Origin of the sequence: Flavobacterium tistrianum, assembly GCF_003254545.1 — a bacterium.
Classification (GTDB): Bacteria; Bacteroidota; Bacteroidia; order Flavobacteriales; family Flavobacteriaceae; genus Flavobacterium; species Flavobacterium tistrianum.
On record NZ_QJRH01000073.1, the window covers coordinates 288,358 to 346,028 of the forward strand.

Below are 57,671 nucleotides of genomic sequence, written 5' to 3' on the forward strand. Positions count from 1 at the left end.
ATTCTGAATACAGCTAAAAATCATCTTAAATATCAGCCCTTTGAACTTGTCATAAATAACCAAAGCAATACTGGCCCGTGGGTTCGAAGCTATATGGATGGACACGAAGGAACAGAATGGTTTTGGTGCATGGGATTTGTTCAGTCCATTATAGATCAGGCGGCTTCTATTCAAGGGAAAAACTTTAAGACATTAATGCCACTAACCTATAGCTGTGATACTGTAGGAACAACGGGGCTTCAGAAAAAAATATTAACGCGTTATCAAACTGCCAGAACCAATTCGGCTTTGATAAAACCCGGAGATATATTTCTTCTTCAAAAAACGCCAAACGACTGGATTCATACCGGAATTGTAACTGCTGTTCATGCCGACACCATCGAGACCATTGAAGGCAACACAAATTCTGGCGGTTCTCATAACGGAAACGCTGTGATGGACAAAATCAGAAATTATAAACAATCTAAACTTGATTTCTTCTCAATCGAATCATTAGTATAACAAATGGAAAATGTATTTACCTATATCAAAAACCAATTCGTATTTCAGCTCGACACTCTTTTTCAGGCCGAAAATCCAACGGAAAAACCTGTTTTGAATCAAACTGATGCGAATGGTTTTATTGATGAATTTATCATCGAGAATAGTCTCTCAGAAATTGATATTCTTATCTTAGGATTATCTTTGGTTCCACATTTGAAACCCGATTTTTTGACGTCCATTATAGCAGAATATTTGCCGAATGGCGGTGAACTTCCTGAATTTGGCGGAATCAAGACAAAAAATCATCGTGGCATTCTGCCAACAGGTGAAACGGCTCAGTTTCTTATTGCTGGGGATAATCTTGAGAACCGAATTTCATTCTATAATTACTTACATAATCAATCTTATCTTTATCAAAAAGGCATTGTCAAAATAGAATCTGTTCCGAATGGCGAACCTAAATTGAGTGGTCTGCTAGTTTTAGAAGACGAATACATCGAAAAATTCATAACCGGTAAAATCCTAAAACCACAATTGAGCAGTATTTTCCCTGCACAATTGATAGAAACGCAATTAGATTGGGATGATTTGGTTTTAAATTCCAATACTTTAAATCAGATAAAAGAAATAGAAACTTGGCTTAAATTCAACGATATTCTGCTTCACGAATGGAATATGAAAGCCAAAATAAAACCCGGTTTTAGAGTGATGTTTTACGGCGCGCCCGGAACAGGAAAAACGCTTACGGCTTCACTTTTAGGAAAATACACTCACAGAGATGTTTATAGAATTGATTTATCTATGGTGATTTCCAAATATATTGGCGAAACCGAAAAAAATCTTTCTTCTCTTTTTGACAAAGCAACCGACAAAGATTGGATTCTGTTTTTTGACGAAGCCGATGCCGTTTTCGGAAAAAGAACCAATGTTAGAGACGCACACGATAAATATGCCAATCAGGAAGTTTCGTATCTATTACAGCGAATCGAAAATCATCCGGGATTAGTGATTTTGGCTTCTAATTTTAAAACCAATATTGATAGCGCTTTTACCCGAAGATTTCAATCTATCATTGAGTTTGAAGTGCCTTCTTACAGCGAACGTTTGAAATTGTGGCAAAATAATCTGCCAAAAGGAATTAAAATTGCTGAAGATGTAAATCTTCAAGAACTTTCAAAAAAATACGATATTACGGGCGCTAATATTGTCAATATTATTCAATATGCTTGCTTGAGAACTTTAGAGGATAAAAACAAAAGCATTAACTTAAATCATCTCCTTCAAGGAATTAAAAAAGAATATGCAAAAGAGGGTAAAATGATGTAATTGAATAGGATTTAAAATAGTATAGAAAAACCTTTGGTGTATTTAAGAAACAAATCGACTGCAATCAAAATAATTATAACTAATATAAAAGCTATAAAATAGGCAATTCTTTGCGCTTTTTTGTCAAACTCAAAAGTTTTGGGATTAATAAAATTAGAAGTATAAACTGTTGGAGAAATTTTCAAATGTGGGCAGAATAAAGTAACGCCCTGCAGAAAATGACCAGTTAGCTGATATTTATTTTTCGGTACATAAGACAATCCATTTTCAGCTGTAGAAAAATGAATGGGAACTTTTAAACCGTTTTTAAAACCAAAAATATACCCAGGAGAATATTTTGTTCCGACTTTCCAATCAATATCATTTACATAACTTTCTCCACTCCTCTCCATTTCCTTGTACAAAACACTTTTAACTGTTCCATCAGATTGTTGATGATGCAAACCATTATGATCTACAGAAATCAAAACAACTTTTTTTTCCTTCTGCCGCTGGTAATTTTTGTAAAGAGCCCAAACGCCCCAAAGCAGTAAAGGAAAATATATAAGGTCGAAAATCAATTCTCCGTTAGACAAAGGACTATTATACTCCAACTGGAGGCTCAAAGGAATTCCAACAAATAAAGCAAGCATTGCGATGCATAAAAGTCCAAACAGTATATAAATTGTTACAGTAGCTGCTGTATTGCGTTCAGAAGATATTTTTGGAAAGTTTTCTTTGTTGTAAATCATTAAGCTTTTAATACTAAAAAATAATTATGTAAGATTTTACCTTTTTGTCAAATTAAAACAGAATAAATCAAAAAATAAAATTAAAGTACATTTTTTTAACATTGCAAGAATTTAAAAGGAAAGAAGTATGATTTGTCTTCTATTTGTCATTTTTCCAATTACTTCTATTTATTTTTTATATAGAAAAAATGTTATTTTTATATTAAATCCAAGTAGAAATGCTATGAAAAAAATATTACTATTGCCTTGTATTTACTTGTTTCTATCTGCTGACTCTTATACTTCTTTTTTCAGTGACAAGTCTATCAAAGAATCTAGCGCCTATAAAGTGCAGGAAATCCCAGGAAAAATAGAATGCGAGTTCTATGATCTCGGCGGACAAGGAATAGCTTACTTCGATCAGGACAGCATCAATAACGGAAGCGGAAAACTTAATCCTGTAAATGGAAATCCTCTGAATGAATTCAGAATTAATGAAGGCGTTGATATTTCATATACCAAACCAGATAACATTGATGTTACTCCTTATAGCAAGGTTCCTGTAAAACTAGAACAGCTTTATGTAGGTTGGACGCAGCCTACTGAATGGATCAACTATACTGTCCAAGTAAAAAAGACTGGGAAATATAAAATAGGACTTCTCTACACTGCCAATGGAGATGGTGCAATTTCTTTTGATGTCAATGGGAAAGATGCTACCGGAAAGATGAAAATAAATTCTACGCATGACGATAAAGATCCTGTAGCTTGGAGACAATGGCATCATTGGAACAGTTCTGATAATATTGGAAGCATAACCCTTGAAAAAGGAAAACAGCTTCTCACACTTCATATTGTAGAAAACGGAAACATGAATTTAGATTATATCACTTTTACACCTTATTAATATTTTTTCAGAACCTTTTTTTTTTTTCAAATCAAGTATTTCTACCTAAACCCGATTTGTTCCATCTTCCTATATTAGTTTCATAAAATAATCGTCATTATTAATTCTCTTATAAAACATTATGAGTAACTTCTATCTAACTGCACTATTACCAATACAAAAAGAATATCCTCCGCATGTTTTGCCTAATAGAAATTTTCTTCCATTTAATGGAATACCTATGTACCAATATATGATTGAAAAATTACTGAAATTTACTCAATTTGAAAGTATTGTAATTAACACCGACTCAGATGAAGTTAAAGAGTATTGCAAATGGAATGGCAGATTAAGAATAATTGACAGACCAAAATCATTAATTGGCGAGGACATAAAATCAGATCTGATAACGGCTTATACGCTTGAGAAAATTTCGGGCGAACATTTTATCGAGTTTCAGAGTTTTAATCCTTTAGTAACAAATTATACCTTAGATAGTTTCATCAAACAATATATGGATCAAATCGTGGCTGGAGAATACTTTGATTCAGTTTTTAGTATACAGCGTTACGAATTGAGAAATTATGATCTCGAAAAAAGGGAAATGAATGATGAATTTCAATTTTCAATAATCGAAAATGGAATTCTTCATGGTTTTACCCGTACTTCTTTTCGCAAACAAGGCAAAAAAATTGGAAAAATGGCTTCAGCATTCGAAGTAAAAGAAATAGAAAATACGCTTTTGGACTCAGATGCTAATTATGAATTAGCCAAGCTGGTTTTTGCCAATCAGGATAAATTTCCTGCTGTTTTTCATAGCGGTGTTTAGTGAGAGCACCGCTATGAAACTGCTATCTATCAAAACCAGTCGGTTCTTTTTTTATGCGTGTAATAATTTTAAACTAAATACTATTTTTCCAATTATTTCTTAGATTGCCAAAATCTATCTTTTCCTTCTGCAATCCATTCTAGAGATTGTGTAATTCTTTTATTTCTAGTTTCATCTGTCTTTGCATCTGCAATCCAAATAATATAATTTTTACGGAATGATGGCGATTTACTTTCAAAAATTTCAGTCGCTTTAACATCCTTTTTTAATGCATCTATAAATTCTTTAGGAGCTACAACTTCTGCTGTAGATTTTTCTTTCACTTGTTTTGGTTTAGCCGTGCCATTCTCATTAAAAACCATTGCTTCTTTGATGTATGCAGTTAATTTTTCTTTGCTTGGCAATTCAGATAAATCCTTGATTTTATCCATATAACCAAATTTTTTACCCGCTTTTACACTTGCCTGAATCTCCTCATCTTTCATCAATTCAGCTTTATACAAACTAAAAGAACAATGCTGTTTAAAACCGCCCATCATAACTAAATGATCGCCTTTATAAGAATAATGCGGCGTTCCCCATTTAATATTTTCTTCTGCTTCTGGACAGGCACTAAAAATTACTTCTCGCAAATGGTTTAAAATAGGTTTTGCAAAATCAGCCATTTTTGCAATGTAAGCTGTAACGTCTTTGTTATAATTTTCCATTGATTGAATTATTTAATCTGTTATAAAATTTTCAAACTATCTCAATACTAATACACTTACGCAACTTTTCAGTTAAACACTTCGGATTTAAAAAAATCACTCCCTACTTATAGTCTTTTCTTTTTCTAAGGAATAACTATTTTTCGTTTAATCTTACGTTCAATTTCGGGTAATACTTTATCATTTAAAAGATTATTAATGCTTTCATCAAAATTTGGAAAATTTGGAGGGCTAAGTATATTTTTCTTTTTTACATTGCTAATATTCCCAACATTAAAATCTGAAACTACTTCGTTCGTTTCTAGATTTATTAAATCGTTATTCAAAAATATATTTGTTCTTTTATCTCCATTAAAGACCCCTGCTTTTTCAAATTCTATTCCAAAATACCCATCAACAATAAACAAATAGTCTAAATTGTATTTGACTTTTGTTTTTTTTAAATCATCATTTACGTATTCTCGTTTTGTCCAAACGAAAATTGGATCTTTTGCCTTACTAATTGTATCTTTTATTTGAATAATTTCAACATTTAATAAAGCTAAATTTTTTAAATAAGCATCAATTATTCTTTCAGTCGGGTTTCCTTTTCCTGTTTCTAAAAATTTATAAGCACCAGAAAACATATCCTTTTTTTCTACATTTGAAATTTCAATAGTATTGGACATTACTTGTCTTGTAATTCTGTAAGGTCCATTTATATTAAAAATTACACCCAGTTTTTTCTTTTCAGGATTTTGAGAATAGCTAAAATTAAAAAATAGTGTTATACATAAAATTAGAAATGTTCTTTTTTGTTTCATTTTTTATTCAATTAATGTCGAATCTTTGTTTCTGTGTACAATAGTTTAGGAAAGATCTATTTATTTTTCGTTTTATAAACTTTATAAAATATAAAAAGAATACCTAGCCAGATAGGAATTAATTCCACAGATAACTTCATATCCGTCATCCACATGATGGATAAAATACCCAATAAAAACACAAAACAGATGTAATTGCTTATTGGATAAAATATTGAAGCAAACTTAGTTTTTACATTTTCCCTGTCTTTTGCTCGTCTAAATTGAAGGTGCGTGTACGAAATCATAACCCAGTTGATAACCAAACAAGAAACTACCAAAGACATTAAAATACCAAAAGCCTCTTCTGGCATTACTTTATTTATTAAAATACAAATCGCCGCAAAACATGAAGAAATTAAAATGGCATTAACTGGCACTGAGTGTTTGTTCAGTTTCTTTAAAAACTTAGGAGCACTGCCTTGATCAGCTAGGCCAAATAACATACGTGAGTTACTGTAAACGCTACTATTATACACCGATAAAGCGGCCGTTAATACAATAAGATTAAGCACATTAGCAATAAGGCGTGTAAAGTATATTTTGTTGCCAAACAGTTCAAACTCCATTCCGTTTAGATTCTGAAAAACCATTACAAACGGACTGCTATCTGTAGTAATTTGTCTCCAAGGTGACAAAGCAAATAAAATTACCAATGCACCAACATAAAATATCAAGATTCTATAAATAACCTGATTGGTTGCTTTTGGAATGTTTTTTTCAGGGTTTTCTGCCTCAGCTGCAGTAATTCCGATTAGTTCTAAACCGCCAAAAGAAAACATAATTAAAGCCATTGCAGATAATAAACCTTGAAAACTGCCATTTGAAGTTCTTTCAAAAAAGCCTTTTGGAAAAAAACCTCCATCGTTATATAAATTATGAATCGTAGCGTGCTCTCCTCCTGTTCCACTTACTAGCAAATAAGCACCAAAAAGAATCATAGCAATAATTGCCACAACTTTTATGATAGAAAACCAAAATTCAGTCTCTCCATACACCTTTACAGAAGCAAAATTTAAAGCATTAATAACCAAGAAGAAAAATAAACTGGATGCCCAAAGCGGAATTTCGGGCCACCAAAACTGCACATAAACCCCAATGGCTGTAAGTTCAGCCATGCTAACTAAAATGTATAAAATCCAATAATTCCAACCTGATGCAAAACCTGCAAAAGAACCGCAATATTTATAGGCAAAATAGCTAAAGCTCCCTGAAACAGGCTCTTCGACAACCATTTCACCAAGCTGTCTCATAATAAAAAAGGCGATAATTCCAGCAATAGCATATCCTAAGATAACAGATGGACCTGCTAATACTGCCGCTGGACCAATACCCAAGAAAAGACCCGTTCCTATTGATCCGCCAAGGGCAATTAATTGAATATGGCGGTTAGTTAGTCCGCGTTTAAGCTGATTGTCTCCTGCGGCTTCATGATTTTTTTCCACAAATTCGGTTTTTAAAGGATTTAAATGTTTTTCAGAAATCTATAATCAGCGAAGATAGTTTAAAAAAGGAATCGTACAAAGCCATACTCAAAATTGTATGTATAGTTATCAATTGTCAAGAAACTCCAAAGCTTCAAAATAATAGTAAGAAATATCGGGAGTTTCATTATATTTATAGTATATTTTTTATTCCCATCAAGAATTAAACATCTAAATTTTAATCCCTTAAAAATTCACGTATCCGATTAACCAAAAGTATCTATGGCTTACAATATACCTGAACATCTCAAAGGACTTAACGATAGCGAAGTAACCATTTCAAGAAAAAAATATGGTTATAACCAAATAGACAATGCCGATAAAAATACATGGCTGGAGCTTCTTATAAATATACTCAAAGAGCCAATGCTTGTGCTGCTGTTTGCAATTTCAATTATTTATCTGGTTATAGGAGATTATGGTGAAGCTCTTTTTATGTTTCTTGCTATTGCCGCGGTTGCCGCTATTTCGTTATATCAGGACAATCGGAGCCGAAAAGCTTTGGAAGCATTAGAAAAACTTAATGAACCATTAAGCAAGGTTATCCGCAACGCAAAAATTATTGAGATTCCTACCCACGAAATTACCGTTGGCGATCTTTGTATTGTTGAAGAAGGAAAGATGATTAATGCTGATGGCGAAATTATGCATAGCAATGATTTTTCTGTTAATGAATCCTCTCTTACTGGTGAAAGCCTCTCTGTTTTTAAAAGCAGCGAAAGCGACGACAATAAAGTTTACAGCGGAACTCTAGCCGTTTCAGGACTAGCCGTAATCAAAGTCGAAAAAATCGGAAAAGAAACCCGTCTGGGTAAAATTGGCGTTTCTATTTCAGAAATAAAAGAAGAAACATCGCCTTTACAACTTCAGATAGGACGATTTGTCAAAGGAATGGCTATTGTGGGAATCATTGTCTTTGCAATGGTCTGCATCATTAGCTATTATCATACACGCAGTCTTCTGGACAGTCTGCTTAATGGACTCACGTTGGCAATGTCTGTTCTACCCGAAGAAATTCCCGTTGCATTTTCAACCTTCATGGCACTGGGCGCTTGGAAGCTCATGCGTGAAGGCATTATTGTAAAACGAAGCAGCATAGTCGAAACATTGGGCAGCACAACAGTTATCTGCACCGATAAAACGGGGACCATAACTGAAAACACGATGCAGCTCAAACATATCTACAATTTTGCTTCGGATAAAATTTTCGATGAAAACGATTTTAACAATCCCGATCTCTCGACAATTATTGACTATGCCATGTGGAGCAGCGAACCTGTACCGTTTGATCCTATGGAAAAAACCTTGCACCGTTTGTATGAAAAGTCTAAAAAAGACGACCGTCGCAAAGATTTTCAAATGATACATGAATATCCACTTGAAGGCAAACCCCCAATGATGACGCATCTTTTTGAAAATACAGAAAAAGAACGCATTATAGCTGCAAAAGGTGCACCCGAAGCAATTTTGAATGTTTCGGCACTGAGCGAAAATGAAAAAAATAAAGTACGTGATATCATTAAAAGTCTCGGAAGTCAAGGATTTCGAATTCTAGGCGTGGCCAAGTCAGTTTTTGAAGGCAGTGATTTTCCAGAAAAACAGCAGGATTTCAAGTTTGATTTTCTTGGATTGGTAGTTTTCTATGATCCTCCAAAAAAAGGTATTCAAGAAGTTTTTAACCATATTTATGATGCGGGAATCAAAGTAAAGGTAATTACCGGAGACAATGTCGATACAACCAGAAGCATAGCTTTGCAGGCAGGAATAAAAGAGACTTCTCAAGCGATTGAAGGCAAAGATATTATGGAATTTTCAGAAGAACAGCTTCTACAAGCCGCAGAAGAAAAAGTACTTTTTACAAGAATGTTTCCTGATGCCAAACTCGCTGTCGTAAATGCGCTGAAAAAGCAAGGTGAAGTTGTTGCCATGCTTGGAGATGGCGTAAACGATTCGCCTGCCCTGAAAGCAGCTCATATAGGTGTCGCAATGGGCAGTAAAGGAACTGAAATTGCCAAAGCCGCCGCTGCGTTGGTAATCACCAATGATGATCTGGACAAACTAATTGTGGGAATTGCTTCGGGCAGAAGAATTTATGCCAATATCAAAAAAGCGGTTCAGTATATCATTTCCATTCATATCCCGATTATTCTAACGGTTTCACTTCCGCTGCTTTTAGGATGGGTATTTCCACAGATATTTACTCCTGTGCACGTTATCTTTTTAGAACTGGTCATGGGTCCCACTTGCTCTATTGTATATGAAAATGAGCCTATGGAACGCAATACAATGCAAAATAAACCGAGAAAAATGACCGATACTTTTCTTAATTGGAAAGAACTTTCTATCAGCATTATTCAAGGAGTATTGATAACAGCAGGCGTTCTTTTTATTTATCAGCATACAGTTCAAAATGGCGGCAATGAAGAAAAAACTAGAGCAATGGTTTTTAGTACCTTAATTTTCGCAAATATTTTATTGAGCCTTACAAACCGTTCTTTTCATTATAGCCTTTTTGAAAGCTTTAAAAATAGAAACATTCTTTTTCCTATCGTCAGCTTTTCAACGCTCATCATGTTGTCTGCCATTTTGTATATTAATCCTTTCTCTGATTTTTTCCATCTCACTGGACTTACTATAAAAGAATTAGGTTTAGCTGCTGGTATTGCTTCCATATCTGTATTATGGTTTGAAGGGTATAAACTCGTTAAAAGATTAAAATCTGAAAACACTAAAGTTTAAGAGATTCTCTTAAACTTTAGTGTTTTATTCTGTTACAGGATCAATCAGATTTCTTTTCTTGATTTTCTCGACTCCCCTTTCTCTTATTAATTCTGTTGCATCGAGCATTTTTATTACATGAATATAAGGTGTCGTTAAATCAGGGTCAGAATCTGCGGAATGTGGAGACAATGAAAGCTCTAAGATTTGATATAGAAATGATTCAAATTCTTCTAGTGTTTTTTCTGCGAATGCTTTTTGAAATACTATAAACGGATTCTCGTATTCTTCTTTTGTTAATGAAGAAAGATGAAAAACGGTTTCAGATCGCAAAGATTCTTTTATTATCCATTTTTTGCTTTTCTCTTTCAAGCAGGAACACACTTTTATGTAATACTTGCTCTAAAACATGGTTACGTGAAACAGGTAGTTATGGAGAAGGTTGGATTTAAAACAGAAAAAAAAATTGCGCAAAGTCGGAGACATTTGCGCAGCATTTCAGTTGAACTTTTATGAATTGCGAAAATAATTCTATTCAAAAAAAAAACAGTGAAATCAACTTCACTGGTTTTCTAATCATTTTATATAAATCATCATCTATTTCAAGATGACTTACAGAACTGAATTTATTTTGTAATGCCAAACATCATGACCAATTTATCGTTTAGATAAAAATTAAGCGTTTGGTCTGCTACATCAAAACGCAGGTCTTTATTGCTTAAATAAAATAGCATTTTTTGCTCTGTTTTATTTCCTTCTTCACCAATACATGCCATTAATGTAGCTGCTACTTTATCAAAAGAAATATGATCACCGTTGGTTTCATAAGTTCCTGCGAAGTTGTTGCAACCTGTATTTCCGCTTACTTTCTTTTCTGCTACATTAAATTTGATAGAAGCTTTTCCGTAATCTTGTCCAACATTTTCAAGTGCAATTAGTTTCCAATTGTTTTTACCAATAAAAGCCCACAATTGGTCTTGAGTTGGAATAGAAAATTCCATAACCACTTTGTTCTTAGCATTTTTAAACTGCACTTTATTGTTTTTCTTTACAATTTTGAACTTTTTATTGGTTATTGCAGCGCTAAAATCTTGTTCCAATTTCATACTTTCTTTGTCACAAGCCATCAAAGTTCCCATAGGAGAATTAGTCTTAATTTGATTTTTTGAAGAAAGCTTCGTGTATTTTACGTTGAAATTATTACATCCGTTTTTACCGCTTATTGTACCCGTTTCATCGTTAATTGTGATAAATGCTTTTCCGCTGTTTATCTTTTTTCCGTTTAACTGGGTTAAAATCATTTTGGTATCGTAAATTCCTTTTTCCTTAGTTACAGGAGTTTTAGAAATTATGCTTTTCAGTTTATACAGGTATGCGGAAGCATCAGCCGGAATGGGTTGTGGTCTTTTGGTTCTTGTTACCAATAACTCATATCGGTTTCCTTTTTCAAAATTAAAACCTTCAATATGATCATAAAATAATTGCCATTCTTTGTCATTATCATACTTTACCTGTAGACATTCCATAGGGCCAACACCCGTACAAGGCACTTTACTTTCTTTTACAAACATTTTTAAACTTTCCTGACCATATGTAAATGTTGATAATAACACTACTACAAAAACATACATACATTTAAATCTTTTCATTTATTTTAATTTTTTAGAACACCGATCAAGCGCTCTGATTATTCAATGATTTTTTTGCAGGCAGGAATTGTGCCACTTTAAAATTAATAATGCTTTTAACTTTTTTTTATCAGCGCTGAATTCCGTTTTTTCTTTAACAATTAAACTATTACAAGGCTGGAAACCAGTTTATTTGCATAAATATAACAAAAATAATCCGTTTTGTTATACTTAACATTGTTTTTGTAGTATTTTTAAGCCGTCCAATTAGACTGCCATCTAAATATTTGGCAATGTCATTAAGCTCTTTGATAAGTTTAGAATTAAAATAACCGCTTAAGATGTTAGCGCACTATCACGAGAAGAAAGACTAGAAAGAAATTCTAAAGGTTCTATATAATGCGGGTTTTTGCTAATTTTTCCGTCCTTGATTACATAAGGATGTGTAAGCAAAATATCTGCAAGTGCTTTAGGGCTGAAACTGTTGACATCGTACATACAAATTAGTGAAACTGAATGTTGTGGCGTAAGAAGATTCAATTTAGCTTCATATTCTAAGAGTTCATCAGTTCCTGGCAGGTTCTTGAGAGCCCAAACCATATCTCCGCACGCTCTTACACTATCATAACCTGATCTTGATGCCGACAATAAAGTTTGTTCGAGTGTTGCATACATTTTATCTGCAGCAAATTTACCGCCATTGATATAAGTATTTTCAGAAGCTAGCACTTCTAGTTGACCGCTTGATAGTTTTTCAGCAATAGAGATTCCATTATCTGCCAAACAACGGCAATGTTCGCTATGGCGGTTTCCTTCAAGAATGTTTATGACTTTATCATTGGTTTCTAAACCTTCCAAAATATAAGGAATGATTACTTCATATTGCTGTTCTCTAGAATCGAAAAAACCGCAAATGTGCATTGGAGCCGATAATGTTTCTCCACATACCGAAAAAGATGTCTGTTTGTTCATAGCTCAAATATACGGAAATAGTATTTGGCTACTTCATTATTCCTATAATTAAAAAACTATTTCATCTAAATCATGTTTTTATTTTAAAACTTTGGTGTAAATTCTGCACCAACTTAAAGCATGAGTTATTATGACACAACAAAGTATATCATTAACCGCCACAAATGATGAGTGGTTAAAAAATCAGGTTGACACAGAAGAGTTTAGCAGTAAAAGCGAAGCAATAAACCATTTGATTAATCAAGCTCGTTCGAAAGAAGAATACTATGAATTTGTGACAGCTAAAATAGAAAAGGGAGAAAAAAGCGGTTTTGCAGAAAAACAAACTAGAGAAGAAATGCTAGCCGAATTTAAAAAGGATTTGCCTAATGTACAGTTCTATAGTTGCACAAATCCGGGAGATCACGCCTTCGCCTCATAACAAATCAACAAATCAACAACAATCTATATTCCCCATCATTTTCTACAGGCGCTCTATGAACACAAGGCAAAACTTCTTGTTTTGGATGATCTACCGCCAGACGCCAAAGATGTCCCAATCCTAAATTAATTGGTTCTGCATCTTCACGAAGCTGATAATGCAGATCAAAATAATTTTCTTTTAAAAAGTCTTCAAACTCCTCTTCTGCTCCATCATGAAGTTCTTTTAGCTTTTCTCGAATTTCAGGAATTAAGATTTTTTGTTCTACTTGCGAATTAGCAACAATATCGCTTGATGCTCCATGATAAGTGCATAGAAAAGTGTCGGTTGCAATGGGCGAACGGTCTACGTGAAACGAATACACGTCAGTTGAAATGAAGTCAAACTCATCATCGCGTTCGTAGCATTTCAGTAAATTAAGCGAAGGCGAAGCTCCTAAATCGGCTAATAGTTGTAAATCATTCAAGATTATTTCTCTTGCTATATTTCCTTTTTCTGAAAGTTGAAGCGCAATTAAATCTTCGGGAGTAACTTCTGTGATATTTTCTTTTAAAGACAGCTTGGTAACAATTTCCTTAAAATCGCCATCCAAATTTCTGTGCCAGCATAAAGCATTCATTTCTCCTTTGAAATTGGTATGCACCAGTTCAGAAAAAGTAGACACTACTCCTATTTGGCTATTGTCAGAAAATATATTGCTCATAGTAGAATATAAGAAGCTAATGACTTCGTAGATTACAAAATTATGGAATCGTAACTAAAACAAGCCAGTTTCTTTGAATCATTCACTAAATGATTTCATAAATTACTCAATATAAATCCAAATAAATAAAACATTAATTTGATTTAAGGCCAAGATTGCTGTAATCCCAAGCTCTGTCGCCTGAAATCATCCATTCAGAATTTCCAGCTGAAGTTCCTTTGGTCGTACCCCAGTCTGGACTAGGGTCTTTTACAGTTCCTTTTCTCCAAATAGTTCTATTACGTGTATCTTTGGTTTCTCCAGCAATAGTCCACATAAAATTGTTACGGCTGCTGTTGCTTCCTCCGGAGACTACACGCGCTACATTTGGACTTCCAAAGGCATCAATAATGCTATAAGGTTCTCCGTTTAGCGTATACTTTCCTGCTGCATCTTTTTTCAAAAGCGCAATCCCACTATTACCGCTTAACTGCAAAGGTTTGCTTGCATCTGCATTGGCACTGCTTGTAGTTCCCCAATCTATATCGCGTTTTACAGCAGTTGCATTTGCTTGTGGAGAGGCAATAACGTAACATTTTCCTTTTTCTAATGATCCTGTCAGCAATAAATAATTGGCACTGCTTGTAAAACTCCAGTCTGTAAGTGTATTTTCATCTGATGTGGCTTGATAGCCAATCGCATATTTTGACAAATCTGCTGCGTTTGCAGTACCATTGTACAATTCGACATAATGATTTCTAACTCCGCCCGCAGCTCCATCTGTATTAATGAATGTTGCTATTTCGGATATAAGAAGATCCTTTCCTTCATCTGGTGACGGTGGCTCTGGCGCTGGGCCTGAAAAATCAATATTCGAATCGCATCCTGCCATCAATAAAGCAATCGCTACTATTTTTAGTGCTTTCATAACTCTCTATTTAAAATGAAATTTGTACCGCAAGGTTATTAATCCATGTTGTTTTGTTCTGACCAGCTCCATTCTGATCAATGTAGGTTGCATTAATTCCAAACTTCAAAGCATTATTTATCATATATTTATTAAATCCTACAGTATACCAATGCTGAGTCTGAATTATTGACGTCGCCACATCAAACTCAGGTTTTACATAAGAATAGCGTCCTTCGACTGCCCAGCCATCATGTGTGACATAAGATGACTGAAGGTTAATAGCGCTTCCTAAACTATATTTTGCAGAAGCATTCTCTGGCGTAAGCCTTACTGAAGCTGAAGTATCTGTAAAGAGATCTTTTCCATGAATAGATCCGTCAACGTACTCTCCAACAAAAGCAAAACCGTTATACTTGAATATTAAATCCAAAACGAACTTATTGTAATTTGCAAAAGCGGCTTCACCATTTTCGTCGTAAATACCCGAAACCGTTCCATTGCCAGCACCAATCGAATTGCTTGTTTTGACATTATAACTATCTGCAACTCCTACAGCGAATTTTGGTTTTGGTTCATGATAGATATCTTGAGAAATAAAGGCATTGTTTTTAATAAAATCACCTAAAGGCATAAAATCAATTCTTCCTCCGTATTTAAAACCTGAATTAGCCACAGGATCAAAAAATCCCTGTCCCTCTCCTGTAGTGATCGATACAGATGGATAGAGCCTCATTTTGTTGATACTGAAATTGGTTTCAAAAAACAAACCGCCTTCTCTAGTGGTGCTTACAAAATTTTGCATTAAACCGCCGTATATACTTCCGTCATTCGATTTTCCAGATATTGTTGGCGCCATAATCGAAGCATATCTTTCATCTGCCATTGCGAGCCTATTGTTGGTGTTGGTTTGTCGTTCACCAAATACAAGTCTGTATTTTTTATTCTTGCTGGCTATTCCGATCCAACCTTCTAATATACCGGTTGTTCCAGTGAAATCAGACAAAATAGCCATTGTAAGCCTATTATCATAAGCCGAAAAATTCAATCCGAGACGGACAAGATTAAGAGACAGCTGTTCAGAATTTGTTGTAACATCCTCAACATCTTCACTCTTTAACTGAAAACCGGGCTGCAAAGTGGCATTAATATTAAAAACAAATTTGTCTTTTTTGCTAAGCGTAATATATGTGCCTTCTCCTGCAACATAACGAACGTTTGAGTCAGACTTTCCTACCTCAGACACTTGCGCACGTAACGATTGAAATGCAACTGCTAATGTGCAAAATATAAACAGGGTATATTTTAATTTCATACTGTTATTATTTAGTGGATAATTGAGATAATTGTTCACGAGATATACGATATATCGGAATCATATTTTCTTTATTTTTTTTTCTGATAATGTTGTTTGCATATAAAGAATTTGCTCCTTCAGGCTCCATAAGGTCTGCTATCACATTGCTCATAGGCTGCTGCGAGTCTATAACTAGAGCCTCTTCTGGTATAGAAACTGCTCCTTCTACAATATTGATCTGCCCTTTTTCATTTACAGCGTATTGTTGTATTTTGTTAAACTGAAAAGGCTGTTTTATCACTTTCACCGAAACACCAGATACTTCAAGCACTTTTTTTACTTTCTCCGATGCTGGAAAGATTATAAATGCACCAGGTTTTGGTCGAGTAATAACAGGTGACTGATTTACATTGTAATTAGCATTAAAAACAATGGTTGTATCAGAAACTTTACATTTATCTACAAAGTGATAATTCCTTTTAATTGTTTCGGGTTTTGAAGTACTTACCGAAACTCGTGTTGCTTCTATAGCATTCTTATTAGCGGTTTTAATAGCCTCTTTTATTTCCGATTCATGATCGTGTGCTATTTTTAGGTAAGACAATCCTGTGAGAGCTGCTGTTTCGATTCTTCTTTTTGCCGATTTTTCTTTTTCTGATAATCCTCGAATTTCCATTAACATTGAAATCCTATTTTGTAATGCATAATTTGTTGCACTTGAACGAGAAGCAATACCTCCTATATTTAGCCAGACTTCATTGTCTTTCATAAATGTGGTGCAATAATCAGCTACCCTTCTGCCTTTATCTGTTAAAAAAGATTTTGTAGGCTCTACAAATACAGTTTTTATTACATCACGAATTGCTGGATCTACATTTAGATTTCCTGTATAAAGAAACAGAATGTCGTATGCGGAAGTATAACAGTCATTTAATTCCTTAAAATCTAATCTTGCTGGCGAGAATTCATGAAAATCGACCACGACATGAGGATCAAATTTGTTAATTGCTAGTTTTAGATTTGTACTTTCTTTAGCATTGAGAATAGTAAGATCCCTATTTAAATCGATACTGTTATTGCTTGCTCTCGTCTCTGCAGTTCTCCCGTCTGCATTTACCATTGGCACTACTTGAAGAATCATATTATCCAGCAAAGCCAAATTTGAAGGATCATGCGTTACCAAATACATTAAATACAGCATTCCGTCAGTTGATAAGGGCTCATTTCCATGAATACCTCCGATAAAAGTAACTCTCAATTTATCTTGATCTGCGGTTTTACTTTTACGTGTCAGTAAAATCATGGGCTGATTTTTTCCTTTTTGAGTTGTTCCAATCGAACTAACCGTTATTATATCTGGATATTTGGCTGCTAATTCGTTTATAAAAGAAAGTACATCTTTATATTTCGTAAAATAATTGAATACAGGATTGCCTCTTGTTATTGGCACAGGCATATCAATTGTCGGATCAGGAAAATATTTCTGATAAATATCTTCTGTCTGTCCTTTCATTATTGGAACAAAACAGATTGTAAACATGATAATTAATAGTGACTTTTTCATTTCGCTATAATTGAAGAGTAAACATTATTTGACCATATATATTCCCCTTTACATCAGGTGTTTTTAACATGTCTTTGTATTCCTGATAACCAACTTCTGTCTGCAATTTTAAATTATGTCCGCTAAAATAAAAGGTTCCAACACAACTGTAATAACGATTCATATCTGCAAAATTGGCCGCATTAGGGTCGTTCTCGATATAAGAATACCTGCCAGATAAGGCAAATGAATTAAAACAATATCCTGCCTGCACATTAAAACCGCTTCCTACATTTAATCGACTAAGCACAGTATTTTTTATCTGTTCTGGAGTTTGGCCAGTATAAGGCGTAAATTTTCCGCTTGTATTAAACTCTCCTGCAATACCCGATGGCACTTTAGCATGAGTATAAACATATTCGCCTAGAGAATACCACCCACGATATTTGAACATATAATCTATTCCTGTTTTCAGTAAATCAGGAAGAAGCTCATTTTGCGCAGCATCACCATAAATATATCTTCCTCCATTAGTTCCTTTTGCCGAACTAATACCGTCATTGTAACTAAAGGTTGGACCAATGATTAGTTTCGGAACACGTTCATGCACTAAATCGTCCATAAAATATTCGCCTCCTTTGCTGAAAGTTCCAAAAGGCAGATAATCTAGTCTAATGCCATACTTAAATCCGCCGTAATTCTTTTGTAATGCAGAAGTTCCGTCTCCTGTTGTAATAGAAACATATGGTTTTAGAACATTTCCTCCGAAACGATATATTCCATAATATCGAATTCCATAATCAAATATCGGATCAAAAGCTGTAGATATGGCACTTCTTTCAATAAACCCAAGCGATTCTCCTTCTATCCTAGCTTCACGCGAATCGTCATAATTGGCACGTACTCCAAAATTGATACGATGATTGGGACTGGGTCTGTATTCTACTAGCGCATCCTGCAAAGTATTATTATAAGAACGCGATCCAGTGGTTGTACTTTGATAGTTTCCAACTAGATTTATACGGAGCCTTACATAGACTTTTTCATTAAATAAGGTTCCTCTGAAGTTAAATCTAGCTCTTCGAATATTAAATTCTGAACTGTAAGAATCAAAATTATCAGTAGAACTCACTCCGGCCAATAACTGCAAGCTTTGCGTAAAGTTAAGCCAGGTGCTAGCAGACTCTAGAGTAAGTCCATCACCCAATGCATAACCCTTTTTCAAGCGCATGGCTTCAGACATGTCTCGATTTTGAGATGCCTGTTCAGAGTCCATATCATTTTTAATTTCCAGTTCGTCATCTTCCTGTGCTATTGCAAAGTAGCAGTTTGAGAAGAATAACAGCAATAAGAATAGTTTTATTTTCATATTTATCTAATCTTTCTTTTCAAAACTTCCGCGAACTATAATTTCTCCTTCCTTCATCATCACTCTTCCTCGAGCTATGACGTCGGTCAAATTAAAATTGGAATCAAACAGGCATAAATCGGCGTCGCCTCCTACAAAAACACTTCCCTTATTTTTGAGTGATAGATTGCGAGCTGGCCCCGATGTTACCAATTGAATAGCTTGTCCTATCGGCATATTAGCTTCTTTTACGAGTTTTTGCACCTGTTTTAAATTCAGATCAATCGGTGCTTTTTTGAAGCCAATAAGATTACCGTCTTTGTCATTTACTCCCAGACCAGCATTGCCATCACTGCTGAAAGTCATATTCTCCATCGGAACACCTTTTTTTAGAGCATAAAGAACTTGCTTGTAAGGCTCATCAAATTTGGTTCCGCCTGTAGTTATATCAATCATTCCTCCTAGTTTTGCAAAACGAATAGCTTCTTCAAATAAAGGTGCCGTTCTGCCGACATGAGTTGGAGATATATTTCTAATGGGAAAATCATATTGTTCTACCAAATCAAGCAGTAGCTGCATGTTTGTTTTGAGCGCTCCAAGATGTACATGCATAATTCCCTTTTTACCCGATGTCAAACCGCCAACATGAACATCTTTTAAAATTGCCAGCAGTTCTTTAGCTGTCGGAAAAGACGAACGTTCATCACTGATAGCTACTTTGCATCCTAATACTTTATCTATAAACAGCATATCATCTAAGACTGAACCCATCATCGTAATTGGAGGAAGACCAAAATAACTGGTAAGCATATAAGCCGTAATTCCTTCGTTATCTAGCGCTTTGGTCTTAGCGTAAAGCGCTTTCAAATTTTTTGTAGCTCCATCAGTACCTAGCAACCCAACTACTGTTGTTGTTCCACAGCTAATAAACTCAGATAGGGCAATTTCTGGTGTAAGCGAATGAAAACCATGCTTGCCCCCTGCACCTGTAATATGTACATGCTGGTCTATAAATCCTGGAGTTACCATTTTTCCGTTTGCATCAATAATCTCAAGATCAGGGAGATTCAGGCTTATATTATCGCTAACTAGCGCTATTTTTTCTCCACAGATTAAAATATCTTTCTTTCCTAAGGATTCAGGAGCATATAAGACTGAATTTTTTATTAGTTTAAACATCTTTACTTAATTTTTAAATAAAATAATGAAATACGAGCATAAACAATAAGCCTATTGACATGGGAATTGCATTGCGTTTTGCAAGATCCATTGGCTGAACATCAGCTATTTTGGCAATACCGACTATTACGCCCGCAATAGGCGAAACAGCTCTTCCCATGCTTGAAGAAAGCTGCATAGGCAGAATAATTCCTGCTGCTGAAGTATTAAATTTGGCTGCAATTCCTGGCACTAATGGCGAAAAAGAAAAGAAAGAAGCATTACCGCTCCCCATAAGCACAGAGGCCAAGAAAATTATAATGGTCATTAATATTCCAATACCCACAATTCCAAGCCCTAAACTCATAGAAACATTGGTAAGACTATCAATAAATCCAAGCGAAATTAATCCGTTGGCGAATATTTCTGCACAGACAATCAGCGTAACGACAGATGCAAAGACTTTTCCCATACCTTCCCAAAATATTTTAAGTGATCCAAAAACTTCCTTTACATTTCTAAGCCTCACTATTTCCATTACCATTGTAACTGCCAGAGATATTAGCATTGCCGTTGTGGTATCGAGATGAACAGGTTTAGTGAAAATATTTATAATTGGAGAAAATAGAATTAAAAGCAATAAGGGAAAAATGGGCAATACTGCATAAATCAAAGGCGTTTTCAAAACAATTTCATCAGGATTATAATCTGCATACTGTTCTTTTGGTAATTTTTGATCATAATGTTTATTTACAAAAAAATAGATAATCATCAAGAGTGTAGTCATCGGAATTACCAATGGCAGCTGATACTTAATAAAGTACTCTACATTATGCATATCCAGTAGCTGCGAAGCTCGAGCAGTATTAGCAGATGCCGGTCCCATATCAAATACGGTACAGGCAGAAATTACTGCTACGGCAGAAACCCTGCTTACGCCTAACGAAACTAGTATTGGAAAAAATGATGCAACCAATAATAAACCTAGCCCTGTTGCTGATGGCGTACAGATGAAAAGAACCTGACCGATAGGTATAACTATAGAAGCTGCGAGATAAGGATATTTTTTAAAAATGCCAAGTGGCTTTACAGCTACATGAACCAATGCATTGCTAGCGCCAATTGCTTTCATATAAGCAACAAATCCGCCAATTGTCATAATCATGAGTCCAACATTAGCTGTTTTGTCGGATAATGATTCCTGCAAACGCTTAAATAAATCAAATGCGAAAATTCCTGTTGGCTGCGCTACAGGATTAACTTTATAATTTAATAGAGATGCAAAGACAATCATTAAGATGCCAGCAAAAAGAAGAACTGCCTGCGGGTTGAATTTTTTCACAAGCAGATAAGCTGTTATAGCTATAAATAAGATACTAATCACCAAACCTAATCCATTCATAAACAACTAGATAAGTTAGACAATAAAAATATTCGATTAAATTTAGCTCTTTTTTTGTTTTATTTTAACAACCTAGTTAGAATTAGCAATTAAACAAATATGACCGACTATAAGCAGATTATATTTGATAAAATTCAAAACAAAGCCATTTTTTACAAGAACAAATTAAATAACGAAGTTTTTTCTTATAATGCCACATTAAAAGAAAACATACAATCTTGTCTATAAAACACTTAACAAAAGCTAAATAAGATTTGTTTTACAATATTTTTTAGACCATTTTTTTAAATTTAAATCTATTATCAGCTTTGTAATCGAATTTGAATGACATTTTGAACAAAGTAAATTGACTTTTTAAACAAAATCAAGGCTTCAAAGTGTGCCTTACTTTGCATCATAACTTTTAATAATTAAAAATGATACTAAACAATTATCAAGGAGCGTTACAACAACCGCTTAATTCAGGGTTTAATGCATTGTCAACAACAAATGATGTAATCAAAGGAATTAGTCTTGAGGGAAAAAATGTAATTGTAACGGGCGGAAATGCAGGCATAGGTCTAGAAACCACTAAAACACTTGCAAATGCTGGTGCGACAGTAATCGTAGCGGCAAGAGACATTGAAAAAGCTAAAAACAACTTGAAGGGCATTAAAAATGTAGAAATAGAAGCAATGGATATTATTGATCCTGAATCTATTACTGCTTTTGCAGATAAATTTATCTCATCAGGCAGAGCTTTGCATTTACTTATAAATAATGCTGGAATTATGTGGGTTCCTTTACGGAGAGACGGCCGTGGAATCGAATCTCAACTGGCTACAAATTACTTAGGGCAATTTCATCTAACATTAAAGCTGTTTCCTGCACTTAAAAAGGCAAATGGTGCAAGAGTTATTAATGTCTCTTCACTTGGACACCATATGTCACCCTTCAACTTTGAAGATCCTAATTTTCTTCATCGCGAATATGAAACTTTACAAGCTTACGGACAGTCAAAAACAGCTTGCAATTTATTTTCTCTTGAACTTGATAATCGTATAAAAGCATACAATATAAGGGCTTACTCGCTTCATCCCGGTTCAATTGGAGGAACAGAATTAGCAAGAGAAGCATCATTGGAATTATTTCAAAAAATGGGTTTCTTAGATGCAGACGGCAATATGGTTCCTGAAGTTGCTGCAAGATTAAAATCGATACCGCAGGGCGCGACAACAACTGTATGGTGCGCCACAAGTTCTTTACTTGACAATATTGGAGGAGTTTATTGCGAAGATGGAGATATTGCGTCATTAGCATCTGAAGAAAGTATCGGAATATATGGTGTTCACCCCTATTCTCTCGACAAAAGCAATGCTAAAAAATTATGGAATTTAAGTGAGCAAATGACAGGTGTGTCTTTAAAATCAGTAAACTAATATGGGTTTTAAAGAAAAAGAAATGATACTTTCTATCTTTGTAATCATAAATCCTGGCATGACAGACATGAAAGATAAATTAATCAATTAGTTATGGATCACGTATCAAGATATTTAACTCCAGAAATTAAACTTTCCTGCTATGAGGACAAATTCTTCAAATCAGATATCATGTTTGATGATCATATGTTAATCTGGTTTATTTCTGGAGAAACAAAAATTATACAGTATGATGTCTCCTTTCTTTTTAAGAAAGGAGATATCTTCTTAATACCAAGAAACCAACTTGCAACGATAATTAATTATCCTTCAAACGGAGAACCACACAAAACGGTTGTGATGCATCTTTCTGTTGAACGGCTAAAAAACTTTTATCAGAATATCGAGCTTATAAAAAGCCTGATACCTGAAAACAAAATTTATAGTTTTAATAATCACCCTTTATTAGAAAGCTGTCTAGCTTCACTTGTGCCTTATTTTGATTTAAAAAGCAATTTCTCAGAAGATTTGGCTTCTTTAAAAATAACTGAAGCTTTGAGCATTTTGAGAGAAATTGACAAAACGGTTGACAATGTACTCGCTAATTTTGATCAACCCGGTAAAATCGATCTAATTGGTTTTATGGAACGGAATTTTATGTTTAACATGCCTTTAGAAAAACTGGGCTATCTTACCGGACGCAGTTTATCAACATTCAATAGGGATTTCAAGAAGCATTTTAATACCACTCCTCAAAAATGGCTTACTCATAAAAGACTTGAATTGGCTTATTATCAATTGGCAGAAAAAAAGAAAAAACCAATCGATGTATATCTCGAAGTAGGTTTCGAAAACTTATCTCATTTCTCCTATGCGTTTAAAAAACTATATGGCATTTCTCCTAAGCAGATAATTTAAAAACAAGCGTTTTAAACCGACTTTAACTCCATTCTGGAAACTGAGTTCTATTTAAATCTAATTTTTCAATCGCTTTCATATCAGCATCATCAAGCTTGAAATCAAATATATTGAGGTTTTCTACAATATGTGCTTTTTGAGAAGATCTCGGAATAGCTACAATACCACGCTGTAAATGCCATCTTAGACTTACTTGTGCAGTAGTCTTACTATGCTTTTTGGCTATTTGAGTTAATGCTTCGTTTGTAAAAAGAGCATTACGCCCTTCTGCAAAAGGCGCCCAAGCCTGCATCTGTACATTATGCTGTTTTAGTACTTTATAATCATTTGCCTGTTGAAAATAAGCATGAGTTTCGATCTGATTTATAACAGGTTTTACCTCAGCATAAGACAAAAGATCTTCCAACTGCGCAGGATCGAAGTTACTTATACCGATGGCTTTGATTTTTCCTGCTTTGTAAAGTTCTTCCATTGCTTTCCAAGATCCTTTTACATCGCCTCTCGGACGGTGTATAAGATACAGATCCAGATAGTCCAATTGCAATTTTCTTAGTGTTTCTTCAAAACCTTTTTTTGCATTTTCATAACCCGCATCATCAACCCATAATTTTGAGGTAACAAAAAGCTGCTTTCTGTCAATTTCGCTTTGTTTTATCGCTTTTCCTACCTCAACTTCATTTCCGTACACTTTTGCGGTATCAATAAGGCGGTAACCTGCAGATATGGCTTCAACTACAGATTTCTGGCAAACCTCGCTGCTGAGTCCATAAGTTCCGAATCCGAGCATAGGCATTTTTAAACCATTATTCAGTTTAATATCTGGAATGCCTTTAGCATCTTTAGCATCTTTAGCATCTTTATCAATCAAGACATTTCCGAATACTTTAGGCATACCTAAAATACCTAAGTAAATTCCAGCTGTCGCTAATGTACTATTTTGTAAAAACTTGCGTCGGCTTATTTCGTTTTTTGGGTTTTGAGAATTCATGTTTTTTGGTCTATTAGTCAGTTAGTAATCAGCTAATAAAAATATGTATTATATTGTAAAAACTCCAAATGTAAAGTTCTGAATTGTCTCAAAAGGAGTTTTATGATCAATTAAAAACGAATTTATCAATTGAAAGCTCGGTTTAAATCGTTCTTCTAAAGATTTTTCAGAATATTGTTTGATTTCTATTCCGCTGCATTTTGTTGGTCCTGTCTCAGAAAAAGTACCAATTGCCAAAATTCCGTTTTTGACTATTGCTTCACTGGCAATTTGCAAATACTTCTGAATGTCTTTTTCTTCCGTCAAAAAGTGAAAAGCAGCTCGATCATGCCAAAAATCGTATTGAAAGACTGGCTTAAAATCTGTTACATCAGATACGATCCAATTTACTTTTTCAGCATCTTTCCCTAAACGCTTTTGAGCTTTTGAGATTGCCTCTTTTGATATATCTAAAACCGAAATATTAGAATATCCTAGTTTCAAAAGTTCATCTACAAAAAAACTATCACCACCGCCAACGTCAATAATTTTAGCTTCGAGAGGAATTTTATATTGTTTCATTAAATCTAATGAAGTTTGAGGAACTGGCTGATACCAGCTAACTTCTGTCAGATTTTTTGTTTGATATATGTTTTCCCAATGCTTCCTTTTATCCATTTCTATATTTTTTAACCATTCTTGTTTTCTTAAATCTAAAAACTGATTCAACAATTAGAAGAATCAATCTAAAAATAAAGATATTCAAAAAAACAAAAAAGCCATATTAATAAATACAGCTTTCTCATTTTTAATTATATTTCTTTTAAATTCACTCCTTTCTTTTCGCCATCCTTATCAATGGTCACACGCTTCTCGATATTGGCTCTATCACTAAATCTTTACTACTCCAGGCGGTGTCCATTCATCTTTTAAAGTAACTTCATCTGGCCAGTAACATCTAATGTACAAAGAGAATGCTCCTTTGGGTGCAGGTAGCCAGTTTACAGCTTTATCCCCTTCTGGTTTAGTATTTTGAACATATAATGTCAAGGAACCATCCGTATTATACTTTAAATCTTTATTTTTTGTCCCTATAGAAAAGCGCTTAAGTTCGTTTGGCACAAAAAAATGATACTCATCATAAAGAGTTAGTGACCAAAAACCTTTTACAGGAGGTGTCTTTCCTTTTGGAAACGTAATGGTGTATTTATTACTTCCAGAAAGTCTGTTTCTAGAAGCATCATAATCCTGATAGAAATATTTAGATTCGTTTGGCTTATTTACAAAAATATTAGATTTTGCACAAGCTGCTCTTGTCAAGTAATCTGTCCCAAACTGTGCTCCATTTTTCTGCGTTGTCCAATTGTCTTTAACTGGATATCCAACATTCTCAAACTGGAATAATGGTTTTATTAAATTTTTCTCTGCCTCAATTGCTGTCTGCACTACAATTGCTTTTAGTTTAGGATTTTTATTTACCTCTGTTACAAAAGCTTGCACTTGAGCGTACCATGTTTCTTCTCCTTTAAGCGGCGGCACTTCTTTTAAAACTTCTGGCACTTCATCAAAGAACGTTTCTGGTTTAACCCACTGCGTTTCTTCTTTTGATGCTTCCTTATCAGCGGGAGTTTTTGGAAGTTTAGCATAATCTACCGTTTTCATTTTTCCATCAAACTCTGCAAGAGGATACAAAACAACCTGACTAATCAGAGGCTGAACTGCTTTTTTATCAGTAGGGTTATCCTCTTGAAAAATTCTTGGTATAACCATTCCAAATGCTGTGGCAGACTTAAATACACCACTGATTCCATCTGGAACTTTCCCGTTCCATTCTTTGGTCGTCAACAAATAAAAACCAGGTTTTGTACCGTACATTTTTCCAAGCTGCGCAAAACCATCTGTACGCTGATCGCATACTTGGTATACCCAAAAACGATCGCCAAAATCGGGTACCTGTACAACAACAGCATCTTTGCTCAAATCTAAAGGTGCTCCACCATACACCACATCCTGATTCGGACATGCAACATCTCTTTCTGCCGCCTCTACATAATCCGTCAACATAGCAGAATGATTAATTGACCCTAAAGGAAGAATCCCTTTATTAAGTATAGGATGCGGAATTTTTTCAAACATTAGCTTTCTATTGTGCATATTGACCATAGGCCACGCCCACAAATAAATATTTCCTGCCATTGTTTTCACGTATTCAGGCGTCATAATTGTATTGGGAACTGGTCCCGATATCGCGGCTACATTAACCGAATCATTTTGTGTTGCTACGGCTGTTTCGCTTTTCTGAGTCTCTTTTTTGCATGACACCAATGCAATAAAAGTCAAAGCTGTAATGGTCATCAATGGAAATATTTTTTTTTTCATTTTTTTTTCGTTTTAATGGTTCAAAAAATAAAATTTATTGAAAAAGTATTTTTTATTTATCTCGAAATGACACTGTTCAACATAAATATTACTCCGAAACAAAAACTTTTCGATTCTTATAAAAAGGAATTTGAAAAATGAGAGTTAGTAAAACCCTCTGAATTAAGTATAACCTCAGAAATTTATTTTACTAAAATACAATGAAGAGCTCGAAAAAAGCGTAAAAAGACATTTAAAACAGGTTGCAAATTATAATTTGCAACCTCTTTTAAGCAAAAAAAAAAAAATGAATGTTTTGATGGCAAAAGCAGAAAAATATAGCGCTACATCATTATTTAAAAATATTTCGAATCGCTTTTCCTATTTCTGCAAAATCATCATGACTGCTCACAGATCTTTTTTCTGTATTATTTGTAGTGGTTTTAGAAAAAGGATAAATAAGCATATAGTTGTTGTTATTAAATTTATGGTTCAAAAGATCTGGAATATCTCTCATTTTAGGAAAATACGAATGCATTCCCCGATCTCCCATCATAATAATCAGACCTTCATTTTCTTCGATAGAAAGTGCGGTTTGCTGAGCATCTCCCCAATTTGAAAAAATATCAAATGTGGCTTCTATAGAGGCTTTTTTTGCAATTCTATTTAAAATATTTAGTGTTTTATCTTTTCCGTAGAAACTCATTTTGGCTCCAGAATTACGGCCTATATTCCAGATTCGTAACATCGAATGAAAAAATCCTGCATCTAGTTCGGCATCTGCTGGTATAAAAACCAAATATCTTTTAATCGTAGCTGCAGGCTGTACAGCATGATATACCATAAGATTAATGTTTTTATTTCGAAGGTAACCGTTATACAAATTATATACGAACGAAGACGAAAAACCTTTTTCTCCTTCAAGTCCTACAATAAGATCTGTAATCTCTTTTTCTTTTATCACATTACTTATTCCGCTTGCTATATCATTATCATGACGCGTAATCGGATGCAACTCTACATCGGCTGCAGAAGCAGCTTTAACGGCATTTTCTAATATTCGTTCGGCATTTTTTTCAGAAGATTCATTTACATCTTCATTAATTACATTTACGGCATAAAGCTGTTTATTGGACGCAGATTTTACCATTAAACCTAGATTTACCATTTTTTCTACAGTAGCTTCATGGTTAACTGCCAAAAGTATATTTTCTTTTTCCTCACTTTTACCCGATACGGTATTATCTTTATCTGCCTGCGCTATACGCTGTGCACTTGCCATAGATACAAAAGACGATACGGTACAAGAAATAAGAATCAGAAGAATACTTCCATTAAGTACATGTTCATTTAAAAGTCTTATGGGTTCGCCAGCATCATTTTCTCCAATAATTATATTATAACCCACCATTACAGAAGCCAAAGTAGCTGCCGCAGATGCCGAACTCAGCCCAAAAATCAGTTGTCCTTCATCATTAGTCAGTTTAAATGTCTTTTTCGTTAGCATCGCGGCAACGTATTTTCCTCCAATAGAAGCAATAAGCATAATTGATGCTACCCACAATGTTTCCCAACTTTGTATAAAAGCATTAAAATCGATCAGCATTCCGACGCTTATTAAAAAGAAAGGAATAAAAATGGCATTTCCGACAAACTCCACTCTATTCATCAATGATGACGTATGCGGAATCAATTTGTTTAAAGCTAATCCAGCAAAAAAAGCTCCGATAATAGATTCGATACCTGCCAACTCGGCCAAAAGTGCTGCCAGATAAATCATGACAAGTACAAAAAGGTATTGAGAGATTTTATCTTCTACGTTTTTAAAAAACCAGCGGGCAATTATTGGAAAAACGAGCAATACAATTAATGTAAAAACAACCATTGAAATTGATAGCTTCACCCAAAAAGCTGTTCCTACTTCTCCTTGCGACATTCCAACAACAGCTGCTAAAACAAGAAGCGAAAGCACATCGGTAATCATCGTTCCTCCTACTGTTATGTTTACCGAGAGATTTTTGGCAATTCCTAAACCGCTTACCATTGGATACACAATTAAAGTATGCGAAGAAAATAGACTGGCAAAAAGAATTGAAGTAAGCAATGAAAAGCCCAGTATATAATAACCGCCGACAAGTCCTAAAATAAACGGAACGGCAAAAGTGAAAATAGAAAAAATAATACTCTTCCATTTGTTCTTTTTAAAATCGGCCATATCGATTTCCAGACCTGCCAAAAACATAATATATAAAAGACCTGTAGTTCCCGTAACTACTACACTGCTGTCTCTAGAAAGCACGCCAAAACCATTAGGTCCTATAAGCGCACCGGCAATAATAAGACCCAACAAATGTGGCACTTTAATTTTATTCAATAAAAGCGGAATGCATAAAATGATGATAATCTCAATAAGATACTTTAATAGTGGATCTTCTATAGGAAAGGTTATATGATGTATACTCAGTAGCATAAATTACTTTTTATTGGATGGAGTAAGTTCAACTGAGAATTTTGCTATGCAATTATCCTGACCAGTAATAGTCTGCGTGCCTTTAATGATATTTTTTTTAATATCATCGAGCACGACACTCACTTTTATTTTGTTTTTAGAAGAAGTTTCTTTTGCAGAATCAAGCACTATTCTACTTTCTAGGTATTGTCCCGTGAAAACACGTTTAATTTCATTATTGCTGACAACGTTTGTGTACATTCCAGTAGAATCTGATATAAATTCCCAAACTTCGTTTCGCTGATCTCCAATAACATAATTACTGCAGTTCGATTCTCTGCAGATCATTTTACTGTTCCATGCAATTTTAAGGTTTTCTGGCCATTCTTGTATTTTAGGAAGTGTATCTTTTACTTTAGAAAGGGACAATAAACTGTCTTTCATTTTTAACAACTTTTCGTATTCTGCTTCTTTATCCTGAAATTGTTTTTCTCTTTCTAAAAGCGATTTTTCGCGCACAATAAGTTCCTGCTCTTTTTTATTGCTGCAAGAATATAAAACAAGAATAAAACTGATAAGAAAAAACCTCTTTATAGTCATAAGAATTGATTTTGGATTTTACAAGTTAAGTAGAAAAATCCTTTTTATTGTCATAAAAAATGAGAAAAAAGAGTTTTTTTCTGACTTCAATTATTAATTTAAAAAAAGTCCAAATGCTTTTCATACCAATAGAAAAAACATTTGGACTTATATATTGTCATTATCTTGTTATGAATCAAGACTTCAAATTCACTGTAACTTTTTTAATTTCTCCTTGAAATTTAAATGGCACTTCATAGTCTCTTGTTACAGGCGTTCCAAAATCTTCTCCAACATCCAAGGTTTCGTCTGATGAAAATCTTTTCGGAACAGTTCTAGGAATATCTCCTTTTGCAGCTTCTTTTCCATCAACCAAGATTGTAACTTTTGCTGCCTTACCTGCTCCACCGCCAGCATAATCAAAATTCAAAACAACAGTATGTTTTCCAGCAGTTAAAGGTGTTGGCGACTGTATTGTCCATTTATGATCTGGATAATGTGAAAAAGCATAGGAAAAAGTTGGTTTTCCTTTTAAAAGCATAAGAGCTGTTCCTCCAAAATATCCTCCTTGAGTTATAATCATTCCTTCATCACCACTTTTAACTTCAATATCTGCTTTGATGCTGTAGGATGTATTTTTCATATTTGGAGCCATTCCTTCCGTTATGCGCGAAGTTCCTTCATAAAAAACAAATTCACTTCTTCCTTTATTAAAATTAGGTCTGTTTTCAGGATTTAGCCTTTCTATATATCTATCATCTAACGGATAAACTTCATATTTGGATGCTTCTTTATTGAATGCATCCTGCAATTCTTTTAATTTCTGCGGATTTTTAGAAGCAATATTGTCTGTTTGAGAGAAATCTGTATTTAAATTATAAAGTTCCCATTTATAATCGTTTACAGGATCTTTTGAAGCTGGATGATTTCCTTCCCACGGTAATATCTTTGGTGTAGTGCTTGCAATCCATCCGTCTTTGTAAATAGCTCTATTTCCAATAATTTCAAAATACTGTGTGGTATGTTTTTCAGGAGCTTTAGCATTATCAAAAGTATATTCTAAGCTTGTTCCCGCCATAGGCTCTTGAACAAAGCCATCTACGCTTTTCGGAACAGGAAGATTTGCTGCTTCCAAAATCGTAGGCACAATATCTGTAATATGTGTAAACTGGCTTCGAATTTGTCCAGTCTGCTTAATTTTTGCAGGCCATGAAATTACCATTCCTGTTCTGCTTCCTCCTAAATGAGATGCTATTTTTTTATCCCATTGATATGGTGTATTCATTGCATGCGCCCAACTTTGAGAATAGTGTTCTGCCATCCAAGGACCTCCAAAATTATCAAGATTTTTTAGCATAAATTCTTCGGTATCCACTTCACCATTTACCATAATTCCAATTTCACTTGTCAATCCATGACCTGTCGGATCCTCTGCACTTGCGCCATTATCTCCCATGATATAAATAATCAAAGTATTGTCAAGCTCTCCCATATCTTTAATAGACTGAATTACCCTTCCAATCTGATAATCACTATGAGCTAATTGTGCTGCATAAACTTCCATTTCTCGCGCGACAATTTTTTTCATATTTGGACTCAGCGCATCCCACTTCTGATATTCGCTTGGTGTTGGTGCCAATTTTGCATCTTTAGGAATTATGCCCATTGCTTTTTGTTTTTCAAAAGTCATTTGGCGCTGTTTCTCGAATCCGTAATCAAATTTACCTTTAAATTTTTCAATCCATTCTTTAGGAGCCTGATGCGGGGCGTGAGCTGTTCCAGGTGTATAATAAACAAAAAATGGCTTGTTTGGCGATACCGATTTTTGGGTTTCTATCCATTTTATAGTTCTATTTGCTAAGTCTTTATCTAAAATGTAATTTTCATCCACTTTTCCATCTACAATATACGGATCTACAGGTTTTGTATTCTCCATCATTGCAGGTCTGAACTGGTGGGCATCTGCTCCCAGAAAGCCGTAAAAGTATTCAAATCCTAAACCAGTAGGCCATAAATTAAAAGGTCCTGCAGGGCTAGTCATCCAATCTGGAACATTATGGTTTTTTCCAAACCATGAAGTACCATAACCATTGTCTGTTAAGATTTTTCCTATCGAGGCTACACTTCTCGGAACTAGACTGTTATAGCCAGGATATGGCGTAGAAAACTCCATAATAATTCCTGTCGCTGCAGTATGGTGATTTCTTCCTGTTATTAACGCTGCTCTTGAAGAAGAACAAACTGCTGTTGTATGAAAACGGTTGTAGATTAACCCATTTTGAGCAAGCTGGTCAAAAACTGGAGTCGGTACAGGCCCTCCAAATGTCGAACTTGCTCCATATCCTACGTCATCAATCATAATAAGCAAAACATTTGGAGCCCCTTGCGGAGCACTAATTTCTTTCGGCCATTCAATGGGATCAGAATCTTTAATTGTTGGTGCAATTTTACCAACTTTCTGATAAGGTTCAATAGGCAGGACTGTTCGGTCTGGCCAGGCGTTAGATTGTTGTGCATTTGCTAGACTTATAGAAATAACAAAAATTGACACGGCTAATAAGTTCTTAATATGTAACATATGGCAATGGATTAAAGTGAACTATAAAATTAGACTCAAAAGCAAAAACTAATGCAAATCAAACAGCTTAAACATGTTGCAAGTTATAATTTGCAACAAAGTTCTTGTATTAAGTCTTCCGCTTTTTTGCCTTTGAAAAACACTCTTTCAATCATGACATTTCTCGTGATAAAAAAACAATTTAAATACGGAGAGTTTATTGCAAAAAAAAGACGCCAATTATGGCGTCTTTTAAATTTACTGCTTTTGGCAAATATTATTTTTTTAAGTCAAATCTATCCAGATTCATCACTTTAGTCCAAACGGCAACAAAATCATGCACAAATTTTTCATGCGCATCAGAAGCGGCATAAACTTCTGCAATTGCTCTCAATTCTGAATTTGAACCAAAAACAAGATCGGCACGTGTTCCTATCCATTTAGGCTGTCCTGTGCTTCGGTCGTTTCCTGTATAAAGTTCTTTATCATTAGAAACTGATTGCCATTGCGTGTTCATATCCAAAAGATTTACAAAGAAATCATTTGTCAAGCGACCTGGTCTAGTGGTAAAAACACCATTTTTACTTCCGTCAGCATTAATGTCCAAAACGCGAAGCCCTCCTAAAAGCACAGTCAATTCTGGTGCTGTTAGCGTCAATAAATTTGCTTTATCTATAAGAAGTTCTTCTGTTAAAACTGATGATTTTGTTTTTCTATAATTTCTAAAACCGTCTGCTTTAGGTTCAAGATATCCAAAAGATTCAACGTCTGTCTGCTCAGCTGACGCATCCATACGCCCAGGAGAGAAAGGCACAGAAACTGAAGCTCCAGCATCTTTAGCCGCTTTTTCAACTGCTGCAGAACCTCCCAAAACAATTAAATCTGCCAATGAAACTTTTTTTCCATTCTGTGCGTCATTAAACTCTTTTTGAATGGCTTCTAATTTATCTAAAACTACTTTTAATGCAGCTGGATTGTTTACTTCCCAGTCTTTTTGCGGCGCAAGTCTAATTCGTCCACCGTTTGCTCCGCCTCGTTTATCTGACCCTCTAAACGTAGAAGCAGAAGCCCATGCTGTTGAAACTAATTGAGAAATGCTTAAACCCGAGTTTAATATTTTCTCTTTCAGTTGAGCTGTATCCTGATCATTAATTAGTGCGTGATTTACTGCTGGAATAGGATCTTGCCATAGTAATTCTTCGGCAGGAACTTCAGATCCAAGATAAAGAGCACGTGGCCCCATATCACGATGTGTTAGTTTAAACCAAGCGCGAGCGAAAGCATCTGCAAATTCATCAGGGTTTTCAAAAAAGCGACGTGATATTTTCTCATAAACTGGATCCAGTCTTAATGATAAATCGGTTGTAAGCATTGTTGGCAAATGCTTTTTATTTGGGTCAAAAGCATCAGGAATAATGGCCTCTGCATTTTTTGCTACCCATTGATGTGCCCCAGCAGGACTTTTAGAAAGTTCCCATTCAAAACCAAATAAGTTCTCAAAAAAGTTATTACTCCATTGCGTAGGTGTTTTTGTCCAAGTTACTTCAAGTCCACTTGTGATGGCATCTGGACCTTTTCCAGAACCATAACTATTTTGCCATCCTAAACCTTGCAATTCTAAACCGGCAGCTTCAGGCTCTTTACCCACATGGTCTGAAGAAGCGGCTCCATGGGTTTTACCAAATGTGTGTCCGCCGGCAATTAATGCTACCGTTTCTTCATCATCCATTGCCATACGACCAAAAGTATCTCTAATATCTTTGGCTGCCGCAATCGGATCAGGATTTCCATCTGGTCCTTCAGGGTTTACATATATAAGTCCCATTTGCACTGCTGCGAGTGGTTTTTCTAGATTTCTACTATGAATATTTCCATCTGCATCATCATCGGATGAAACAACACCATGATCTTTCGGAACGCCTTCAGAACCATTTTTATAACGTTCGTCACCTCCAAGCCAAGTAGTTTCAGATCCCCAATATACAGATTCGTCTGCTTCCCATACATCGGCACGTCCTCCTGCGAAACCAAATGTTTTAAAACCCATTGATTCTAAAGCAACATTCCCCGTTAAGATTAGCAAATCGGCCCATGAAATCTTCTGTCCATACTTTTGTTTTATTGGCCAAAGCAATCTTCGCGCTTTGTCAAGACTCACATTATCTGGCCAGCTGTTAAGAGGTGCGAAACGTTGCTGCCCTGCTCCTGCTCCTCCGCGTCCGTCATGCACTCTGTAAGTACCGGCACTGTGCCAAGCCATACGTATGAAAAGTCCGCCATAGTGACCAAAATCAGCAGGCCACCAATCTTGTGAATCAGTCATAAGAGCATGTAAATCTTTTTTTACTGCTTCAAGATCCAGACTTTTAAACGCTTCTGCGTAATTAAAATCCTTATCCAGCGGGTTTGATAATGCTGAATTTTGTCTCAAGATATTTACCTTTAACTGTTTAGGCCACCAGTCACGATTTTTCGTTCCCGAAGCTGCTTGCTTGTCCATGCTCCCATTATGAAAAGGGCATTTGCTGATGTCATTTGATTGATTATCCATAGTTGAAAAATTTTTATTTTTGACTAAATTACAAACTAATGAAAGAGAAAATTAAGGCTGTAGATCGTAAATACTTCTTCCGAAATAGACAAAATCTATTCATAAACATTTCTCGCATTTAAAATCCTTATGACTCAGATAGTTTTACAAAAAATGTTTTTTATTTGATAAAATAACATTTTTCTCATGAGGTTTTAACTACAATAAATTTAGTAAAAAGAATCTTTTTATTTATATAAAATTTTACAGTACAGCCATTTGCAGCAAATATTTGATCCGCAACAGTATTTTAGATATTAAATAATGTTCAGAATTCTCCTAAAAACATGCAAAAAATATCGTCTGTATTTTTGTGTACGTAAAAACGTACTTAATTACTCCTCCCTAAAACTATTATTATCCAACTTTACACTTTCGGTTCCAAATACCGTAATCTACTATCTATTTACTAACTATTAATTGTTTACTAACCTTAAAATTTAAAAAATGAAGAAATTCTTAAAATTAACCAGTATGCTATTTACCATGGCATTAGTATTTATTTGTTGCGAAAAGGAACAAGAAGATATAAATGCTCCTCAAACCGCTAAAAAAGAAGCACAACAAATTGCAAGTAAAGATACTCTCGGATCTAATTCGGCACTTGAGGGCAATACAACTGCAAAAGGTACAGCTGGAGCAAGAACAATCACATTGCAAACTAATACGTTATCTTGTCCTGGCGGATTATGCACATCGTATGGTGTTTGGTCAACTGGCGTTTACACCGTTTGGTTCCAAATGAAATTTAATAACGGGTTTTACTGGAGCCGTGGTGGAAAATGTGGATATGGAATCTTAATTGGTGACCAAAATACAGGTGGCGATGCAGCATGGGATGGAAATGGCGGAAGTGCGAGATTCATGTGGTACTGCCCTAATGGATCAAACACAGCTAAAGGAAGCGGCGCCTATCTACAGCCGTATGTGTATTATAGAGATCAGCCTGGACAATATGGAAATGATTTTGGAAAAAAATATTACATCCAAGAAGGTGTTACATATAACTGTCAGATATCTGTTAAGTTAAATACTGGATCAAATACAGATGGATATGTAAAATACTATGTAAATGGTACTGAGATATTGAATGAAAAAATTCGCTGGGTAACTAACGATGCTAAGCGAAATGTAAATGCTGTAAGTCTTCATACTTTCCGTGGCGGAAGCCAAGATTACTGGACAGCTCCTGTAACAAGTTCTATCTATTATCCGAGCGCTTCTTGGGATGCTCTATAATATATAAGCTTTAAAACGATTTGGATCCGAAAAAATAAATACACAACTTCGATGCTTTTATCATTACCAATAAAAACATCGGAGTTGTTATATTCTAACTTCAAAGTGAGCTTTCAAGTTGCTTTTTAAAACAAATATTGGTTTCGATACCAATTGTAAAACGCATTTTGCCGCTTGTATCGACATTAGATCAATTTGTGCTTAATTTCTTTGTACTTAGAACGGCCAATTGGCAAAGCATCACCGTTTTTTAACTGCATGCTGTACTTTCCTCCTGCTTCTACAACAATTTTATGTGCTTGTTCCCAGCATAGAATATACGATTTGTGTATTCTTTCAAATGACTCAGGAAGCAGTTTTTCTAAGGCTTCGAGTGATTTATCGTGGAGTTCCATTTTATTGTTTGATAAATGAAGTTCTGTATAAATACCAGCTCCTTTTATGTATAAGATTTCATTAATTGGCACAAGCCTGAATGTTTTTCCTTTTCTAACTGCCAAAAATCGTGCATCACCACCTGATTGCTTTCCTTGAGTAGTGAAACGTGTAAAAGCTTGCTCCAGCCTATTTTGGTCAAAAGGCTTAGGCACAAAATCTAGAACTCCATAATTGAATGCAGTTATGGCTTTGTCTGTGTAAGCTGAAATAATAATAGTTTGAAATGGTCCCGCAATAAAAGTCTGCAGAATTTCAAAACCATCTTCACCGTTTAGATTTAAGTCTAACAAAAGTAAATCAATTGAGTGTTGTTCAACAGCTATCAATCCATTTTCGAGAGAATCAGAAAGCAGAATCTGCACCTCTTTATCAAAGAAATCACGTGTCATTCTTTCGATTCTTTTCGCAATACGGGCTTCGTCTTCAATTATTAGAATCTTCATTATTTCTCAAAAATTTTAATGGTTGTTTCCCAGCCTTTTTCTACAGCATGAGAATCGAAAGACCAATTGGTGCCGTAACTCTCCGTTAATCTTGCTTCGATATATTTAAATCCTGTTCCTATTCGTCGTTCTTTTTTAGTTTGTCTATTTTGAGCAAGAGTCAGTAAAGTATATTGTTTGAATTGTTTTTCTTTGGTAAAACTCAGAGAAAAAACAATACAACCTTGTTTTGGAGGAAGACTGTGCGTGATTCCGTTTTCTATAATGGTATGAAAAATTGCGGGCGGAATGGTTTCATTTTCTTCAATTCCTTCTTCTTGCCATTCATAACAGATTTCTTTTCTAAAAGACATTACTTCCAAATGTCTTTGGCATAAATCAATTTCTTGCCTGATTGGAATAAGTGTATCTTCGGAAATGTCATTCATGATATCAAATTCTTCGGCAAGAGCACGGATAAAAACAACGCCTTCTTTTGGCGATTCTTCAATCCAGTCAATTAACGAAGTCAAAGTGTTGCGAAGAAAATGAGGCTGAATATTTTTCTTAATCAATTCTAACTGCAATCTTGACGAAAGCAGCAAAGATGCATTATGAGCTTCTTCCATAGCTTTAGCACGAATCGTATGCAGATAAAGCATACAGAGCACTAAAATCGTAAAAGCAATAAATAATCCGAAATCGTAAAACATAAAATAATTGACTACAACGCCTGCTAATAAACCTGCAACAACAATAAGTCCGCCTTTTATTTTTCTGATTGCGGCATTGATCGCAATCAGTAATGAGAAAAAACGAGCTGTGATAGTAAAATAGGCAGCTGAAATATCAAAGTGTCCGTAATAGCCGATATAGATTCCCAAAAGTATTATTAGTAAGAGAATTAAAAACAATTTCTTTCTTTTAAATTCAAACTGAAGCATGAAATACCAAGGTATGAGCAGTGAAATTGAAAAAGTCAGCCAGCCAATAATTTTTAAACGGGTATAATAATGATCATACGGAATGTCGACATAAAACTTTACGTATTCCATAATTAGCAAAAAGAAGAAAAGCAAACAAATTATTCCGAAAAGTAAAACCGTTAATTCTTTTTTGGCACTGTTGATATAAAGAAAAAAATAGTAAATCGAAGCAATCAAGAAAGCGCCCGCCATAATATTCATAAATGATAATACCACAAGCGGTGCCCTATGAAGCTGCAAATAGCTTTCGAGTTTTATATGAATTTCACGTTCTGCCTCACGAAAGTACGATTGCGAGCCGATTAAGGTAACAACATGTTTCTTTCCATTAGACAGTTTTTTCGGAATTTGATAATAAGTCGTTTCTGTCCCTGGCACCTCAGCACGACCCTCTTTTGCCATCTGTCCATTTCTTCCCACGAAGACTCCGTCCCAATACACATCAAAAGCACCAAAAGCATTAACCTGAAGTCCTAAAGGTTCGTTTTTATCTTGACGTTTTTCAATCTCAACGTCTACTTGAAATTTAAAGTTGGAATTATCCCAATCATGCTGTTTATGATCGTAATCAACCTTGTAAGTTACGTCAGATGTAATATACTCCTTGTAATGCTTACATGAGGTAAACAACAGAAGATATAAAATGGTAAATAAGACAGATTTAAACATAATATAAAGGTAAAATAAATATCGAATTGCCAAATGCATTTGAGAAGTCCGTGGAGCCATTTGCATGTTTTAAAGAACCGTGCTTTATTTTATGAGGTAATCTTGTACCCACAAAATCAATCAAAAATCAATCAAGATGAAAAGGCTAACAATCGGTATTTTATTTTTATTTATTCCTTTTTGGGGAATAGGACAGCAAACTGTTGTTTCTGGTAAAGTTCAAGACAGTTCGACAAAAGAGGCATTGCCTTATGTAACGGTAACCATACAAGATAATCATTCGAAAACAATTATAGCTGGGGTTACCGATGATCACGGTTTTTTTAGTTTGGAAGGAATACTAAAAAACATTTCAACAATTTCTTTTAGCTTTACAGGTTATCAAATTCATAATCAACCATTAAACAACATTTCCGAAAAATCAAAAATTGAATTAGGAACGATTAATTTAATTCCCGATGCTGTGCAATTAAAAGCGGTAGAAGTTAGTGGCCAGAAATCGAATATTAGCTTAAAACTAGACAAAAAAGTATTTGAAGTTGGTAAAGATGTGCTTTCGCAAAATGGCTCCGCTCATGATGTCTTAAATGGCGTTCCGTCAATTGCAGTAAGTCCTTCTGGAGCAATAAGTCTTCGAGGTAACAGCAATGTTTTGGTATTAATTAATGGAAGACAATCTGGACTTACCCAAAATAATGCACTTGACCAGATTGCAGCCGATCAGATTGAGAAAATTGAGGTTATTACTAATCCGTCTTCGAGATACGATGCTGCTGGTTCTGCGGGCATTATTAATATTATATTGAAAAAAAACAAAAAAAGCGGTTTTAGCGGTCAGGTTCGTTTAGTTGCGGGTTCGCCAAATGACAGCCGACTTAATCCAAGCCTAAACTATAAATCAAATAAAATCAATATTTTTTCTAATTTCAGCATTCGTTCGAGCGATTATGAAGGTTTGTATACTACCGATCAGGTTACAAATAGTACAACCACGCCAAATTATATGAAACGTGTACAAAATGAAGATCGACATGATGATGGCAAATTGCTTTATCTAGGCGCTGATTATTATATCAATGAACATCAAACTATTACTGCCGCATTTTTAAAGAATGCAACGCACGATAATGACAAAACCAATTTACAGTATAATTATGACAGTGATTTCGGAAATACGGAACCAGATAGTCTTTTGGTGAGAAACGGAAAATCGTTGGAAAAACGTGCTTACAATCAGTTTGAGTTTAATTATACCCGCATTTTCAAACAAAAAGAAAAAAAATTGACTGTAGATGTTCAATACGATTGGTGGGATAGCAATAAAAAATGGGATCTTTCGACACAGCGTTTGCTTCCTGATACTTCTATTTATCCTGGCATCAGAACAAGTTCGGTAGGAAACAGCAAAGATTTTCTTGCTAAGACTGATTTTGTGCAGCCTATTGATAGTGTTTCAGTTTTAGAATTTGGAATAAAAACTGAAATTCGAACGGTTACCAGCGATTATTTAGCAGAAGAACAAAAAGACAACAATTGGGTAATTTATCAGAATATTGATAATAATTTAAATTATGATGAATCTATAACGGGTGCCTACGCACAATTTAGCGACAAAATCAAAAAGTTCAGTTATATGCTTGGTTTGAGAACCGAGTTTACCAATATATCTATTAAAGATGCAGAAAACGCTTATAGCGACAAAAAGAAATACAATAAGCTTTTCCCGACTGTTAATCTAAGCTATAAGTTTGATGCTTCGACTTTACAATTAAATTACAGCAAACGCATTAGACGTCCATATTTGCATGACTTATATCCTTTTAATGAAGTCACAGATTTGAATGCGCAATACATCGGAAATCCCGATTTGAATCCTTCTTATACCGATGCTTTTGAAATGGCATTTCTTAAAACGTGGAAAACATTTACTTTTAACCCTTCGGTTTATTACCAATATGAAAAAGGTTATATTCAGGATTTTACCTATCGTCAGGATGATATTTTCTTGACGACTCCCATAAATATTGATTACGAAATACGAAGCGGGATTGAATTATCTACTTTATACAATCCGTTGAAATGGCTTCAGATCAATGCTGAAATGAATTTTTATAGCTTTAAACAAAAAGGAAATTATATGGGAGAAAATCTGGATTATAATAGCAATAACTTTACTGGACGTTTAAGCACACAGATAAAACTTCCAGCTAAGTTTAGTTTTCAAGGGAGATATAATTTTCGTGGAGAAAAACGTAATGCCCAAACGACTACCGAAGCCTTGCAATCGCTTGATTTTGGTTTTAGCAAACTATTGCTTAAAGACAAAGCTACTATTGTTTTTGATGTTACCAATGCTTTTAATCTCCGCCAGAATAAAAGCGTCACAACTGGAACTGATTATGTAGTTAGAGACAATAGCATTCCTAATGCGACAAGATATCGCTTGAGTTTTGTGTATCGATTTAATCTAACCGACCCAAAAGCAATCAGACAGGCGAATGATGCCAATAGAAATTGATACAAGATTTTTAATTTTTACTAAAAAAGTAAACTGCATACAAAAGGTAAATAAGATTCTATTTAAAGCGTCACTTTCGTTCTAATTTTGTTTTATAATTAAATAAAGAGCTGTTTTAAAAGAATTTCAATATGACTGAAAAACCGAAATATACGTTAAGAGAATTAATATTATATTTTTTAAAACTTGGCACAATTGGTTTTGGAGGACCAGTTGCATTAGTCGGTTATATGTACAAAGATTTAGTAGAAAACAAAAAATGGATTTCTGATGAAGAATATAAAGAAGGTTTAGCATTGGCTCAATTGGCTCCAGGACCTTTGGCGGCTCAGCTTGGTATATATGTCGGTTATGTTCATTATAATATTCTTGGAGCTACTTTAGCAGGTTTTGCCTTTGTCACTCCATCATTTCTTATGGTTTTACTCCTCGGAGTAATCTACCAAGCTTATGGCGGATTGGTATGGATTCAATCTATTTTTTATGGTGTAAGTGCTGCCGTTATCGGAATCATTACTCTAAGTTCTTATAAACTCACCATAAAATCCATTGGAAAATTGAATTTAAACTCTTTTAAAGAAAAATGGGTTTTATGGCTTTTCTTTATCTCAGCTATCATAATAACTTACATCACAGAAAAAGAACATATTTTATTATTTGTAGCCGCAGGACTTATTTATATGCTAATAAAGGCTCGTCCGTATTTTAAAATTGCTAAAACCACAAATGTCATAATTCTTATTTCGTCTGGCTTTTGGAATTATGAAAGCTCGACCTTAACGAAAATTGCCGTTTTCTTTACTAAAGCTGGTGCATTTGTATTTGGAAGTGGTCTTGCAATCGTACCTTTTTTACATTCGGGGGTAGTAGTTGAAAACAAATGGCTGACAGAGCAACAATTTCTAGATTCGGTAGCTATAGCCATGATAACGCCTGGACCAGTTGTCATAACTGTTGGCTTTATAGGGTATTTGGTAAATGGCTTTTTAGGTGCGATAACTGCCGCTTTAGCCACATTTTTGCCTTGCTATCTTTTTACCGTTGCTTTGGCACCTTTCTTTAAGAAAATTGTAAACAATAAACCTGTCAAAGCCTTTGTCGAAGGAATAACGGCTGCTGTGGTTGGAGCTTTAGTTGGTTCTGTCATTATTATTGCGAAAAGAAGCATTGTAGATGTTTCAACAATATTAATAGCTCTTGCCAGCATTCTTTCTTTAATTTATATCAGGAAAATTCAAGAACCGTATATTATTTTAATCGCTGCTGTCTTGGGTGTATTAATTAAATTATCTTTCTAATAACATAAAAAAAGCCCTTGTTTCATCAACAAAGGGCTTTTTACTTCTTAAAAAAACTCATCGCCAACCTAATGCAGGTGCAACATGTTCTAGTATAGACGACAGAATATGAACATTGTAATCTACACCAATTGTATTTGGGATTGTCAGCAGCAATGTATCTGCTTCTTGAATCGCTTCGTCTTGAGCTAGTTCTTCAATCAATTTATCGGGTTCTGCGGTGTAGCTTTTGCCAAAGATTGCTCTTTTGTCTTGCTCAATATAACCAAAACTATCATTGCCTTTCGCTTGTCCGCCAAAATAATATCTATCTTGATCGTTCACAATCGCAAAAATCGAACGGCTAACTGAAACTCTTGCTTCACGCTGATGCCCGGCTTTTTTCCAAGCTTCTTTGTATAATCTTATCTGCTCAGCTTGCTGAATATGAAATGGTTTTCCATTTTCATCATATTTAAGCGTAGAACTCTGAAGATGCATTCCGTTTTCTGCTGCCCAAATAGCAGTTGCGTTGGAGGCTGCTCCCCACCAGATTCGTTCTCTCAACCCTTCAGAATGTGGTTCAATTCGCAATAATCCAGGCGGATTTGGAAACATCGGGTACGGATTTGGTTCTGCAAATCCTTCTCCGCTGAGTTTATCCAAAAATTCTAAAGCTTTTTTGCGTCCCATATCGGCATCGGTTTCACCTTCATCTGGTTCGTAGCCAAAATAACGCCAACCATCAATAACTTGTTCTGGTGATCCTCTGCTTATTCCGAGTTGTAAACGTCCTTCTGATATCAAATCGGCAGCTCCAGCATCTTCAACCATATACATCGGGTTTTCGTACCGCATATCGATTACACCAGTTCCGATTTCTATTTTACTTGTCTTAGCGCCTACAGCCGAAAGCAAAGGAAAAGGAGATGCTAACTGTTGTGCAAAATGATGTACTCGAAAATAAGCGCCATCTATGCCTATTTCCTCAGCAGCTACAGCTAAATCAATAGATTGCAACAAGGTATCTGCTGCTGTACGAGTTTTGTATGAGGGATGATTTGCCCAATGCCCAAATGATAAAAATCCTATTTTCTTCATAATGGCTTTTATTTTTTATTCTCTCAAATATACGCAACACTTGCGAGTAATGCTATATTTTCAGAATATTTAGTATTTAAAAATAATTTCAGAATAAAAAAAAACAATTAAAGCTTTTTAATTTAAAACACTCAGTATCAAATCAAAAATTGCAACGTTAAGTTGCAAGTTTTCTTGTTGCAAATTATAATTTGGAACATCAACACCTGCCATTTTATGCAATTATTCTGACTTTATGATATATTTTTGAAAGACCTAAAAAATCTGTTCTTAAAAAGCCTCCCCAATCTTTGTCCTACTTCTGCGATTCACATAATCAATTATTAATAAATCTATACTAAAACAAATACTTATGGATTGGATTATTACTACATTAAAAGATTATCCCGAACTGTCCATTTTTCTAACCTTATCTTTAGGCTACTTTATCGGAAAATTTAAAATAGGAAGCTTTTCTCTAGGAACTGTGACCAGCGTTTTACTTGTCGGAGTGTTGGTAGGACAATTGGATATTGTAATTTCTCCCAACGTTAAATCTGTATTTTTTCTAATGTTTCTTTTCGCTGTCGGATATAGTGTTGGCCCTCAATTTTTTGGAGGTTTAAAAAAAGACGGATTGCCTCAAATGCTTTATGCTGCAATTGTTTGTGTTTTATGTCTAATATGTCCTTATGTTATCGGTAAAATTATGGGATACGATATGGGTTTAACTGCAGGAATGCTTGCAGGTTCTCAAACCATATCTGCTGTAATTGGTGTAGCATCAGACACGATCAATCAGCTCGGGATTCCTGCCGACCAAAAAGCCGCATTAATAAACAAAATCCCTGTTGCATACGCTGTTACTTATATTTTCGGAACAGCTGGATCTGCTTGGCTACTGGCTTCTATCGGACCAAAATTATTGGGAGGCAATTTAGTAGAAAAAGCAAAAGAACTTGAAATTCAGCTTGGAGGAGATGCCATCGGCGATGATCCAAGTATTGCCTCTGCTTATGATCGTGTTATTTATAATGCATATCAAATTGCCGCGCATTCCTATGCCAACAACAAAACCGTTGCTGAGGTAGAAAATGAGTTAGAAAGTAAAGGAAGACGATTGTTTATACAACGAATTCGAAGAGGAAAGGAAATTATAGAGGCTACTCCAGAATTTGTAATTCAAGAAAATGATGTCGTTGCTCTTGGCGGAAGAAGAGAATACATGATGAACTATGTTGCGGTAAATGAAAAAGAAGTTTTGGATATCGAACTTCTTAATTTTCCTGTAGAAGTTTTAAGCGTATTAATTGTAAAAAAAGAAGTGATAGACAAAACTCTTGCAGATTTGCGTCATCTCAAATACATGCATGGAGTTGTAATCAGATCATTAAAACGTTCTGGAATCCAGATGCCTATATTGCCCAATACAGTTATGCAGAAAGGAGATATGATCGAATTAGTAGGCATCAAACGAGATGTCGATCAAGTTGCAGCTCATATTGGTTATCCTGACCGTCCTACAAATTCTACAGATATGGCGTTTGTTGGTTTAGGAATAGTTCTTGGCGGATTACTAGGCGCTTTAACCATTAAAGTTGGCGGAGTGCCAATAAGTCTTAGTACCAGCGGTGGTGCATTAATTTCTGGACTTTTCTTTGGATGGTTAAGAGGCCAGCACCCCACTTTTGGACGAATTCCAGAACCTGCATTGTGGATTATGAATAATGTTGGATTAAACATTTTTATAGCCGTTGTGGGTATTACAGCAGGACCAAGTTTTATTGTTGGGTTTCAAGAAGCAGGTTGGGGGCTTTTCATTGCAGGAGCTGCCGCAACAGCGATTCCGCTACTACTTGGACTTCTTATCGGTAGGTATATTTTCAAATTCCATCCTATCATCAACTTAGGATGTGCTGCTGGGGCAAGAACTACTACTGCCGCCTTGGGAGCTTTACAAGACGCCGTAAAGAGCAAAACCCCTGCATTGGGTTACACCGTGACCTATGCCGTTGGGAATACGCTACTTATTATATGGGGCGTCGTCATTATTTTAATTATGAGTTAGTCGAATTTTTTATAATAATCTCTAAACATTTTAGTTATGGCAATTGATATTTCAAAAATAAAAACATCAAGAGAGGTAGAAAAAACACTTCAGACTCTCAGCCCATTTGAAATTAAAAATGAATTAATTCATCTGGCAGAAGAAAGCGCGCTTAAATCGACCGCGATAACGCTTAATGCAGGAAGAGGAAACCCGAACTGGATTGCTACAGTTCCTAGAGAGGCTTTTTTCCTTTTCGGACAATTTGCATTAGAAGAATGTCGCAATGTTATGGAAGAACAAGGCATTCTAGCTGGAATTGTACAAAACAAAAGCGGAGTGGCTTCGCGTTTCGAAGCTTTTTTAGCAAAACACAAAGATACTCCTGCTGCATCGCTTTTAGAAAAAACATATCATTATGGTGTCGACAAACATGATTTTGATGGCGATGCATGGATTCGTGAATGGATAGAAGCCGTAATCGGGTTTAACTATCCTGTTCCAGATCGTATGTTAAGTCAGATAGAAATTATTGTTCATGACTATTTGGTGCAGGAAATGTGCGGCGTAGGAAATGACAAAGGCAAGTTTGATATTTTTGCTGTTGAAGGTGGAACTGCTGCGATGTGCTATATTTTTGATTCGCTAATGCAAAACCATCTGACCGAAAGAGGTGATAAAATAGCACTCCTTACTCCTACTTTTACACCTTATATTGAAATTCCAGAATTAGATCGATACAAATTTGATGTTGTTTACGTAGAAGCAAGCGGAGTTGGCGAAAACGGATTCCATACTTGGCAATATCCAAATTCTGAATTGGACAAACTGAAAGATCCAGCGGTAAAAGTTGCTTTTGTGGTAAATCCGAGCAATCCGCCGTCTTCTGCAATGAGTGCCGATACATTAAATTATATTGCTGATATCGTAAAAAATCATAATCCTGAATTGATGGTTATTACAGATGATGTCTATGGAACATTCGTTAATAATTTCAGGTCTCTAATGGCTATTATTCCTCAGAATACGATTACCGTTTATTCCTATTCAAAATATTTCGGATGTACAGGCTGGAGACTTGGAACAATTGCGGTTCATCAGGACAATATTTTCGATAAGAAAATTGCCAATTTAAGTCCAGCTCTTAAAAAAGAACTGCACGATCGTTATTCTTCTCTGACACTAGAGCCAGAAAAAATCAAGTTTATTGACAGATTGGTTGCCGATAGCCGACAAGTAGCTTTAAACCACACAGCAGGTTTATCATTGCCTCAGCAATTTCAGATGATGCTTTTCTCTTCATTTTGTTTATTAGATACTCAAGATGTTTATAAAACGCTTACGCAATCGATCATTCACAAACGTCTTAATCTACTATGGGAAGGATTAGAAGTTCCAATTCTTGAAGATCCGATGCGTGCAGGATATTATTCTGAAATTGATGTTATGGTGGCCGCAAAACACTTTTATGGAGACGATTTTGCCAATTGGCTGAAAACGAATTTTGAACCTGTTGATGTTTTATTCCGTCTAGCAGAAAAAACAGCCATTGTACTTCTAAATGGAGGTGGTTTTGCGGGACCAGAATGGAGTATCAGAGTTTCTCTTGCCAATCTTCCAACTGATAGTTATCTGATTCTTGGAAAAAATATCCGCAAAATTTTATTGGAATATGTAACCAGCTGGGAAAACTCAAAAAAATAGTAATAACCTGAATTAAACACATTTGATCTATGAAAAATTTATTTACATTATTATTATCGGTTTTATTAGTAACAGGTATTTATGCTCAAAAATTACCTAGAATCAAAATATTGGCGACTGGAGGAACAATTGCAGGACAAGGTGCATCGGCAGATCGTTCTGCTTATACCGCGGGACAATTGCCAATTAAAGATTTAATTGCTGCCGTTCCAGGAATTGATAAAGTTGCAGAAATTTCAGGAGAACAGATTTCAAATGTAGGAAGTCAGGATATGACTGTAGACATTTGGATCAAGCTGAATAAACGAATCAACGAGATTTATAAAAATAACGAAGCTGACGGTATTGTAATCACACACGGAACCGATACGCAAGAAGAAACGGCTTATTTTTTATCTCTGACCGTAAGATCTGATAAACCTGTAATCATTACGGGTTCTATGCGTCCAGCAACAGCCATTAGCGCAGACGGCCCAAAGAATTTATATGATGCAGTAACTCTAGCAGCTTCTAAACAAGCTGCACATAGCGGTGTTTTATTGGTATTTAATGAATACATTTTTACAGGAAGAAGTGCTGTAAAAACTAGTACAACACATTTAAATGCATTTACAGCGCCTAATAATGGTCCAATCGGACAGGTTTATGACGGAAAAGTTTCTCTTTATGAAACTCCGGTAAGAAAAGCCAATAAAAGCACTCCGTTTGATATTACTGGTTTAACAACTTTACCAGAAGTGGCGGTTGTCGAATTATATGCCGACGCGCCTGCAACTGCAATAAATGCATATGTAGCTTCTGGAGTAAAAGGAATTGTTACTGGCGGTTTAGGTAACGGAAATCTAAATAAAGTAAACTCAGATGCTGCAGCAAGCGCTGTTAAAAAAGGAATTGCTGTTGCAAGAGCTTCTAGAGTACCGTCTGGAAGAGTTACTTTATTTGATGAAACCGATGATCAAAAGCTTGGCACTATAGTCGCAGATGATTTAATTCCGCAAAAAGCGAGAATTCTATTAATGCTTGGACTTACACAAACCACCGACAGTAAAAAACTACAGGAATATTTCTTTGAGTATTAATCAATTGAAATTGTAAATTATGCGTGTCTTAACTTTTATAATTTTGAGCGTTTTTCTGTCGGCAGGAGTATATGCACAGCAGGAAAAACAGACCGATACTGTCCTAAATCACAAAACACCATTAATAAAAGCAAGCAAAGTTGATTTGCTTAATAATGTTGACTTGATTTTCAATACGCAATTAGGTTTTAACACCTATCTTGAAGATGGAAAATATACTGGAAGTAAATTTGAAGTAAATCAGTTTCGATTGGAGGTAAAAGGTAGAGTATATAAGGATAAAGTCTTTTTTAGATTTAGAGACCGATATACCAAAGAAACTGAACCACAATCTACAGATAACATCAGCAGTTCTACAGACTTGGCTTTTATCGGATATAAAATATCTGAAAGAACGAGCATTGCAATTGGAAAAATGACAGCAAACTGGGGTGGTTATGAGTTTGATATGAATCCGATTGATATCTATCAATACAATGATATTGTCGATAATTCGGATAACTTTTTAACGGGAGTTCAGGTAAACTGGAAGCTAAATGCCGATCATGTTTTTTCTGCGCAGGTTTTAAACTCCAGAACCAAAACTTTTTCTGAACTATATCAAAATGTGCCAGATGTCGAAGAAGCAAAATTTCCTGCCGCCTATGTTGGAAACTGGAATGGAAGTTTTCTAGACGGAAAATTTAAAACCATTTATAGTTTCAGTATTTTTCAGGAAGCCACAAAAAATGGAAAAGCTGTCAATATGTATTATACAGCATTAGGAAATCAGTTTCGTACTAAAAAATGGCTTTTCCAATATGATTTTAAATGGAGCAGCGAAGATTTGGACCGTACAGGAGTTGTAAGTTCTCTAATTCCTGAAACCGTTCTTGATCATGCGGCAGAAAATGTCTACTATATAGAGCATTGGCTTAGAGCTGTATATTCTTTAAATGAACAATGGAAACTTACCGTTATCGGAATGACAAGTAAAGCTTCTTGGAAAGATATACCGGATCCAAATATTAGTTCAAACCGAATTCGCATGGCATATGGTATAATTCCAACTGTAGAGTTTTATCCAATTAAAAACTATAATCTTAAGTTTTTTGCTACTTATGTAGCACGATGGTACAATTACAGCGATTATGCTAAAGCAGATCTAGGACAATCAAATAACAATACTGGAAGAATTATGCTTGGTGTAATTTCTCCTTTGGTTGTATTATAATAATTTAAGTAACTAACTCGATTGGAAATGCTGGAACAAATTGCAATACGCGATTTATTCCAGCATTTTTTTATTCTCCCGCAGATTTGGCAGATTGAGCAGATTTAAGAATTATTAATAATTCAAAACTATCTAAGTTGAGCTTTTTTTATTAATAGCCTCCAGCTTCAGCTGGAGGTATTAAATAATCGTAAAGATAAGGCTTTAGCCGAATCGCATTTTTTTGGCTAGAGCCTTTTTGATTTGCTTTATGTAAACTCCAGCTAAAGCTAGAGGCAATTCAATTAGAACTGATTTATATGCATATCGCCCGTGTCCCCGTGGTTGAAACCACGGGCTATGTTTGAATATGTGCCAAATAATTAAACAGCACGCACAACTCACAACTCATAACTCATAACTCATAACTCTTTCCCTGCCAAATATCGTAAGCGAATAAAACAGATTACACTATAAAAAGCAAAAAGCAGTATAAGGTGCAATAAAACAGACGGATTGTCCCATAAACTAGCACCCGATTGTACGATAGCGGTATACAAAACAATAAATGGTGTTGTAGGCAAAAGATTCGACAGCCACTGCAATACAAGCGGAAGCGATTCAAAAGGCCAACTGTATCCTGTAATCAAGAAAATTGGATAAGTCGAGAAAGCCATCATCTGCAAACAAAGCAATTGCGATTTAAACAAAGAACCAATAAACTGAGCCATCGGAATTAAAGTAACAATGAATAAAAGCAATAATAGACTCAATTCAAATCCGCTTCCTCTCATGGGCAAATTAAGCAACTTGTAATTTACATTTAAGAAGAAAAAGCCATACGAAGAAAAAAGAATCAGATAGAATAATCCTTTACCCCAAATTCCATTAGAAATACCCGAACCGAGCCATTCCCTTAATCGAGAACGCTGACGCTCGCCTGCAACGCTTTCGCATAAGCCAATCAATAAGGTCTGCTGCAAAATAAGAGCTAACAATCCTGGCAATAAAAATGCGCCATAACTCGATCTTTCATTAAACAACGGGCGATAATCTAAATTTACTGGCATTACATTTTCCATAGCAATGGTAGTGCTCATTCCTTCTTTTTTCTGATAATATTGAAGCCTCACTCCTGCTCCAACTGTCAGACATATCTGCTGTACATTTAATAACAAATCACTCGAAGGCAGAAATCTTGCAGCATTAATTGCCAACACTACATTGCTTTGTTTTAAACTCAGCAAATTGGCTTCTGTTCCTTCTGGAATATAAAAATAACCTTGGCAACTGCCCTGATACATCTGCTCTTTTGCCTGTTCTAAATTCGAAAAATGAATCAATTCAACTATCGGAGAATCGTCAATATTTTGCTGTAGCAAACGCGACAATCTCGAGCCATCATCATCAACAACAGCCAATTTTACATCAAATTCTTCTTTATTGATATAAATGCTTCCGTAAAAAAAAGCATAAAGCAAAGGAGCAATAAGAAGTGTAAGCAGCAAACTATGGTCTTTTACTACTTGCGAAGCTTCCCTCAAAAAGAGATTAATCAACGATTGTTGCGGTTTCTTTTTCATCTTTAATCGAATTAAATTGACGTTTAAACAACAACATCGCTGTCGGATACATTACGACACAAAACAATAAGAGTTTGGTGAATTCGCTTTGAGCATATTTCAAAGGCAAATTCATATAATACACCTTAAAGAATCCGTCTAAAAAAGCGGTATAAGGCATAATAAGCGCATAATACTGATCGTACCAAGGCATTGCCCATCTCGGAAAAGTAAATCCGCTAAAAACAAAAGCGGGTGAAGTATAGAAAAGAGCCACATCTCCAGAAAGCATCACATCTTTGAACAAAGCCGATATAAACATACCAATGCCAATACAGGCCAAAGAAAGCATAGTGTATAGTACAAAAAACTTTCCAGTGGCCGCAGAAACACCAATATCAAAAAAAGGAAAGATAATCGCTGTAATAATAATAAAATTAATCCAGCTGATGGCGAGATGCGCTATTGTTTTGCCAATAATTGCAATAACAACAGAGCCTTTTGATGAATCGTACAATTCATGCATCGTTCCGGTAATCCATTCATAATTTAGAGCCAGCATAGAACTGATAATCAAAATCATCTGCATTCCGACCGTTATTAAACCTGGAACCAAATATTCCTGATAATTGTAAGTAGGATTATAAAGCTGATAGGTTCTCAAACTAATCGGATTTGCAATCGCCATGGCCTGATCGGATTTCATTCCGGTTTTTACCAATTTCTGTAAAATTACGCCTGTGCTTCCCGTAATTACAACTTCGGCGACAGCCTTATAAACTAACTTCGCAGGAACAAGCGCGGCCGCATTCGTATACAAAGTCACATTGCTCGGATGACGGCTGTAGATATTCTTCTGCAGATTGGCAGGAAAATGTATGGCGCCCAGTATTTTTCCTTCTTGAATCAGTTTTTTGACTTCGGCTTCGCTGCTTACTCTTCTTGTAATCTGTAAGGTTTCTTTTTGTTCTAATAAAAAAATCAATTCTCGGCTTATCGCACTTTGATCTTCATCCCAAATCGCAAACGCTAAATTTTTGGCATCTTGCTTCTGGTAAATAAAAGCGTAAAAGAAAAACAAAACGATAGGAACAACAAGCATTACCAAGTAAAAAACCTTTAAACTCAGAATGCGTTTCCATTCCCTAATAATTATGTTTAGCATCAAAATCATTGAGGAAGAATTAAAGAAGCAGTCATACCAGAACGAAGTCCTTTAATCTGTGAAAGGTTTTCTGGTTTTACTTCTATTGTAAAAGTTCTCAATTCAAATTCTCCTTTATCTTTTGACGGAACCCAATTGGCAAATTCTAGCGTAGGCGCAATAGAATGCACAACGACATCAAACGTTTCAGGTTCACAACCCGGAACTTTGACTGCTGTCTTGCTCCCTACTTTTAGCAAATTCGATTTATCTTGTCTGATATTAAACTTAATTATAGTGGAGTTTTTCTTCTCAATGGTCATAATCGGATATCCGATAGAAATAATTTCGCCCTGATGTGTAACCAAATTAGAAATTACGCCATCTGCTGGAGCATAAACTCTAGTATTATCTCCAAGCGCTTTTGTCAGTTCATAGGCTTGTTCAGCTTGCTTTACGATGGCATTTGCAGTTTTTAGTAATTCGGGTCTTGTGCCATTTTTGAGCATTTGAAGATTTAACTGAGCAGTTTCCATTTCCTTTTTCGCCGCTTGAAATTTAAAATAGAAAACATCTTTTTCCTGTCCCGATATCACATCTTCATTATACAATCGCTCCATACGGTCATAAGTAGTGCTAAACAATTTATATTGTTCCTGACTTATTTGATACAATTTAGAAGTCGCTTCTATCAACTCTGGTCTTGCTCCTTGTGTAAGCAATTCTTGCTGTCCTTTTGCTGCATCAATTGCCGATAATGCCTGTGCTTTTATGGCGTTTATTTCGTTAGATCGAAGTACAGCCAGCAATTGTCCTGTTTTTACAGTATCGCCCTGTTTTACAAGGAGCGAATCTAATCTGCCTGGGAATTCAGCCGCAACATCTACACTTGTGGCGTCAACCATTCCTATAAAATTGCCATCTTCTTTGTTATTGTCTTTTAAGAAAAAAATCAGTCCTGCTATTACTACAAAGATCGGAATGATCAGCGCCCAGTAGTTTTTAAATATATCTTTCATCTATTTAATAAATTGCGTTATTTGACTTGGATTTCCTAAACTATTAAAATATTCAGCTAAAGCTAAATAGTATCCTAAAACAGCGGTATAATATCCTTTTTCTATTTCAGTTTCTACCAATAGCGCATCATTAACGTCTTTTGGCGATGATAGCTGATTGTTCATTCTTTTGGTAATTAAACTGCTTGTTGTATTGGCTTCTTTTCTCGCCGCATCCATAGCCATAACATCGTTTTGTAGCGAATTCATTTTATTTTTTGCCACTCTTGACTGTACTTGGAGCATTAAACTGGAATTCTCTTCTCCTAATTTCGCTTCTTCTATTAATTGTTTAGCGGCCAAAGTCTTTTTGCTTGTCTGTCCGTTATACAAAGTCCATTGCAATTCCAGTCCTACAAACCAATCTGGAATAGAAACCGGCAAATCTTTCTGATACAAATTGTAATTTCCAATGGCAAAAATGTTAGGCAAAGCCAGTGATTTGCTGATTTTTTCAGCAGTTTCTGCGTAAGAGATTTTATTGCTAGCAATTCTATAAACTGGATTTGTAAGCCAATAATCCTTCATAGGTTTCTCTAGATTGATTTCGGCATATCGCAAAGTATCTGAAATCACTATTGTAGTGTCAAGGTCAACACCCATCAGTTTATTCAGTTCAAGATGGGCATTTTGTTTATCCATCTTAATATTATTGTATTGGCTCTGCGCTTGAATTAAAACCACATTCGTCCAGTTTTTTTGGTACGGAGGCAGAATTTTGTTTTTGACTAATTCTTCAGCGTAGTTTCGGTTTTTATCTAAAGCATTTACAATTTGTTCCTGCTTTTTAATTAATGAATTGAGGTACAATATTCTGAGGTATTGCACTGCAATTAAAAAATCTACTTCTTTGCCTGCAAGCTCAACGCCAATTCCTGCTGAATTAGCAACCGATTGAGCCAAATCTATACTTGAATTTATTTTGTTTCCAAGAAAAATTGGCTGGCGAACTCCTACTCCAGCAATAAAATAAGACTGCTTGCTTAAACTAGGATTGTAATCTGGATAAATACCGCCAATAACCGTTTTCGAAGCATTATAAATACGATCCTGAGCTGCTTGAGATAAGTTATTTCCTGTAATTTCGTGATAAATTTCGTTTGCCGTATTCACACTTTGCTGTGAAGAACCTTCCACAACTCCGTCTTTAACAGTCTGCAGATTTATTGTGAGCGGATTGCTCAAATAAGAATAACTCGATAAAAGATCTACCTTAGGCAAATAGCCCTTCTTTTCGGCCTGAAGATTATATTCGCCTGTTTTTAATGCAGATTGAGCCTGTTTTATGGTAATATTGTTCTGCTTAGCTATAGAAAAACATTCTTGTAGAGAAGTCGTCTGCGCTTTTGTTTCTATGCAAGACAAAAAGCAAAACAAGATAAAAAGCTTTAGAGATTGTAGTTTTATGTGCATCTATATAATATTCTTATAAATTGAAATTACTTTAACTAGCGACTTCTTTGCTGTTTAATTAAAAACTGCAGGATAAAATAGAAATGAGATAAAAACTTATTGTTCGGAATTATCCGAATAATCGAATTTGATTTAAAAATTACTGTTTATGAAAATGGGGCTTAATCTAAACAACAACGAGAAAAGTATAGCGTCTAAAACGACATACCAACTAGTTAAAGATAAGATTTTATTTAATAACTGACTGTTAATTTTTGTAAAATCATATCCTTTTTGCTGTAAAAGGATACAGAATAAGAAAAAAATATTTAAATATTTGCATGTCGCTCCTCTGAAGCTTTTTTGTTGGTTGTAAAATTGAATTTCTATAGATATTTTGCTCCGCTGGAGTATCTTATCAATTGCCTCCAGCTTTAGCTAGACGCATTTTATTTATAGCAATATAGGCTTTAGCTAAAATTAAATTTTGCCTAAAGCCTATACAAAAACTTTCATTCAAAACTTCATCTAAAGATATCGTTATTGTTATCGTTATTGCTATTGTTATTGCTATTGTTATTAAATTATTATATGTATTCTACAAAATTAATGATATACTGCGCTGTAAGTTCTGGGTATTGATGCTGAGGTCCGTGTCCTGTTGCCGCATATACGATCATTTGAGCATTTGTCATCTGATTGATGTACGGATACCAATTCTCAACCGCAAAACTGATGTCGTGATCTCCAGAAATAATCAAAATTGGTGTTTTTATCTTTTTAAGCTGTTCTCTGAAATTAAGTTTATCTTCTCTAAAAGTATCTCCTCCGCCAAAATACAATTGAAAAACATCCATGGTAGAAGGAATTTTATCTACCTCTATCTTTTTATGAATTCTATCATGTGAAGCTTTTGCAGCCAATCGGCTAGATTCTGATTTTGGTTCAAAAAATAAAACAATTTCATCTTCAAAATCATTTACTGGTTTTAGCGCAGCATCAAAAAATACCTGTTCGATCGGAATCTCATTTTTCCCTGGCGGATTTGTTCCTACTAAAACCGCATGCGTCACCAAATTCGGATACAATAAAGTTGCTGTTTGAGCTACTAATCCGCCATAAGACCATCCTAAAACAATAACTGAATCTAGCTTTAAGAAATCAGCAAGATCTTTGACATCTTTGGCCACGACAGTTATATCTGGAGCCAGACTTCCTGTAGAAGAACCAATTCCGGAATAATCAAATACGATAACGTTGAATTTTTCTGCCATTTTTGCCACAAACAGCGGATCCCAAGTATCGAGTATTCCTCTAAAACGGTTCACAAAAATTATTGCTTTTCCTTTCCCATACGAACGATAAGCAATGGTACGATCGCCTAATTCGGCGAAACTTGTTTCTGTGTCATAAATTTTTTCCATAATTATAATTTAAAGATTGAAACCCATATTGTTTTTTTTGAGGGAGACAAAGATTAAACCAAAACGCAGAACCTTTAAAACAAAGGATTTACAAACTATTTTTTTTGCTTGAACTTATGATATTTCAAGAATCAAAACTTGTTTTTAACGATATATAATGATTCTGTCACTAGTGGTTCTAATAATGCTTTTATAATCAATAGTTTACAAAAAAGGCATTCCTTTTGTTTTTCAAACTATACGCCTTTTCTGAAATTAATCTAATAGCTTCTATATGATGTATTTGTCTAATAAAAAAACCATTATGTTTATTACTGGAGCATTTATAAGCCATACTTGCTGGAAAGAATGGATCGTTTTTTTTGAAAGTAAAGGGTATAAAACTGTAGCACCGCCTTGGCCACACAAAAATGAACTGCCTGAAGATTTGAGACAAACACATCCTGATTCAAAAATTGCCTCAAACCGTTTGAATACTGTATTGGATTATTATATGGAAATTATGGATAAACTTCCTGAAAGGCCTATTTTAATAGGCCATTCTTACGGAGGTCTTTTAATTCAATTACTGATTCAGAAAGAATTGGGTTCTGCTGGAATCTGCATTAATTCAATTCCGCCAAGCAACATGATTCTTTTTAATTTTTCTTTTAATAAAGCTGTTTTAGATACCTCAGACATTTTCAGTTCAACTGCCAAAACTTACTTAATGCCTTTTAAAAAATGGCAACACTATTTTAGCAATCAAATGACTTTTGAAGCACAAAAAGAAACGTACGAAACGTTATTAATTCCGGAATCAAAATTAATAATGCGTGATATTTTTAAGAAAACAGGAAAAATCGATTTTCAAAAGAAGCACGAGCCGCTTTTATTTATATCGGGTTCAAAAGATATTTTTACGTCCGCTTCTCTAAATTATTCAAACTTTGCAAAATATAAAAACCTGCACTCTATAACTTGTTATAAAGAATTTCAAGATTCAAATCATCTAAGCATAAATCAGGAAAACTGGGAAACTATTGCTGAATTTATAGCAAATTGGCTAACGAAAATTATTTAAGTGATTGCGGATTTTTTGTATTCCCGTAGTTAAAACTACGGGCTATATTTGTAAATGTGATTAAAAAACAGAATCTATATTTCTACTAAATAATCCCTTTTTTTATTTCCAGCTTTTTAATTTTAGAATTCAATGTAGACGGATGAATATCCAGAATTTCAGCCGCACCGCCAGATCCAGAAATTTTTCCGTTGCATTTTTTAAGAATGTAAAGAATAT

General features: G+C 35.0%; 46 protein-coding genes (2 of these 46 only partly in view). 16 read left to right on the forward strand and 30 right to left on the reverse strand.

What is annotated here, in order from left to right; all coding sequences use genetic code 11:
• Window positions 1-501, forward strand: partial view of a peptidoglycan-binding protein gene (locus DMB71_RS20310; protein ID WP_111369359.1) — the 3' portion only. 318 nt of this gene lie to the left of the window's left edge; only the last 501 of its 819 coding nucleotides appear in the window; its start codon lies off the left edge, out of view; it ends in the stop codon at window positions 499-501.
• Between the two features lie 3 nt (window positions 502-504).
• A complete protein-coding gene (locus tag DMB71_RS20315; protein ID WP_111369361.1) occupies window positions 505-1,809 on the forward strand; it encodes an ATP-binding protein in 1,305 nt (434 codons plus the stop codon).
• Between the two features lie 11 nt (window positions 1,810-1,820).
• Here DMB71_RS20315 and DMB71_RS20320 read toward each other — a convergent pair whose 3' ends face one another.
• Entirely contained in the window at window positions 1,821-2,540 is a 720-nt protein-coding gene (locus DMB71_RS20320) for a hypothetical protein (protein WP_111369363.1), read from the reverse strand.
• A gap of 223 nt (window positions 2,541-2,763) precedes the next feature.
• Here DMB71_RS20320 and DMB71_RS20325 point away from each other — a divergent pair, with 223 nt between their 5' ends.
• The gene (locus DMB71_RS20325) at window positions 2,764-3,426 is read left to right on the forward strand and encodes a delta endotoxin C-terminal domain-containing protein (protein WP_111369747.1); all 663 of its coding nucleotides are present in this window, start codon (window positions 2,764-2,766) and stop codon (window positions 3,424-3,426) included.
• 121 nt (window positions 3,427-3,547) lie between these two features.
• Entirely contained in the window at window positions 3,548-4,234 is a 687-nt protein-coding gene (locus DMB71_RS20330) for a cytidylyltransferase domain-containing protein (RefSeq protein WP_111369365.1), read from the forward strand.
• A 92-nt stretch (window positions 4,235-4,326) separates the two neighbouring features.
• Here DMB71_RS20330 and DMB71_RS20335 read toward each other — a convergent pair whose 3' ends face one another.
• The 3 genes from DMB71_RS20335 to DMB71_RS20345 all read right to left on the reverse strand — a co-directional run bounded on the left by DMB71_RS20335 (window position 4,327) and on the right by DMB71_RS20345 (window position 7,228).
• Window positions 4,327-4,941, reverse strand: a complete 615-nt coding sequence (locus tag DMB71_RS20335) for a YdeI/OmpD-associated family protein (RefSeq protein WP_111369367.1) — start codon at window positions 4,939-4,941, stop codon at window positions 4,327-4,329.
• Between the two features lie 125 nt (window positions 4,942-5,066).
• Window positions 5,067-5,744 carry a hypothetical protein gene (locus DMB71_RS20340; protein WP_111369369.1) on the reverse strand — a complete coding sequence of 226 codons (678 nt, stop codon included), beginning with the start codon at window positions 5,742-5,744 and terminating at the stop codon, window positions 5,067-5,069.
• 56 nt (window positions 5,745-5,800) lie between these two features.
• Window positions 5,801-7,228 carry an amino acid permease gene (locus DMB71_RS20345; protein WP_111369371.1) on the reverse strand — a complete coding sequence of 476 codons (1,428 nt, stop codon included), beginning with the start codon at window positions 7,226-7,228 and terminating at the stop codon, window positions 5,801-5,803.
• A 261-nt stretch (window positions 7,229-7,489) separates the two neighbouring features.
• On the opposite strand from DMB71_RS20345, the gene DMB71_RS20350 reads away from it, so the two are divergent.
• Window positions 7,490-10,006, forward strand: a complete 2,517-nt coding sequence (locus DMB71_RS20350; RefSeq protein WP_111369373.1) for a cation-translocating P-type ATPase — start codon at window positions 7,490-7,492, stop codon at window positions 10,004-10,006.
• Window positions 10,007-10,030: 24 nt separating this feature from the next.
• Here the strand turns inward: DMB71_RS20350 and DMB71_RS20355 are convergent, their stop codons facing one another.
• From DMB71_RS20355 to DMB71_RS20365, 3 genes are all read right to left on the reverse strand, one after another.
• Window positions 10,031-10,357 carry a hypothetical protein gene (locus tag DMB71_RS20355; RefSeq protein ID WP_239453007.1) on the reverse strand — a complete coding sequence of 109 codons (327 nt, stop codon included), beginning with the start codon at window positions 10,355-10,357 and terminating at the stop codon, window positions 10,031-10,033.
• Between the two features lie 254 nt (window positions 10,358-10,611).
• Window positions 10,612-11,634, reverse strand: coding sequence for an META domain-containing protein (locus tag DMB71_RS20360; protein ID WP_111369375.1), 1,023 nt, complete (start codon window positions 11,632-11,634; stop codon window positions 10,612-10,614).
• Window positions 11,635-11,949: 315 nt separating this feature from the next.
• Complete coding sequence (locus DMB71_RS20365) at window positions 11,950-12,585, reverse strand: MEDS domain-containing protein (RefSeq protein ID WP_111369377.1); 636 nt, start codon at window positions 12,583-12,585, stop codon at window positions 11,950-11,952.
• A gap of 130 nt (window positions 12,586-12,715) precedes the next feature.
• Here DMB71_RS20365 and DMB71_RS20370 point away from each other — a divergent pair, with 130 nt between their 5' ends.
• Window positions 12,716-13,006, forward strand: a complete 291-nt coding sequence (locus DMB71_RS20370; RefSeq protein WP_111369379.1) for a ribbon-helix-helix domain-containing protein — start codon at window positions 12,716-12,718, stop codon at window positions 13,004-13,006.
• Window positions 13,007-13,010: 4 nt separating this feature from the next.
• On the opposite strand, the gene DMB71_RS20375 is transcribed toward DMB71_RS20370, so the two are convergent.
• From DMB71_RS20375 to dcuC, 7 genes are all read right to left on the reverse strand, one after another.
• Window positions 13,011-13,709, reverse strand: a complete 699-nt coding sequence (locus tag DMB71_RS20375; RefSeq protein WP_111369381.1) for a DUF1826 domain-containing protein — start codon at window positions 13,707-13,709, stop codon at window positions 13,011-13,013.
• Between the two features lie 133 nt (window positions 13,710-13,842).
• Complete coding sequence (locus DMB71_RS20380) at window positions 13,843-14,616, reverse strand: lamin tail domain-containing protein (protein ID WP_111369383.1); 774 nt, start codon at window positions 14,614-14,616, stop codon at window positions 13,843-13,845.
• A gap of 10 nt (window positions 14,617-14,626) precedes the next feature.
• Window positions 14,627-15,910 carry a hypothetical protein gene (locus DMB71_RS20385; RefSeq protein ID WP_162614856.1) on the reverse strand — a complete coding sequence of 428 codons (1,284 nt, stop codon included), beginning with the start codon at window positions 15,908-15,910 and terminating at the stop codon, window positions 14,627-14,629.
• A gap of 7 nt (window positions 15,911-15,917) precedes the next feature.
• On the reverse strand, window positions 15,918-17,456 hold the full coding sequence (locus tag DMB71_RS20390) for a M14 family zinc carboxypeptidase (RefSeq protein WP_111369387.1): 1,539 nt from the start codon (window positions 17,454-17,456) through the stop codon (window positions 15,918-15,920).
• A gap of 4 nt (window positions 17,457-17,460) precedes the next feature.
• Window positions 17,461-18,804: a porin gene (locus DMB71_RS20395; RefSeq protein WP_111369389.1), complete on the reverse strand. Its 1,344-nt coding sequence runs from the start codon at window positions 18,802-18,804 to the stop codon at window positions 17,461-17,463.
• 6 nt (window positions 18,805-18,810) lie between these two features.
• Entirely contained in the window at window positions 18,811-19,962 is a 1,152-nt protein-coding gene (iadA, locus tag DMB71_RS20400) for a beta-aspartyl-peptidase (RefSeq protein WP_111369391.1), read from the reverse strand.
• Window positions 19,963-19,975: 13 nt separating this feature from the next.
• On the reverse strand, window positions 19,976-21,343 hold the full coding sequence (gene dcuC, locus DMB71_RS20405; RefSeq protein WP_111369393.1) for a C4-dicarboxylate transporter DcuC: 1,368 nt from the start codon (window positions 21,341-21,343) through the stop codon (window positions 19,976-19,978).
• Between the two features lie 416 nt (window positions 21,344-21,759).
• On the opposite strand from dcuC, the gene DMB71_RS20410 reads away from it, so the two are divergent.
• Together DMB71_RS20410 and DMB71_RS20415 are read left to right on the forward strand one after the other, a co-directional pair.
• Entirely contained in the window at window positions 21,760-22,761 is a 1,002-nt protein-coding gene (locus DMB71_RS20410; RefSeq protein WP_111369395.1) for an SDR family NAD(P)-dependent oxidoreductase, read from the forward strand.
• Between the two features lie 93 nt (window positions 22,762-22,854).
• The gene (locus DMB71_RS20415; RefSeq protein WP_111369397.1) at window positions 22,855-23,658 is read left to right on the forward strand and encodes a helix-turn-helix domain-containing protein; all 804 of its coding nucleotides are present in this window, start codon (window positions 22,855-22,857) and stop codon (window positions 23,656-23,658) included.
• A 22-nt stretch (window positions 23,659-23,680) separates the two neighbouring features.
• On the opposite strand, the gene DMB71_RS20420 is transcribed toward DMB71_RS20415, so the two are convergent.
• The 7 genes from DMB71_RS20420 to katG form a co-directional block, all read right to left on the reverse strand.
• Window positions 23,681-24,646 (reverse strand): aldo/keto reductase, encoded by a 966-nt coding sequence (locus DMB71_RS20420; protein ID WP_204251811.1) that lies wholly within the window; start codon window positions 24,644-24,646, stop codon window positions 23,681-23,683.
• A 48-nt stretch (window positions 24,647-24,694) separates the two neighbouring features.
• The gene (locus DMB71_RS20425; RefSeq protein ID WP_111369749.1) at window positions 24,695-25,303 is read right to left on the reverse strand and encodes a class I SAM-dependent methyltransferase; all 609 of its coding nucleotides are present in this window, start codon (window positions 25,301-25,303) and stop codon (window positions 24,695-24,697) included.
• A gap of 213 nt (window positions 25,304-25,516) precedes the next feature.
• A complete protein-coding gene (locus DMB71_RS20430; RefSeq protein WP_111369399.1) occupies window positions 25,517-27,004 on the reverse strand; it encodes a DUF1254 domain-containing protein in 1,488 nt (495 codons plus the stop codon).
• Window positions 27,005-27,335: 331 nt separating this feature from the next.
• The gene (locus tag DMB71_RS20435; RefSeq protein ID WP_111369401.1) at window positions 27,336-29,453 is read right to left on the reverse strand and encodes a cation:proton antiporter; all 2,118 of its coding nucleotides are present in this window, start codon (window positions 29,451-29,453) and stop codon (window positions 27,336-27,338) included.
• A 3-nt stretch (window positions 29,454-29,456) separates the two neighbouring features.
• Entirely contained in the window at window positions 29,457-30,032 is a 576-nt protein-coding gene (locus tag DMB71_RS20440; RefSeq protein ID WP_111369403.1) for a hypothetical protein, read from the reverse strand.
• A 175-nt stretch (window positions 30,033-30,207) separates the two neighbouring features.
• Window positions 30,208-32,589, reverse strand: coding sequence for an arylsulfatase (locus DMB71_RS20445; protein ID WP_111369405.1), 2,382 nt, complete (start codon window positions 32,587-32,589; stop codon window positions 30,208-30,210).
• Between the two features lie 256 nt (window positions 32,590-32,845).
• A complete protein-coding gene (katG, locus tag DMB71_RS20455) occupies window positions 32,846-35,119 on the reverse strand; it encodes a catalase/peroxidase HPI (RefSeq protein WP_111369409.1) in 2,274 nt (757 codons plus the stop codon).
• 486 nt (window positions 35,120-35,605) lie between these two features.
• Here katG and DMB71_RS20460 point away from each other — a divergent pair, with 486 nt between their 5' ends.
• Window positions 35,606-36,397: a polysaccharide lyase gene (locus tag DMB71_RS20460; RefSeq protein WP_111369410.1), complete on the forward strand. Its 792-nt coding sequence runs from the start codon at window positions 35,606-35,608 to the stop codon at window positions 36,395-36,397.
• Between the two features lie 185 nt (window positions 36,398-36,582).
• On the opposite strand, the gene DMB71_RS20465 is transcribed toward DMB71_RS20460, so the two are convergent.
• Window positions 36,583-37,278, reverse strand: coding sequence for a LytR/AlgR family response regulator transcription factor (locus DMB71_RS20465; protein WP_111369412.1), 696 nt, complete (start codon window positions 37,276-37,278; stop codon window positions 36,583-36,585).
• Entirely contained in the window at window positions 37,278-38,972 is a 1,695-nt protein-coding gene (locus tag DMB71_RS20470; protein ID WP_239453008.1) for a histidine kinase, read from the reverse strand. Before DMB71_RS20470 ends, DMB71_RS20465 begins: the two co-directional genes overlap by 1 nt.
• Before the next feature lie 76 nt (window positions 38,973-39,048).
• On the opposite strand from DMB71_RS20470, the gene DMB71_RS20475 reads away from it, so the two are divergent.
• Complete coding sequence (locus DMB71_RS20475) at window positions 39,049-41,430, forward strand: outer membrane beta-barrel protein (protein ID WP_111369416.1); 2,382 nt, start codon at window positions 39,049-39,051, stop codon at window positions 41,428-41,430.
• 131 nt (window positions 41,431-41,561) lie between these two features.
• Window positions 41,562-42,728 (forward strand): chromate transporter, encoded by a 1,167-nt coding sequence (locus DMB71_RS20480; RefSeq protein ID WP_111369418.1) that lies wholly within the window; start codon window positions 41,562-41,564, stop codon window positions 42,726-42,728.
• Between the two features lie 57 nt (window positions 42,729-42,785).
• Here DMB71_RS20480 and DMB71_RS20485 read toward each other — a convergent pair whose 3' ends face one another.
• A complete protein-coding gene (locus tag DMB71_RS20485) occupies window positions 42,786-43,808 on the reverse strand; it encodes an LLM class flavin-dependent oxidoreductase (RefSeq protein ID WP_111369420.1) in 1,023 nt (340 codons plus the stop codon).
• Window positions 43,809-44,160: 352 nt separating this feature from the next.
• Here DMB71_RS20485 and aspT point away from each other — a divergent pair, with 352 nt between their 5' ends.
• Genes aspT through DMB71_RS20505 form a run of 4 tightly spaced genes read left to right on the forward strand, consistent with a single transcriptional unit; the run spans window position 44,161 to window position 49,830 of the window.
• The gene (aspT, locus tag DMB71_RS20490; protein ID WP_111369422.1) at window positions 44,161-45,855 is read left to right on the forward strand and encodes an aspartate-alanine antiporter; all 1,695 of its coding nucleotides are present in this window, start codon (window positions 44,161-44,163) and stop codon (window positions 45,853-45,855) included.
• A gap of 36 nt (window positions 45,856-45,891) precedes the next feature.
• Window positions 45,892-47,538 (forward strand): aspartate 4-decarboxylase, encoded by a 1,647-nt coding sequence (aspD, locus tag DMB71_RS20495; protein WP_111369424.1) that lies wholly within the window; start codon window positions 45,892-45,894, stop codon window positions 47,536-47,538.
• 29 nt (window positions 47,539-47,567) lie between these two features.
• Complete coding sequence (locus DMB71_RS20500; RefSeq protein WP_111369426.1) at window positions 47,568-48,617, forward strand: type II asparaginase; 1,050 nt, start codon at window positions 47,568-47,570, stop codon at window positions 48,615-48,617.
• 43 nt (window positions 48,618-48,660) lie between these two features.
• On the forward strand, window positions 48,661-49,830 hold the full coding sequence (locus tag DMB71_RS20505; protein WP_239453009.1) for a porin: 1,170 nt from the start codon (window positions 48,661-48,663) through the stop codon (window positions 49,828-49,830).
• A 401-nt stretch (window positions 49,831-50,231) separates the two neighbouring features.
• Here the strand turns inward: DMB71_RS20505 and DMB71_RS20510 are convergent, their stop codons facing one another.
• The 5 genes from DMB71_RS20510 to DMB71_RS20530 form a co-directional block, all read right to left on the reverse strand.
• On the reverse strand, window positions 50,232-51,392 hold the full coding sequence (locus DMB71_RS20510) for an ABC transporter permease (RefSeq protein ID WP_111369430.1): 1,161 nt from the start codon (window positions 51,390-51,392) through the stop codon (window positions 50,232-50,234).
• Window positions 51,361-52,536: an ABC transporter permease gene (locus DMB71_RS20515; protein WP_239453010.1), complete on the reverse strand. Its 1,176-nt coding sequence runs from the start codon at window positions 52,534-52,536 to the stop codon at window positions 51,361-51,363. The genes DMB71_RS20510 and DMB71_RS20515 overlap by 32 nt, the downstream gene beginning before the upstream one ends.
• 5 nt (window positions 52,537-52,541) lie before the next feature.
• Window positions 52,542-53,534, reverse strand: a complete 993-nt coding sequence (locus DMB71_RS20520; protein WP_111369434.1) for an HlyD family secretion protein — start codon at window positions 53,532-53,534, stop codon at window positions 52,542-52,544.
• Window positions 53,535-54,986 (reverse strand): TolC family protein, encoded by a 1,452-nt coding sequence (locus DMB71_RS20525; RefSeq protein ID WP_111369436.1) that lies wholly within the window; start codon window positions 54,984-54,986, stop codon window positions 53,535-53,537.
• A 566-nt stretch (window positions 54,987-55,552) separates the two neighbouring features.
• A complete protein-coding gene (locus tag DMB71_RS20530) occupies window positions 55,553-56,389 on the reverse strand; it encodes an alpha/beta fold hydrolase (protein ID WP_111369438.1) in 837 nt (278 codons plus the stop codon).
• A 304-nt stretch (window positions 56,390-56,693) separates the two neighbouring features.
• On the opposite strand from DMB71_RS20530, the gene DMB71_RS20535 reads away from it, so the two are divergent.
• The gene (locus DMB71_RS20535) at window positions 56,694-57,452 is read left to right on the forward strand and encodes an alpha/beta fold hydrolase (protein WP_111369750.1); all 759 of its coding nucleotides are present in this window, start codon (window positions 56,694-56,696) and stop codon (window positions 57,450-57,452) included.
• 85 nt (window positions 57,453-57,537) lie between these two features.
• Here DMB71_RS20535 and DMB71_RS20540 read toward each other — a convergent pair whose 3' ends face one another.
• Window positions 57,538-57,671 carry the 3' end of a sigma 54-interacting response regulator gene (locus DMB71_RS20540; RefSeq protein ID WP_111369440.1) on the reverse strand. The gene runs 1,840 nt beyond the window's last position, so the window shows 134 of its 1,974 coding nt (coding positions 1,841-1,974); the start codon falls outside the window, past its right edge; its stop codon occupies window positions 57,538-57,540.

Excerpts from the sequence above, each read along its gene's own strand:
- DMB71_RS20315 (WP_111369361.1), top strand. The coding sequence starts at position 505 with ATGGAAAATGTATTTACCTATATCAAAAACCAATTCGTATTTCAGCTC.
- DMB71_RS20320 (WP_111369363.1), bottom strand. The coding sequence starts at position 2,540 with ATGATTTACAACAAAGAAAACTTTCCAAAAATATCTTCTGAACGCAAT.
- DMB71_RS20325 (WP_111369747.1), top strand. The coding sequence starts at position 2,764 with ATGAAAAAAATATTACTATTGCCTTGTATTTACTTGTTTCTATCTGCT.
- DMB71_RS20330 (WP_111369365.1), top strand. The coding sequence starts at position 3,548 with ATGAGTAACTTCTATCTAACTGCACTATTACCAATACAAAAAGAATAT.
- DMB71_RS20335 (WP_111369367.1), bottom strand. The coding sequence starts at position 4,941 with ATGGAAAATTATAACAAAGACGTTACAGCTTACATTGCAAAAATGGCT.
- DMB71_RS20340 (WP_111369369.1), bottom strand. The coding sequence starts at position 5,744 with ATGAAACAAAAAAGAACATTTCTAATTTTATGTATAACACTATTTTTT.
- DMB71_RS20350 (WP_111369373.1), top strand. The coding sequence starts at position 7,490 with ATGGCTTACAATATACCTGAACATCTCAAAGGACTTAACGATAGCGAA.
- DMB71_RS20360 (WP_111369375.1), bottom strand. The coding sequence starts at position 11,634 with ATGAAAAGATTTAAATGTATGTATGTTTTTGTAGTAGTGTTATTATCA.
- DMB71_RS20365 (WP_111369377.1), bottom strand. The coding sequence starts at position 12,585 with ATGAACAAACAGACATCTTTTTCGGTATGTGGAGAAACATTATCGGCT.
- DMB71_RS20370 (WP_111369379.1), top strand. The coding sequence starts at position 12,716 with ATGACACAACAAAGTATATCATTAACCGCCACAAATGATGAGTGGTTA.
- DMB71_RS20375 (WP_111369381.1), bottom strand. The coding sequence starts at position 13,709 with ATGAGCAATATATTTTCTGACAATAGCCAAATAGGAGTAGTGTCTACT.
- DMB71_RS20380 (WP_111369383.1), bottom strand. The coding sequence starts at position 14,616 with ATGAAAGCACTAAAAATAGTAGCGATTGCTTTATTGATGGCAGGATGC.
- DMB71_RS20385 (WP_162614856.1), bottom strand. The coding sequence starts at position 15,910 with ATGAAATTAAAATATACCCTGTTTATATTTTGCACATTAGCAGTTGCA.
- DMB71_RS20390 (WP_111369387.1), bottom strand. The coding sequence starts at position 17,456 with ATGAAAAAGTCACTATTAATTATCATGTTTACAATCTGTTTTGTTCCA.
- DMB71_RS20395 (WP_111369389.1), bottom strand. The coding sequence starts at position 18,804 with ATGAAAATAAAACTATTCTTATTGCTGTTATTCTTCTCAAACTGCTAC.
- iadA (WP_111369391.1), bottom strand. The coding sequence starts at position 19,962 with ATGTTTAAACTAATAAAAAATTCAGTCTTATATGCTCCTGAATCCTTA.
- dcuC (WP_111369393.1), bottom strand. The coding sequence starts at position 21,343 with ATGAATGGATTAGGTTTGGTGATTAGTATCTTATTTATAGCTATAACA.
- DMB71_RS20410 (WP_111369395.1), top strand. The coding sequence starts at position 21,760 with ATGATACTAAACAATTATCAAGGAGCGTTACAACAACCGCTTAATTCA.
- DMB71_RS20415 (WP_111369397.1), top strand. The coding sequence starts at position 22,855 with ATGGATCACGTATCAAGATATTTAACTCCAGAAATTAAACTTTCCTGC.
- DMB71_RS20420 (WP_204251811.1), bottom strand. The coding sequence starts at position 24,646 with ATGAATTCTCAAAACCCAAAAAACGAAATAAGCCGACGCAAGTTTTTA.
- DMB71_RS20425 (WP_111369749.1), bottom strand. The coding sequence starts at position 25,303 with ATGGATAAAAGGAAGCATTGGGAAAACATATATCAAACAAAAAATCTG.
- DMB71_RS20430 (WP_111369399.1), bottom strand. The coding sequence starts at position 27,004 with ATGAAAAAAAAAATATTTCCATTGATGACCATTACAGCTTTGACTTTT.
- DMB71_RS20435 (WP_111369401.1), bottom strand. The coding sequence starts at position 29,453 with ATGCTACTGAGTATACATCATATAACCTTTCCTATAGAAGATCCACTA.
- DMB71_RS20440 (WP_111369403.1), bottom strand. The coding sequence starts at position 30,032 with ATGACTATAAAGAGGTTTTTTCTTATCAGTTTTATTCTTGTTTTATAT.
- DMB71_RS20445 (WP_111369405.1), bottom strand. The coding sequence starts at position 32,589 with ATGTTACATATTAAGAACTTATTAGCCGTGTCAATTTTTGTTATTTCT.
- katG (WP_111369409.1), bottom strand. The coding sequence starts at position 35,119 with ATGGATAATCAATCAAATGACATCAGCAAATGCCCTTTTCATAATGGG.
- DMB71_RS20460 (WP_111369410.1), top strand. The coding sequence starts at position 35,606 with ATGAAGAAATTCTTAAAATTAACCAGTATGCTATTTACCATGGCATTA.
- DMB71_RS20465 (WP_111369412.1), bottom strand. The coding sequence starts at position 37,278 with ATGAAGATTCTAATAATTGAAGACGAAGCCCGTATTGCGAAAAGAATC.
- DMB71_RS20470 (WP_239453008.1), bottom strand. The coding sequence starts at position 38,972 with ATGGCTCCACGGACTTCTCAAATGCATTTGGCAATTCGATATTTATTT.
- DMB71_RS20475 (WP_111369416.1), top strand. The coding sequence starts at position 39,049 with ATGAAAAGGCTAACAATCGGTATTTTATTTTTATTTATTCCTTTTTGG.
- DMB71_RS20480 (WP_111369418.1), top strand. The coding sequence starts at position 41,562 with ATGACTGAAAAACCGAAATATACGTTAAGAGAATTAATATTATATTTT.
- DMB71_RS20485 (WP_111369420.1), bottom strand. The coding sequence starts at position 43,808 with ATGAAGAAAATAGGATTTTTATCATTTGGGCATTGGGCAAATCATCCC.
- aspT (WP_111369422.1), top strand. The coding sequence starts at position 44,161 with ATGGATTGGATTATTACTACATTAAAAGATTATCCCGAACTGTCCATT.
- aspD (WP_111369424.1), top strand. The coding sequence starts at position 45,892 with ATGGCAATTGATATTTCAAAAATAAAAACATCAAGAGAGGTAGAAAAA.
- DMB71_RS20500 (WP_111369426.1), top strand. The coding sequence starts at position 47,568 with ATGAAAAATTTATTTACATTATTATTATCGGTTTTATTAGTAACAGGT.
- DMB71_RS20510 (WP_111369430.1), bottom strand. The coding sequence starts at position 51,392 with ATGAAAAAGAAACCGCAACAATCGTTGATTAATCTCTTTTTGAGGGAA.
- DMB71_RS20515 (WP_239453010.1), bottom strand. The coding sequence starts at position 52,536 with ATGCTAAACATAATTATTAGGGAATGGAAACGCATTCTGAGTTTAAAG.
- DMB71_RS20520 (WP_111369434.1), bottom strand. The coding sequence starts at position 53,534 with ATGAAAGATATATTTAAAAACTACTGGGCGCTGATCATTCCGATCTTT.
- DMB71_RS20525 (WP_111369436.1), bottom strand. The coding sequence starts at position 54,986 with ATGCACATAAAACTACAATCTCTAAAGCTTTTTATCTTGTTTTGCTTT.
- DMB71_RS20530 (WP_111369438.1), bottom strand. The coding sequence starts at position 56,389 with ATGGAAAAAATTTATGACACAGAAACAAGTTTCGCCGAATTAGGCGAT.
- DMB71_RS20535 (WP_111369750.1), top strand. The coding sequence starts at position 56,694 with ATGTTTATTACTGGAGCATTTATAAGCCATACTTGCTGGAAAGAATGG.